Origin of the sequence: Catalinimonas locisalis, assembly GCF_038039535.1 — a bacterium.
Taxonomy (GTDB): Bacteria; Bacteroidota; Bacteroidia; order Cytophagales; family Cyclobacteriaceae; genus Catalinimonas.
This window is the reverse complement of record NZ_JBBPHP010000011.1, coordinates 115343-173013: the sequence shown is the minus strand read 5'-3', so window position 1 is coordinate 173013 and position 57671 is coordinate 115343. Positions and strand designations below refer to the sequence as shown.

General features: G+C 41.0%; 51 protein-coding genes and 1 tRNA gene (2 of these 52 running past the window's edge). 21 read left to right on the top strand and 31 right to left on the bottom strand.

What is annotated here, in order from left to right; all coding sequences use genetic code 11:
* Positions 1–251, top strand: the final stretch of a protein-coding gene (locus WJR50_RS16115; RefSeq protein ID WP_341294337.1) for a nucleoside permease. The gene continues 1012 nt to the left of window position 1, outside the view; only the last 251 of its 1263 coding nucleotides appear in the window; its start codon lies beyond the left edge, outside the window; its stop codon occupies positions 249–251.
* Between the two features lie 229 nt (positions 252–480).
* Positions 481–1122, top strand: coding sequence for an OmpH/Skp family outer membrane protein (locus WJR50_RS16110; protein WP_341294336.1), 642 nt, complete (start codon positions 481–483; stop codon positions 1120–1122).
* A gap of 61 nt (positions 1123–1183) precedes the next feature.
* On the opposite strand, the gene WJR50_RS16105 is transcribed toward WJR50_RS16110, so the two are convergent.
* The 4 genes from WJR50_RS16105 to WJR50_RS16090 all read right to left on the bottom strand — a co-directional run bounded on the left by WJR50_RS16105 (position 1184) and on the right by WJR50_RS16090 (position 4718).
* The gene (locus WJR50_RS16105) at positions 1184–1444 is read right to left on the bottom strand and encodes a hypothetical protein (protein ID WP_341294335.1); all 261 of its coding nucleotides are present in this window, start codon (positions 1442–1444) and stop codon (positions 1184–1186) included.
* 240 nt (positions 1445–1684) lie between these two features.
* The gene (locus WJR50_RS16100; protein ID WP_341294334.1) at positions 1685–3427 is read right to left on the bottom strand and encodes a restriction endonuclease; all 1743 of its coding nucleotides are present in this window, start codon (positions 3425–3427) and stop codon (positions 1685–1687) included.
* A gap of 623 nt (positions 3428–4050) precedes the next feature.
* Positions 4051–4356: a HEPN domain-containing protein gene (locus WJR50_RS16095; protein WP_341294333.1), complete on the bottom strand. Its 306-nt coding sequence runs from the start codon at positions 4354–4356 to the stop codon at positions 4051–4053.
* Positions 4356–4718 (bottom strand): nucleotidyltransferase domain-containing protein, encoded by a 363-nt coding sequence (locus WJR50_RS16090; protein ID WP_341294332.1) that lies wholly within the window; start codon positions 4716–4718, stop codon positions 4356–4358. Before WJR50_RS16090 ends, WJR50_RS16095 begins: the two co-directional genes overlap by 1 nt.
* Positions 4719–5042: 324 nt before the next feature.
* Between WJR50_RS16090 and WJR50_RS16085 the strand changes: the two genes are divergently transcribed.
* From WJR50_RS16085 to WJR50_RS16065, 5 genes are all read left to right on the top strand, one after another.
* Positions 5043–5423: a hypothetical protein gene (locus tag WJR50_RS16085; protein ID WP_341294331.1), complete on the top strand. Its 381-nt coding sequence runs from the start codon at positions 5043–5045 to the stop codon at positions 5421–5423.
* A gap of 81 nt (positions 5424–5504) precedes the next feature.
* Positions 5505–6368, top strand: coding sequence for an HAEPLYID family protein (locus WJR50_RS16080; RefSeq protein WP_341294330.1), 864 nt, complete (start codon positions 5505–5507; stop codon positions 6366–6368).
* Between the two features lie 358 nt (positions 6369–6726).
* Positions 6727–6978: a hypothetical protein gene (locus WJR50_RS16075; RefSeq protein ID WP_341294329.1), complete on the top strand. Its 252-nt coding sequence runs from the start codon at positions 6727–6729 to the stop codon at positions 6976–6978.
* Between the two features lie 299 nt (positions 6979–7277).
* Positions 7278–7856 (top strand): ATPase, encoded by a 579-nt coding sequence (locus tag WJR50_RS16070; protein ID WP_341294328.1) that lies wholly within the window; start codon positions 7278–7280, stop codon positions 7854–7856.
* Positions 7853–8011, top strand: coding sequence for a DUF8506 family protein (locus tag WJR50_RS16065; protein WP_341294327.1), 159 nt, complete (start codon positions 7853–7855; stop codon positions 8009–8011). The genes WJR50_RS16070 and WJR50_RS16065 overlap by 4 nt, the downstream gene beginning before the upstream one ends.
* Positions 8012–8408: 397 nt before the next feature.
* On the opposite strand, the gene WJR50_RS16060 is transcribed toward WJR50_RS16065, so the two are convergent.
* The gene (locus tag WJR50_RS16060) at positions 8409–9833 is read right to left on the bottom strand and encodes a phytoene desaturase family protein (RefSeq protein WP_341294326.1); all 1425 of its coding nucleotides are present in this window, start codon (positions 9831–9833) and stop codon (positions 8409–8411) included.
* A 351-nt stretch (positions 9834–10184) separates the two neighbouring features.
* On the opposite strand from WJR50_RS16060, the gene WJR50_RS16055 reads away from it, so the two are divergent.
* A complete protein-coding gene (locus WJR50_RS16055) occupies positions 10185–11672 on the top strand; it encodes a Do family serine endopeptidase (protein ID WP_341294325.1) in 1488 nt (495 codons plus the stop codon).
* 154 nt (positions 11673–11826) lie between these two features.
* On the opposite strand, the gene WJR50_RS16050 is transcribed toward WJR50_RS16055, so the two are convergent.
* From WJR50_RS16050 to aroQ, 5 genes are all read right to left on the bottom strand, one after another.
* Positions 11827–12189 (bottom strand): HepT-like ribonuclease domain-containing protein, encoded by a 363-nt coding sequence (locus WJR50_RS16050; RefSeq protein ID WP_341294324.1) that lies wholly within the window; start codon positions 12187–12189, stop codon positions 11827–11829.
* Positions 12190–12250: 61 nt separating this feature from the next.
* Positions 12251–12712: a ribonuclease HI gene (gene rnhA, locus WJR50_RS16045; RefSeq protein ID WP_341294323.1), complete on the bottom strand. Its 462-nt coding sequence runs from the start codon at positions 12710–12712 to the stop codon at positions 12251–12253.
* Complete coding sequence (locus tag WJR50_RS16040; protein ID WP_341294322.1) at positions 12712–13281, bottom strand: MarC family protein; 570 nt, start codon at positions 13279–13281, stop codon at positions 12712–12714. The genes rnhA and WJR50_RS16040 overlap by 1 nt, the downstream gene beginning before the upstream one ends.
* 42 nt (positions 13282–13323) lie before the next feature.
* On the bottom strand, positions 13324–14385 hold the full coding sequence (locus tag WJR50_RS16035) for an aminotransferase class V-fold PLP-dependent enzyme (protein ID WP_341294321.1): 1062 nt from the start codon (positions 14383–14385) through the stop codon (positions 13324–13326).
* Positions 14382–14813, bottom strand: a complete 432-nt coding sequence (gene aroQ / locus WJR50_RS16030; RefSeq protein ID WP_341294320.1) for a type II 3-dehydroquinate dehydratase — start codon at positions 14811–14813, stop codon at positions 14382–14384. The genes WJR50_RS16035 and aroQ overlap by 4 nt, the downstream gene beginning before the upstream one ends.
* A gap of 208 nt (positions 14814–15021) precedes the next feature.
* On the opposite strand from aroQ, the gene xerD reads away from it, so the two are divergent.
* The 3 genes from xerD to WJR50_RS16015 are packed head-to-tail and all read left to right on the top strand — an operon-like array spanning position 15022 to position 17750.
* Positions 15022–15972 (top strand): site-specific tyrosine recombinase XerD, encoded by a 951-nt coding sequence (gene xerD / locus WJR50_RS16025; protein WP_341294319.1) that lies wholly within the window; start codon positions 15022–15024, stop codon positions 15970–15972.
* Between the two features lie 8 nt (positions 15973–15980).
* Positions 15981–17036, top strand: a complete 1056-nt coding sequence (locus tag WJR50_RS16020; RefSeq protein ID WP_341294318.1) for a quinone-dependent dihydroorotate dehydrogenase — start codon at positions 15981–15983, stop codon at positions 17034–17036.
* 6 nt (positions 17037–17042) lie between these two features.
* Positions 17043–17750: a 16S rRNA (uracil(1498)-N(3))-methyltransferase gene (locus WJR50_RS16015; protein WP_341294317.1), complete on the top strand. Its 708-nt coding sequence runs from the start codon at positions 17043–17045 to the stop codon at positions 17748–17750.
* 3 nt (positions 17751–17753) lie between these two features.
* Here WJR50_RS16015 and WJR50_RS16010 read toward each other — a convergent pair whose 3' ends face one another.
* A complete protein-coding gene (locus tag WJR50_RS16010) occupies positions 17754–18476 on the bottom strand; it encodes a hypothetical protein (RefSeq protein WP_341294316.1) in 723 nt (240 codons plus the stop codon).
* 9 nt (positions 18477–18485) lie between these two features.
* Entirely contained in the window at positions 18486–19268 is a 783-nt protein-coding gene (locus tag WJR50_RS16005) for an enoyl-CoA hydratase/isomerase family protein (protein WP_341294315.1), read from the bottom strand.
* Positions 19269–19370: 102 nt separating this feature from the next.
* Between WJR50_RS16005 and WJR50_RS16000 the strand changes: the two genes are divergently transcribed.
* Both WJR50_RS16000 and WJR50_RS15995 read left to right on the top strand, forming a co-directional pair.
* A tRNA-Leu gene (locus WJR50_RS16000) sits at positions 19371–19454 on the top strand.
* Positions 19455–19565: 111 nt separating this feature from the next.
* Complete coding sequence (locus tag WJR50_RS15995; RefSeq protein ID WP_341294314.1) at positions 19566–20558, top strand: hypothetical protein; 993 nt, start codon at positions 19566–19568, stop codon at positions 20556–20558.
* 39 nt (positions 20559–20597) lie between these two features.
* Here WJR50_RS15995 and WJR50_RS15990 read toward each other — a convergent pair whose 3' ends face one another.
* On the bottom strand, positions 20598–21611 hold the full coding sequence (locus WJR50_RS15990) for an alpha/beta hydrolase (RefSeq protein ID WP_341294313.1): 1014 nt from the start codon (positions 21609–21611) through the stop codon (positions 20598–20600).
* A gap of 227 nt (positions 21612–21838) precedes the next feature.
* Between WJR50_RS15990 and WJR50_RS15985 the strand changes: the two genes are divergently transcribed.
* The 4 genes from WJR50_RS15985 to WJR50_RS15970 all read left to right on the top strand — a co-directional run bounded on the left by WJR50_RS15985 (position 21839) and on the right by WJR50_RS15970 (position 26330).
* Positions 21839–23713: a DUF4114 domain-containing protein gene (locus WJR50_RS15985; protein WP_341294312.1), complete on the top strand. Its 1875-nt coding sequence runs from the start codon at positions 21839–21841 to the stop codon at positions 23711–23713.
* 71 nt (positions 23714–23784) lie between these two features.
* Positions 23785–24297 (top strand): gamma carbonic anhydrase family protein, encoded by a 513-nt coding sequence (locus WJR50_RS15980; protein WP_341294311.1) that lies wholly within the window; start codon positions 23785–23787, stop codon positions 24295–24297.
* An 84-nt stretch (positions 24298–24381) separates the two neighbouring features.
* Positions 24382–25674, top strand: coding sequence for a dipeptidase (locus WJR50_RS15975; RefSeq protein ID WP_341294310.1), 1293 nt, complete (start codon positions 24382–24384; stop codon positions 25672–25674).
* A 38-nt stretch (positions 25675–25712) separates the two neighbouring features.
* Positions 25713–26330, top strand: coding sequence for an outer membrane beta-barrel protein (locus WJR50_RS15970; protein WP_341294309.1), 618 nt, complete (start codon positions 25713–25715; stop codon positions 26328–26330).
* Between the two features lies 1 nt (position 26331).
* Here WJR50_RS15970 and WJR50_RS15965 read toward each other — a convergent pair whose 3' ends face one another.
* From WJR50_RS15965 to WJR50_RS15915, 11 genes are all read right to left on the bottom strand, one after another.
* Positions 26332–28329, bottom strand: coding sequence for a tail fiber domain-containing protein (locus tag WJR50_RS15965; RefSeq protein ID WP_341294308.1), 1998 nt, complete (start codon positions 28327–28329; stop codon positions 26332–26334).
* A 50-nt stretch (positions 28330–28379) separates the two neighbouring features.
* On the bottom strand, positions 28380–30851 hold the full coding sequence (locus WJR50_RS15960) for an OmpA family protein (RefSeq protein ID WP_341294307.1): 2472 nt from the start codon (positions 30849–30851) through the stop codon (positions 28380–28382).
* A 12-nt stretch (positions 30852–30863) separates the two neighbouring features.
* Positions 30864–31934 (bottom strand): PorP/SprF family type IX secretion system membrane protein, encoded by a 1071-nt coding sequence (locus tag WJR50_RS15955; RefSeq protein WP_341294306.1) that lies wholly within the window; start codon positions 31932–31934, stop codon positions 30864–30866.
* Positions 31935–31937: 3 nt separating this feature from the next.
* Positions 31938–33068 (bottom strand): T9SS type B sorting domain-containing protein, encoded by a 1131-nt coding sequence (locus WJR50_RS15950; RefSeq protein WP_341294305.1) that lies wholly within the window; start codon positions 33066–33068, stop codon positions 31938–31940.
* 170 nt (positions 33069–33238) lie between these two features.
* On the bottom strand, positions 33239–36265 hold the full coding sequence (locus tag WJR50_RS15945; RefSeq protein ID WP_341294304.1) for a PD-(D/E)XK nuclease family protein: 3027 nt from the start codon (positions 36263–36265) through the stop codon (positions 33239–33241).
* A 183-nt stretch (positions 36266–36448) separates the two neighbouring features.
* On the bottom strand, positions 36449–38062 hold the full coding sequence (locus WJR50_RS15940; protein WP_341294303.1) for a hypothetical protein: 1614 nt from the start codon (positions 38060–38062) through the stop codon (positions 36449–36451).
* A 112-nt stretch (positions 38063–38174) separates the two neighbouring features.
* Entirely contained in the window at positions 38175–39119 is a 945-nt protein-coding gene (locus tag WJR50_RS15935) for a glycosyltransferase (RefSeq protein ID WP_341294302.1), read from the bottom strand.
* 357 nt (positions 39120–39476) lie between these two features.
* Positions 39477–40568 (bottom strand): alkaline phosphatase D family protein, encoded by a 1092-nt coding sequence (locus WJR50_RS15930; protein ID WP_341294301.1) that lies wholly within the window; start codon positions 40566–40568, stop codon positions 39477–39479.
* Positions 40568–42175 (bottom strand): calcineurin-like phosphoesterase C-terminal domain-containing protein, encoded by a 1608-nt coding sequence (locus WJR50_RS15925; protein WP_341294300.1) that lies wholly within the window; start codon positions 42173–42175, stop codon positions 40568–40570. The genes WJR50_RS15930 and WJR50_RS15925 overlap by 1 nt, the downstream gene beginning before the upstream one ends.
* Positions 42176–42281: 106 nt before the next feature.
* On the bottom strand, positions 42282–44951 hold the full coding sequence (locus WJR50_RS15920; RefSeq protein ID WP_341294299.1) for a TonB-dependent receptor: 2670 nt from the start codon (positions 44949–44951) through the stop codon (positions 42282–42284).
* A 189-nt stretch (positions 44952–45140) separates the two neighbouring features.
* A complete protein-coding gene (locus WJR50_RS15915) occupies positions 45141–46184 on the bottom strand; it encodes an alpha/beta hydrolase (protein WP_341294298.1) in 1044 nt (347 codons plus the stop codon).
* Positions 46185–46610: 426 nt separating this feature from the next.
* Here WJR50_RS15915 and WJR50_RS15910 point away from each other — a divergent pair, with 426 nt between their 5' ends.
* Positions 46611–47756 carry a T9SS type A sorting domain-containing protein gene (locus WJR50_RS15910; protein WP_341294297.1) on the top strand — a complete coding sequence of 382 codons (1146 nt, stop codon included), beginning with the start codon at positions 46611–46613 and terminating at the stop codon, positions 47754–47756.
* An 80-nt stretch (positions 47757–47836) separates the two neighbouring features.
* Here WJR50_RS15910 and WJR50_RS15905 read toward each other — a convergent pair whose 3' ends face one another.
* Entirely contained in the window at positions 47837–48571 is a 735-nt protein-coding gene (locus tag WJR50_RS15905) for a hypothetical protein (protein WP_341294296.1), read from the bottom strand.
* 50 nt (positions 48572–48621) lie between these two features.
* Here WJR50_RS15905 and WJR50_RS15900 point away from each other — a divergent pair, with 50 nt between their 5' ends.
* Complete coding sequence (locus tag WJR50_RS15900; RefSeq protein ID WP_341294295.1) at positions 48622–49356, top strand: TIGR04283 family arsenosugar biosynthesis glycosyltransferase; 735 nt, start codon at positions 48622–48624, stop codon at positions 49354–49356.
* 12 nt (positions 49357–49368) lie between these two features.
* Here WJR50_RS15900 and WJR50_RS15895 read toward each other — a convergent pair whose 3' ends face one another.
* The gene (locus WJR50_RS15895; RefSeq protein ID WP_341294294.1) at positions 49369–50124 is read right to left on the bottom strand and encodes a sulfite exporter TauE/SafE family protein; all 756 of its coding nucleotides are present in this window, start codon (positions 50122–50124) and stop codon (positions 49369–49371) included.
* On the bottom strand, positions 50124–51206 hold the full coding sequence (locus WJR50_RS15890; RefSeq protein ID WP_341294293.1) for an alpha/beta hydrolase family protein: 1083 nt from the start codon (positions 51204–51206) through the stop codon (positions 50124–50126). Before WJR50_RS15890 ends, WJR50_RS15895 begins: the two co-directional genes overlap by 1 nt.
* 248 nt (positions 51207–51454) lie before the next feature.
* Here WJR50_RS15890 and WJR50_RS15885 point away from each other — a divergent pair, with 248 nt between their 5' ends.
* Together WJR50_RS15885 and WJR50_RS15880 are read left to right on the top strand one after the other, a co-directional pair.
* On the top strand, positions 51455–53881 hold the full coding sequence (locus tag WJR50_RS15885; protein ID WP_341294292.1) for a penicillin-binding protein 1A: 2427 nt from the start codon (positions 51455–51457) through the stop codon (positions 53879–53881).
* A 186-nt stretch (positions 53882–54067) separates the two neighbouring features.
* Complete coding sequence (locus tag WJR50_RS15880) at positions 54068–55624, top strand: DUF4301 family protein (RefSeq protein WP_341294291.1); 1557 nt, start codon at positions 54068–54070, stop codon at positions 55622–55624.
* A 48-nt stretch (positions 55625–55672) separates the two neighbouring features.
* On the opposite strand, the gene WJR50_RS15875 is transcribed toward WJR50_RS15880, so the two are convergent.
* The 4 genes from WJR50_RS15875 to WJR50_RS15860 all read right to left on the bottom strand — a co-directional run.
* Positions 55673–56032, bottom strand: a complete 360-nt coding sequence (locus WJR50_RS15875; protein ID WP_341294290.1) for a SpoIIAA family protein — start codon at positions 56030–56032, stop codon at positions 55673–55675.
* A gap of 89 nt (positions 56033–56121) precedes the next feature.
* Positions 56122–56619, bottom strand: a complete 498-nt coding sequence (locus WJR50_RS15870; protein WP_341294289.1) for a DUF2231 domain-containing protein — start codon at positions 56617–56619, stop codon at positions 56122–56124.
* Between the two features lies 1 nt (position 56620).
* A complete protein-coding gene (locus WJR50_RS15865) occupies positions 56621–56965 on the bottom strand; it encodes a hypothetical protein (RefSeq protein ID WP_341294288.1) in 345 nt (114 codons plus the stop codon).
* 119 nt (positions 56966–57084) lie between these two features.
* Positions 57085–57671 carry the final stretch of an efflux RND transporter periplasmic adaptor subunit gene (locus WJR50_RS15860; protein ID WP_341294287.1) on the bottom strand. 607 nt of this gene lie beyond the right edge of the window, so 587 of the gene's 1194 nt are visible here — the last part of the coding sequence; its start codon lies off the right edge, out of view; it ends in the stop codon at positions 57085–57087.

The window sequence follows — 57671 nt, the reverse complement described above, 5'->3', positions numbered from 1 at the left end:
TTGCGACCTATGGCGTAGGTATGTTCATCGGCTCCTGGCTCTCAGGTATCATCGTAGAGGCTAATACTGTGATATCAGATGATGTCAAGAGGTATTTGTGGGATCAGATATGGTTAGTACCTGCTGTATTATCGGTTATTGTACTGGTACTTTTCACTATTTTCTTTAAAGAGAAAAAAGGTGTCAAAAAACCTACAGCAAGCAGCGATGATACCACTGCCGAAGGTATTGCGGAGACAAAAGCGGTGTAGACTTATTATCTGTTTGCTAAAACATTCATTATCAAACTCTTCTTCATTCTTGGAGAAGAGTTTTTTTGTGGAATTTTAATCATATCTTTTTAGTTTCTAGCGCATGAGCTATTACAACCTTTACTTTAAACGTTAATTCAGATTTGAAGCCCTAAGGTTGTATTACATTCGTTTTGCTTTACTTATATTTGTAATTCATTTGAAATTGTAAACAACAAAAGAGTTTATCGTGAAAAACTTATCCTTAATCCTTAACGGTATTTTGGCAGTCGCTGTCATCTATCTTTATGTGCTGCACTTTAGTGGTGATAGCCCTGCCCAGGCTGAAGAAACTGCTGGCACAAGCGCTGCCGGAGCCATGCCTAAAATTGCTTATGTCAACTCAGATACTTTGCTGGAGAACTATGACTTCTTCAAAGACAAAAGAGCTGAGTTGGAAGAGAAAGCACAGAAGCTACAGGCCGATTATGAAAACCGTGCTAAAGGTTTGCAAGGTGAAATCACCGCTTTTCAGCGTAATGCCGGTACCATGACCATGAACCAGGCGCGCGCGCTGGAAGAAGACCTGATGAAGAAGCAGCAGAACCTTATGCAGTATCAGCAGAACCTAAGCAACCAGCTGATGCAAGACGAAGCGAAAGTACAGGAAGAACTGTATGACAAAGTAGCCGATTACCTGGAAGAATATGGTACCGACCAGAATTTCAAGGTGGTATTGACTTATACCAAAAACAGTGGGGTATTATATGCTGACGACAGCCTGGATATCACCAAAACTGTTGTGGAAGGACTCAATAAGCGTTATAAAGGCCTGGATGCGGCTGAAAATACCGCAGAAACCCCTGCCGATACTACCGCTGCGGCTAATTAATTTAATCTTTTTGCATAGAGAACTGCCACCCTGAATAGATTTCAGGGCGGCAGTTCTTTTTTTATTCTTTAACTGGACTTTCCACCTTTTTCTTCCGCTGCGTGGACACTACCATCCCAAAAGACTCCAATACCTGCGGATTATCCTTGAAAGCGATACGCGCCAGCTTACGAAATTCTCCATACCAGGCTCTCAAGTCCTTAATCACCTGATTTTTCTCCTGCGTACTGTTTTCTGCATTATTACAGCGTACTTTGTAATCGGTATTACAGAGGATTTTTTTGCCCACAAAACTCCCTGATAATGAGTAAACTAAGCGCATTTACGGCGTTTATGCTCTTTTTTTATTTATCACGCTATCGCTTGTGTCTCACCGACGAGTTTTTAGCCAGGACTTATAAATCATCTGAAAGCACAAAAGCCCATCATTATCGCAAATGCCGGAGATGTACATTACTTCAGGGGATGAGGGGGAAGGCATAGGAAAGTCAGCAATTCAGAAGTAGCAAAAACCAGCTTATATGTTTTTACAGATTTGGGAGTATCTACTTTAAAATCAAATTTATTTTAATTTTGCTTCCTTAATATCAATTCTAGCTTTCTGGCCATGTTTCCCAAGGAGATATAGTAAGTTAGAACCATTTAATAAGGTGAGAGGCTTATCCTTTGCAAAAGTATATGCATCAGGCCCATAATCTGATGTAGTTACTAAAATTCCTTTGGAAGCACCTTCATTCATCACTGTGCCAAACAAATCTCTTACTGCAGATACCCCTACAGTATTTGTATATCTTTTCGCTTGAATAACAATCTTACCTCCTCTGATAGGATCTGGATCAAAAGCGACTGCATCCACTCCACCATCCCGGCTAGCTTGGGTAATTCTTACTTCTCCACCACTTTGATTAAATTCCTTTTCAAATAGCTCTCTGATCAAATGCTCAAAGTCTTCCCAACCCATAGTAGCAAGATTAGTGCTCTCATCCATCCCTTCAGTAACACTATAATGCTCAGAGAAACGTTTATCTTCCCTATTAATCGTCATTAAAGGTTTAATTGGTGAAAGTGAACTTAGCTTTGAGCTTCCTACCCCTTTAAATTGTTTAAAACAAGCCTTAGGGTCTACATTTGCTAAATTTATTTTTAGAAATTCTTCCTTATTAGCATTGATTGAAAGTATACACTTTCTTTCTTCTATCCCTGTTGCTGGATTTATTGATTCCACCCATCCGTTAAGATTTATAGCATCAACCCCGTCTACAACATCTGCCTCAAATACTTCATGAAGTGTTCTGAGTGTAACATTGTATAAAGTATTATCATACATTTTCATTATCTGATTTTCAGAAAGATGAGATTCTTTAAATTCATCATTTGTTTTAATGTATTTTATTTCTTTCAGTTTAGGCATATCATCTATGGAGGGAAGAGTATATTCTATGAGTAGTATTCCGTTGTCAGCGTTAAATTCAATTTCATAGTTCTTTGGAAAAGTCTCAGGATATATTGAGTTAGCCAAAACTATGTCGCAATACTCGGCAATAGCATTTGGTTCTTTATTTTGATAATCAATTCTGAGTTGATCAATACGTAAATTTCTTTCTTTCTGCAATTGATAGAACTCCTCTCCTTTAGCCTGCCACTGTCTAACTTCTTCTTCCCATTGTTTAACTTCGTTCACGTATTTATGCTCTTTCTCTTTATTTGCATGATTTATTTCATGATAACTTTCTCTCCATTTTCTATGTGACTCCTGAAATTTCTTATAAGCGTCTTCTTCCTTTTTTCTTCTTAAGGAAGGAATAATCTTATCCAAAAAGGAAAGCACTGGCTTAAATTCTACATTTGAAGGTGTAGGTTCAACAGGATACTCTTTGAGTTTCGGTTTTATAGGTTGTTGCGGTTTTGGCTTACTATATTTACGATGGTCCTTAACTGACTCCCAGTTCACAGCATCATCTACTTCAAGAGTAAAAAGTAAGAGGTCTTCCACTTCTTTAAGCTTTCTTTCAGCTTCTAAAGTAGCATCTTTGGCCTCCTTAAGTTTATTTTCTTTATCTCTTTTTTCAGCTTCCTTTTCCCTATATTTCTGCAGTTTTTCTTGTTCTTTTTCCCATTTCTCTTGCCACTTTTCAAGTTGATTATCAACTTTATTTTGAAGAATGTATTTGTCTAATGAAGAAAATACTTTGTGGTCTTTAAGTTTTGAATGCTTTAGCTCAACAGTATATTTAATCTGATTTCTGCTATTTTGATAAGCATAACTATGAGAAGTAACAAATTCATCTAATTGTTGAGTAGACATAGGTTAGTTAGTCATATAGTTTATTAATTCAAACTGACACAAAATATATATGAATTTTTATTAAAAATCTAGATTAAATACAGTGTTAATGTGAATACTACGATTCATGCAAATGAAATTAGCATGTAGAATCACTTATTCCCTTAGCGCTTATTGAGAGGATACAATAAACCCCTCCCCTTCTGTCATCCAGGCTACGTGCCCCGGATGGAACCCGCTGATGGTTTGAAGAAATATTTAAAGGCTTAAGGCTCATTGGGAGCTAAAAAAGCTACATCTGCATCAGAACAGAACTTCAAGCTACTACTCATAAAATAATGTGAAGCTATTCATTAATTTCCCATTCCAAACCAAAAAAAAATCCCTGACGGGATGACAGGGGGGTAAGAAGTGTAGAGAAGCAGATGAATTTATCTTAAGCATCTAAGGAAAACTTCCCTCGCCGTGGTCAGTGTCTCCACTGACCTCTTCATGGCGCTTTGGGGATAATAATGGAAGCTGTTCTTACAGAATGGTTTTATTGATATCCATCTCTTATGATTTTCTCTTAAGAAGACGTTTGATTTCATTATTAAAAGCTTGTACCTGATCCAAGAGAGGGATTACGGTATCCCGGTCAAACTCTACAAAGTCCGCATAGTCCGTTTCCTGCCTCCAGTCAAATAAGTGGGAATAATTTTGCCGTATTCTTTGCTTGTCAATCCTTTTTTTACAAAATGTAAAAAGAATTGTGTCTTGGTTCCATTATGGGTCTCTGCTTTGATGCCCTGCTGGTAAAGCAAAGCGCTGAGCAGATAAAAACTTGAATAATACAGCCTGTTGATACAAGAATTCCATCGCTCATTTTCAGCAAGCAGTACTGCGTCCTGGTAAATTTCCTCAGACTTCTCTATGCGGTACTTTATATAGTCTTGTTTGCTTCCTGGCATTATAAGCGCACTCCCTCTTTCTGTATGTTCTCAAACAAAGGTGTAATAGCATGCCTGCTTTCCCAATCCTGCCGGGAAAAAACAAAAGTTGAAATCGCTTCTCCTGTTTCCAGTTCCACATCAAACAATGCCTCGCGATATTCTTTCTCGGTCTTTCTGTCTACAGTAGGCATATCTAATAATACTAAAATATCCCAATCCGAATGTTTATGCTCCTGTCCTCTGGCTCGAGAGCCAAACAAGATCACTTCAGCCTCAGGATTTTTTCTGTGAATAGCAGATTTGATAAGTGAAAGTATGTTGGCTTTATCATTTTCCATGTGATGAATATACAAAGTTTGCCGTGAAATAGTTATCATCATGTAGCTGACTTATGTGCCTTTGCGTATCATGTAAACATCTCCCCTTCTGTCATCCAGGCTACGTGCCCCGGATGGAACCTGCTGATGGTTTGAAGAAATCTTTAGAAGAATAAATCTTATTTGGAATTAATACGAGTGTATCTGCATCAGAGCAAAACATCAAGCTACTGCTAGTGAAATAATTGGTGGGGTATTCCATCGTTTCCCATTCCAAACAAAAAAAAGATCCCTCCTGGAAGACATCTGTAAGAATAAGCTGTATTTAGAGAAATACATTGGCATCAGGGGCATTGCAACTATCAAAATCAGCGTTAAATTCGCATTGTGATCACTTACATCCGACATAGCGTATGTTTTAGATATTTGTGGGCTGCCATGGCCCTCTATCTGCTCAATATCAGTGTGGATGCCACCGATCCATATCCTGAACATATTGCCGAAGACCTGAGCATCAACGATCAGGAGAGTATGGTTGAAATTTTTATTGAAAAAATTCTCGGCTACGAAAATGCTATCGCCGAATACGACGATCAGGATACAGATGAGCAAACTAAGAAAAGCAAAGTGGGTATAGACCTCTACTTTTCTTGTCATCATAAGCACACGCTTCCCCTTTTTAATTGTACGCAACAAAAATACCCTCCTTACACAGAAAGGCTGTCAGGCGGATATTATCATCTCTTTACTCCTCCCCCCAAAGCCTGATTTGTTTTTAAAACGCTCGCATAGCCGGGGCTAAAGCTTCAGCCTGCGGCTTCATTCATATATTCTTAAAAACAAATCAATATGTACATCAAAAATATATTGACGCCGATATTTCTATTGGCATCATCACCCTATATCCTTGCACAAGATCAGGATGCGCAGAAGGATAGCCTCTATATCTATCAGTTGGAAGACCAGAAGGAACCTGATAAGGTGCTTCATGCCGAACCCCTCTACATTGACCTCATCCGGGACCTGGGAGCACGAAAAGGAGAAAAAGAATGGAACATAGGCCTGGGCCTTACTGATAATACCCGCTTTGATTCCTATGAAGCCCTGATTGAATACGAATGGGCTCCTGTAAACCGTTTAGGACTGGAAGTGGAACTGCCATTCACTTTTTATACACCCCTAAACGGCACACCTCAAGAAGCGCTGCCGGCCAATAAGCTGAATAGCATAAAAGTAGCAGCCCAATGGTCTTTTTTCGTTAATCAGCAGATGGCTACATCTATGGCAGTAGGTTACATCAACGAATTTGAGCTATCTGACTTTAGTCAGTTTGGCAATCCTCTGATCAAGGGAAATGTTTACAATCCCTTCTTCGTGATTGCTAAAAGATGGGGAAACAACTTTCACTCATTGGTGTATACCGGGCCTATGATAGAGCAAAACTTCCAGACGAAGCAGGTTCATACGACTTATGACATCAATACCAGTTTTCACTACATGATTACTGGTACGAGAAACTTTATCGGTATTGAGTTTAACAAAACGCTGGACCATGATGACTTTGATATGACCATACGGCCTCAGATGAGGTTAGGCATCAAAGAAAATCTTATGGTGGGCATAGTGGCAGGCGTACCGGTCAGCAGAGAGCAGGAAAGATTCAGCTCGTTTATACGGCTGATATGGGAACCGGGACATTTACCCCATAAATAATGATCACTAAGTGAAGTATAGTGTTACATTACTTTGTGTCAAGAGAAATATTCCTGCGATGTAAGCTATACTTCACTTATTATGTGCTGTTGTTATACTACAACTTCATTAATTACGGCATGTCGCCGCGCTCAGTGGAGACACTGACCTCTTCATGGCAGTGAGAGAGCACTGCCATAACATTTCTAAAAAAAGGTCTCCAGAGTATGAAAGTAGGGGTTAGAAAAGTAAGTAAAGTGTGATACTTATGAAGTTGGCTTGCGTTGTATTAAAAGCGCCAGATCACTAAAATGATTTATGCTTTTTGCTATACATTGAGTCAACACTCAAATATTTTTGTTAAATGACAAACTGATACATGATGACACAAACTGAATTATATCAATCCGTCTTAAAGAAACTCAGTAAGGTTCCGGCTATGGATTTAGCCCAGGTAGATAAGTTTCTATCTCAATGGAGCGATGAGCCCGAGAATAAAAGCAAACACAAAGATAAAATTATGGCTTTCGCCGGTGCATGGGAAGATATGAAAGAGGAAGACTTCCAAGACTATCTGAAAAATGCTAAAGAAAGTGGAAATGAATCATTTGGCAGAGAAGTTGAATTATGAAACAGGCTCTTTTAATTAATTATAGGAGTTACGCATGAATAGTTTGTGGACAAAAAGATGTGCGTAGGGGTGGAAAAATTGCGCTTGCTGCGTGGGTTCTGTGTGTATGGCTATTATTTTTCCTTGATTTCTTTGGCGGCTGCCGCGCAGTTACTTTATTGATCAAGCAAGAAAGTAACGGAGCAAAAGGGTTAGTTCTACGTCAAAACAGCCATTTAGATAGAGGTCTGCGTAACTCCTAAATTATACTATTTTTTACTACTTTAAAAGTAATATAAAAGGTGTGCTACATTTAGTTGATGGATAACAAAAAGTTATATGTTATATCAGGATGGAATGGGGCTGGAAAAACAACGGCTTCTTTTACAATACTGCCTGAAATTCTTGAGTGTAAAGAATTTGTGAATGCAGATGAAATAGCCCGTGGGATTTCACCTTTTCAACCAGAAAAAGTGGGGTTGGAAGCAGGGAGGCTGATGCTCAAAAGAATAGCAGAACTTATGGAGGAGGGTGAGGATTTTGCTTTTGAAACTACCTTATCTACCAAAAGTTATAAAAGTAAAATTCTGAAAGCTCAACGGCAAGGATATTTAGTTACACTTATCTTTTACTGGCTGGAAACTCCTCAGTTAGCAGAGAAAAGAGTAGAACTAAGAGTAAAAGAAGGAGGTCATAACATACCAAAAGAAATTATTTACAGAAGATATGTTAAAGGAATCCAAAACCTGTTCAACATATATTTACCAATATGTGATTATATTATGATTTTTGACAATTCAAGCTCGGAACCCGTGTTAGTTTACGAATCGGAAAAAGGAGCAAATGAAAATTTATATGATGTTGATAGGTTTGCCAAAATAAAAAAATATCTAGCATGAAGAACACTGATATTGCTAAGTTAAGAAATGACATTATTGAGGGTATGAAACTCTCTGCGCAGAGACTAAAAGCTAAGAAGAAACAATTAGGGCAAAGTATTGTGGTAAGTGAAAATGGTGTGATCAAAGAAATAGCCGCCAAAGACATAAAGTAGTAGTTGGGTAGATTAAGCAGGAATTTCGTTCAACCTTCCCCAGTAATCAGCTTCTTAAGCTTGGGTTTTAACCCTCACAATGCGGAAACGCACCGTATGACAGGCTTTATCTGCTCAAAAATATACTGTTTTGTGAGGATTTGACGTTCAATCTTCGCAAAATCATTGTCATCTGCGAAGATTGAGCCTTCAATCCTGACGAATGAGTAGTCATCCGAGAAGATGTAACGTTCAATCCTGACAATATCATTGTCATTTATGAGGATTTGCCCTTCCATCCTGGCAAATGACTACTTTTTTACGAGGATTGAGCCTGAAATCCTGATAAAAAAGTGTTAAGCGGCACGCGTTTCAGTTGCACTCAAACGCGCGCCAGATTTATTATAAAAGATTATAGCTATTTGCGGGCTAAATCCCTGATGGCGGTCTCGGCAGCGTGAAACCCACCCATACCATGTACTCCTCCGCCGGGAGGCGTAGCGGATGAACATAAATACATGCCTTTTACGGGGGTACGATAGGGATTTAATCGGTAAACGGGACGGGTAAACTGCTGATTCAGGGTCTGTGCTCCGCAGTTGATGTCTCCGCCTATGTAATTGGCACTGATCTGCTGCACCGCTTTGGTATTCATCTTATGTCTTTCCAGAATCACATCCTTAAAGCCGGGGGCAAAGCGTTCTATCTGATTTTCAATGGCCGAAGTCATATCCTGTTCAGAATAGCGGGGCACATGGCAGTATGCCCAGGCGGTATGCTTACCTTCCGGGGCACGACTCTTGTCAAAGAGGGAAGGCTGGACAAATAATACATAGGGGGTGTCAGGATGCTTTCCTTGCCATATTTCCTTTTCAGACTTGGCGATCTCCGCATAGCTGGGCCCGAAATGTACGGTAGCAGCTTTGAGACAATCTTTATTAATAAATGGTACGGGTTCGCTCAGTGCCCAGTCCAGTTTGAAGATGCCCTGTCCGTAGTGATAACGTTTCAAGTCCTGCCGATACCAGAAGGGAAGGCGAATACCTTTCATATCCAGCAAAACCTGGGGGGCAGTATCCAGGATAATCACCTGGCAGGGAGGGATATCGGATACCGAATGCACCCTGGTATTCAATTGAATACTACCTCCCAGAGATTTATACAATCCATCCAGCGCATGGGTGATGGAGTGTGCGCCTCCTTCGGGAAATGGCCAGCCTACCTTATGCGCCAACACCCCTAATACCATTGCTATGCCTGATGAAGCCCATTTGGTCAAAGGTAGCATGGCATGAGCGGCCAAACCTGCCATGAGTGCCCTGGTACGCTCCTCTTTGAAAGCAATTTTGTTCAATAAGCTGAGCGGCTGCACTGCTTTTAAGCCAAACTGAGCCAGTTTGAGGGGATGGCTGGGCCAACGTAAATTTCCCAGAAAATCAGGGGCTATTTGCTCCCAGTTTTCTACCGCGGGCTGCATGAGCCGGGTATAAGCGCGGGTATCTCTGCCCAGTTGCGCGGCAGTTTTGTTTAAATCCTGATACATCAGCAGGGCTTCCCCCTGTTCAAGCGGATGAGCCAGTGCGGCTTCCGAGTACAGCCATTTTAGGCCAAATTCCTCCAGAGGCAGGGTTTTGAAGTAGGGAGATGCGTAAGCGAGCGGATGTATGGCTGAGCCTATGTCGTGAATGTAGCCCGGCAAAGTAAGTTGGGATGAACGCACCCCTCCTCCACTTTCAGCATTGGCTTCCAGCATCAAAACTGAATAGCCCTGCTGCAATAAGCGGATTCCGGCCGCATAGCCATTGGGTCCGCTGCCAACCACTACTGCATCATATTTCTTCATATGTAGTATTCCTGATTATGTGTTTATTTCTACAGTATGACACACTATGCATGACAATTTTACATAATTGAGATTTTCCTTGACATTTTGACTTAAAATCTTATGAACAAAAGAGAACTTTTATGCTGGTATTATCATTGTGACCTATACAGTAGTTAGAAAGATCGGTTAGGTTGTAGAATATGGAACTATAAGTGATCAGCATACGATATTGTTTTGCTGAGAAATTCCGGAAAAATCTTAACCCGGCTAAACACTATCCAGTTTAATACAATAAGTAAGTAGTGTGTAAGTTATTGGATAGTAATTCATTTTTCTGATGCTAAGTTAAACCCAAACATTAAATATATAATGAAGAATATAATCACTCCAGTTATTTCAGCGGTGATAGCCAGTTTAATCACTATTGCTGCTTTTTTCTATTTCGCAGGAGATAAATTCAACAATGAGCAGTCTGATGCAGATGCTTTTCCTGCCATTTCAGCCAGTTATTATGATGATGATACGAACAACACGGCTGAAGCGCCCTTTGATTTCACCATTGCTGCAGAGAAAGCTACTCCGGCGGTAGTACATATTACCTCAAGGCAGGAAGCAGCGACAGCGTATAATGATCAGCAACAGCAGATTCCTGAGTTTTTCAGAGACTTCTTTGGTGACCAGATGCCTCAGCAGGGACAACGTCAGCCTCGTGTAGGTTCAGGTTCAGGTGTTATTATCAGTGATGACGGATATATCATTACCAACAATCACGTAGTGGCAGACGCTGACGAGCTTACGGTAGTATTGGTAGATAACAGAAGTTATGTAGCTTCTGTGATCGGTACTGACCCTTCTACAGATTTGGCATTGATCAAAATTGATGAAGAAGCATTGCCATTCCTGAAGTTTGCCAATTCTGATGATGTAAAAGTAGGACAGTGGGTAGCCGCTATTGGTAATCCTTTCAGAGGACTTAACTCTACGGTTACTGCCGGTATTGTAAGTGCTACCGGAAGAAATATCAACATTCTTCGTGATGAGCAGTATGCGATTGAGTCATTCATCCAGACAGATGCAGCAGTAAACCCTGGTAACAGTGGTGGTGCACTGGTAAACACAGATGGAGACCTGATTGGTATTAACTCTGCGATTGCCAGTCCTACCGGAGCCTATGCAGGTTATGCATTTGCCGTTCCTACCAATATCGCTGCTAAAGTAGTTAGCGACCTGAAAGAATTTGGAAGCGTGCAGAGAGGATTCCTCGGCGTAAGCATACAGGAAGTAAATGCAGCTATGGCTGAAGAATATAATCTTTCTACCAATCAGGGTGTATATGTAGCCGAGTTAGTTGAAAGCGGTTCTGCTGCGGCAGCAGGTATTGAGCAAGGTGATGTGATCATCCAGGTAGATAATCAGAAAATCAACCAGACTTCCGACCTATTATCTTATGTAGGAAGAAAGCGTCCGGGTGATGAAGTAAATGTGGTTATTCTTCGTGACGGAGAACGTCAGGAATACGAAATGACGCTAAAAACACTGGATGGAACTACCAAGCTTGCTTCAAGAGAGCGTGTAGAAGCTTTGGAAGACCTTGGTGCTGAATTCCAGTCACTGACTGAAGAAGAAGCTGAGGAACTGAATGTGAATGGTGGTGTAAAAGTAGTCAGAACATTTGCTGGCAAGCTAAGGCAGCAGGGAATCCGTCCTGGCTTTATCATCACCGGTGTAGCGGGTAAAGCAGTGACTGATGTAGATGATCTTACTGAAGTTATTCAAAACGAAAGAGGTGGTGTACTGGTAGAAGGTATCTATCCTGACTCACCAGAAGAAAAACAATACTACGGACTACCACTCTAAGGCTGAGTGAGTAGCAACAAATTAAAAATCCTCCTGAATACTTCAGGAGGATTTTTTTATGTCTTAATGAGAATGCACGCATAATAAACGCACGCAAGACTTTTTAAAATCTGGCGCGCATTTGTAATGCGTGCCTCTGGCATAATATTTCTATTTACTCACCGGGTTGCTCTCCTTTATCCATTTGTTCGGAGCGGGTTTCTATCATATTTCTAAATTCCGGCAGATCATTCTGTATTACATTCCAGATTTGTCGGTGATCTACTTCCATGGCCTCGTTGAACTTGGCTCTCTTCAGCACATCCAGCACACGGTAATCTACTTCAGTGAAATCAGCCTTAAACTCGGGAGAAAGCAGGTTTGCTGCTTCGCCAATCTGCTGCAGGTTAACTGCTACCGACTGTCTGACGCTTTCCTCTTTAGAGAATTGATTGTAATCCATATGGGCTACATAAGCATCAATCTCATTGATCATGGTAGTAATATTATTCAGGTGAATCTGATCTTCTTCGTTCATATCTAAAAAATAATTTTAATTACACAGTCAAAAAAGTAAAACTACTGAGACAGGAAGTTGTTTATTGTCCTCCCGCTCCATTTTCGTATCCCTCGTCTACCAAAAGATTATCTCCATCGGCACAGGCTACTGCCAGTTCATCGCAGCGCTCGTTTTCAGGAATACCGGAGTGTCCTTTGATCCAGCTGATCTCCACATCATGTTTATTGAATAGCGGAATGAGGCGTTTCCAAAGGTCAGCGTTCTTTTTGTCTTTGAAGTTTTTCTTTTGCCAGTTCCATACCCATCCTTTATTGATGGCATCTACTACATACTGAGAATCAGAAAATATTTTCACCTTCATGCTGGGTTTCTTGATTGCTTCCAGGCCTACAATCACAGCCATCAGTTCCATACGATTATTAGTCGTCTGACGGTAGCCTGCTGCTAACTCCTTTCGGTGTTTTTTATAAATAAGTATGGTGCCGTATCCTCCTCTGCCCGGGTTTCCCCTCGCCGCACCGTCAGTGAACATTGTTATCATTAGGTAAACTGGTTTTTCACTAGTTTGATGGCGATAGACAATAATATGATGCCAAAAATTTTCCTTAATATATTAAATCCTGCCTTGCCAAGTTTGTCTTCCAGCCAGGCAGATGATTTAAGCACTATGAATACTAATATAAGATTAATTACAATACCGAGTAGAATGTTGGGATAGGTATAGGCGGCCCTCAAAGAAATCAGCGTAGTCATTGTTCCTGCACCGGCCAGCAATGGAAAGGCAAGCGGCACGATAGAGTGGCTTCCACCTCCGGTATCTGCTTCTTGTTTGAATATTTCTACCCCCAGGATCATTTCCATACCGATCAGAAACATAACAATAGCTCCGGCAATGGCAAAAGATGCTACATCCAATCCAAACAAAGCCAAAATCTTATCACCCAGAAACAAAAAAGATATCATGATCAGACCGGCTACCAGTGTAGCTTTGCCCGACTGTATATGACCATGTTTTTTTCTAAGCTCAATAATGATAGGGATACTTCCCAGAATATCAATAACTGAAAATAATATAAGTGTAACCGATACTAGTTCTTTCCAGTGAATCATGCGTAAATAATCCTATAAAATCACAATGCTAGTGATAAAAAATTAAACCGAAAAAGATTTTAAGAAATTGGCGAGTTTTTCTATTTCCCAATCTTCAATGGCCGGAAAGTTGGCGATACGCAGGCTTTTTTCTTTCCAGGCTCCGTAGCCATTCCCTAAAACAATACCGGATTTTTTGCTTTCCGCCCTTACTTTATCAATGACTTCTTTTTCTGCTACCAGAGGGATTACCGTTTTGGATCTGACTTCTTCATTGTCTACCATCAGGTTTACATCATCAAGACTTTCTATGAGCTCTATCCAGTGTGTATATCTTTGAAGCAGTACTTTCTCTGTTGCTTCAATCTCAGGTCGGGACTCCATTACCCGATTCAGCAAATATATATTCAATACATTAGGTGTATAAGTGGTCTGCCATTTCTGCATCATTTCCTGCATAAACACCAGACTGTTATAATGATTACGCTCACCAATCCGCGCAGCTTTTTCCATTGCCTGCGGAGAACAGACTAATAATGCCATGCCGGCGGGTAAACCAAAACATTTTTGTACAGAAGCGTACCATACATCAGCCTGGCTGAAATCCAGTGCTACGCCTGCCATGGAAGAGGTAGCATCTACCGCTATCAACTTTTCAGGATATTGTTGTTGGAATGCATTGATCTGTTCCTGGTCTAAAGCTGTACCATTGGAAGTTTCGTTATGTGTAAGCGCAATCAGCTCTGCGTCTTCCGGCACTGAAATTTTATCAGCTTCTAGCGTATCATTCAGGTCAAAGCTAAAGTCACTCGCACCGGGCTGAAGCTTTTGCGCATACTGAAACCACTTTTCACCAAAAGCTCCATTGTAAATGTGAAAAGATTCTCTCTGAACCAGCGACTGGCTGATGATTTCCCAGCATTCTGTGGCCGAAGAAGTAAAAAAGACAGTATAGTCCTGAGGAATGTGCAATTTGTCTTTCAACGAAGTAATTGTCCGGGATGATAAAGCCACAAAGTCCGGACTTCTGTGGTTGGCACTCAGTAAGCCCTGATCATAAGCTTCCTTCACGTACGCAGGTACTTCCGGATACACTTTGGAAGGACCGGGATAAAAAGAGATCATCTTTGTTTGGCTTGATTTGCAAAATACTGTACTGCCAGGCGGTAACTTTCCAAACCGAAGCCTAAAATCACCCCGGCACATACTTTACTGAGATAGCTGTGGTGGCGGAATGCCTCCCGGGCGTGTACATTGGAGATATGGACCTCAATCACGGGAGTTTTGATGGCTGAAATCGCATCGGCAATAGCCACTGAGGTATGGGTATAGGCAGCGGCATTCAACACGATCCCATCATAAGAAAAACCTACCTCATGCAGCTTATCCACCATTGCTCCCTCATGATTTGACTGAAAGTAGCTGAGTTCAAGACTGGCAAACTCTTTTTCAAGGGTTTTAAAATACGCTTCAAAAGAAGTAGCTCCATAAATACCGGGCTCTCGCTTACCCAGCAAATTGAGATTGGGTCCGTTGATGATCAGGATTTTCATAGTTCGGGCATCGGATAAAAAAATGCTAACAAGAATTTGTTACCGTAAAGTTAGAAAATGTCTTTAATTTGCCGGACATAGAAAGATTTATTTCATCATCAAAGTCATTTATGATGGCTTGGTTTGAGCTTGATTATATCTTAGGCGAAAATTGCCTAAGCTTAGGTCCTGGTATTTTTATCCTTATCCAAAAGGATTAAATTGAGATATGACACAATATAAAGCCTGGGAAACATATATGAGTGAGTTTGAGGATTACCTCAAGCTGGAGCGCTCTCTTTCTGAAAATTCACTGAAAGCCTATATCAGCGACATTGAAAAGCTACAGCAGTTTGTGGAGATATCAGAATGGGAGCTTTCACCGCTTGATATTCAGCAGGACCATCTGGAGAAGATGCTGCAACATATCTGTGACCTGGGGCTAAGCGTTGCCACGCAGGCTCGTATACTGGCAGGGATCAAAGCTTTTTATAAATTTCTTCTGCTTCAGGATTTAATTCCCGAAGATCCGGCCTTACTGCTGGAAGGTCCACGCCTTGACCGTAAATTGCCGGATACACTCAGCTATTTTGAAATTGAAAGCATTTTGGAAGCAATGGACACTTCCACTGCCGAAGGTCTCCGAAACCGGGCGATACTGGAAACACTTTACAGCTCCGGGCTCAGGGTTACAGAATTGACCGAACTCAAAATGAATAATATTTTTGAGGACATAGGTTTTTTAAGGATTCTGGGTAAGGGTAGTAAAGAAAGAATAGTACCGATTGGTAAAGATGCCTTAAAATATACGAAGCAGTACATACAGGAGATCAGGCAATATATGGAGATTGAGCCGGGCCATGAGAATTTTGTTTTTCTCAACCGCCGTGGAAAAAAACTGAGCCGGGTCATGATTTTTTATATCATCAAAGACGCAGCTCTAGTGGCAGGAATTGATAAAAAGGTGAGTCCGCATACTTTCAGACACTCTTTTGCTACACACCTGATAGAAGGTGGAGCCAACTTAAGGGCTGTGCAGGATATGCTTGGGCATGTATCTATCACAACCACCGAGATTTATACTCACCTGGACCGTGACTACTTAAAGCAGGTAATTACTGATTGTCACCCTCGTTCTCGCCGACCTATTGCCGAGGATAGATTTAACTCTCAAAACTGATATTCAGCGTGTATAAAGAATTGATCAGACCCTTACTTTTTCAGATGGCACCCGAAAGTGCTCATCATTTTACTACCCGTATGCTGCGCGTATTATACCACAGCCCGGGAGGCGCTGCTTTACTGCACAGTATATATGGCATGGAGGATCAGAAGCTGGAAAAAGAGTTGTTTGGCCTGAAGTTTAAAAATCCTATTGGCCTGGCTGCCGGTTTTGACAAAAATGCTGAAATGGTAGATGAAATGGCAGCCTTAGGTTTTGGATTTGTGGAAATAGGCACCCTCACTCCTCTTCCGCAGGATGGCAACTCTAAGCCTCGCCTCTTTCGCTTATCCGATGACGAAAGCCTGGTTAACCGTATGGGATTTAACAATAAGGGTGTGGAAGATGCAGTAAAACGGCTGAAGAAAAGAAAATCTGATATCATCGTAGGTGGAAATATCGGAAAGAACAAGGTAACCCCCAATGCCCAGGCTCAGGATGACTATGAAAAATGTTTTGAAGCCCTCTATGAGGTAGTAGATTATTTTACCGTTAATGTAAGCTCGCCTAATACTCCGGACCTTAGAGAACTCCAGGAAAAAGAACCTTTAAAGCGACTACTTCACCATTTAACCACACTCAACAGGCAAAAACCAAAAGCCAAGCCGATACTACTCAAAATTGCTCCCGATCTCAGTACACATCAGTTGGATGATATTGTGGAGATTTGTCTAGAGCTAAAAATGGACGGTATTATCGCCAACAACACCACGATAAGCAGAGAAGGTTTAAAAACTTCAGAGTCTAAGATCAAAGCAATAGGTGCGGGAGGCTTAAGCGGACAAGCTATTCGTAAACGTTCTACAGAAGTCATTCGTCATCTTCACAGACAATTGGGCGGACAAATTCCTATCGTAGGCGTGGGGGGAATCGCTTCAGCCAGAGATGCTTTGGAAAAACTGGAAGCCGGAGCCAGCCTTATCCAGCTTTATACAGGATTTGTGTATGAAGGCCCTTCTATTCTTAAAGAAATTAAGCAAGCACTTGTTCCTCACTCTACTTTAGAAGCAGCAGATCACTAAGCACTTATGTTCATATTTTTCCAGCCTTCCGTAAGTGAAGGAGCACATTATTTGGATAGAGACGAGTCAAAACACTGCGTCAAAGTATTAAGAAAACAGGAAGGAGACCAAATTCAGATCGTGGATGGCAAGGGAAATTTTTATGAGGCCAGCATTACCCTTGCCAATGATAAAAAATGTGAATTTGAAATCCTCAGACAGACTACCCATACACAAGACGACTTTAGCATCCACATTGCCCTTTCCCCTACCAAAAATATAGACCGCACAGAGTGGTTTGTGGAGAAAGCGGTAGAGATAGGGGTACATCAGATCAGTTTTATACTCTGCGAACATTCGGAGCGGAAAGTACTGAAAATGGATAGGCTGGAGCGCAAAGCTATCAGTGCCATGAAGCAATCTCAGCATGCTTATCTACCATCTCTTCATCCCATGACTAAATTCAAGGATTTTATCCATTGGCAGAAGAAAGAAACTGATTCAGCTAAGTTCATTGCTTACCTGGGAGACGAACCTAGCCCCCAGCTTATCCATAAGGCAAAAGCACATCAGCACTATGTAGTGCTTATCGGACCGGAAGGTGACTTCAGCCCACAGGAAGTAGAAAAGGCAATGCAAGCAGGTTTTAGTCCGGTAAGTCTGGGAAATAGCCGCCTAAGAACCGAGACTGCCGGACTGGCAGCCTGCCATAGTCTGCAAATTTTACAGCTTTAGTACTTAATCTTTTATTTCGTAGAACATGACCAGTTCTATCAGATCATCGCGCTCGTTCAGATTCAGATTTTGTTCTTCAATATAATTTTCCACCGCTTCTCTACGTTCACTCATAGCATCCAGTATAGATGGTTCCTCAGGTTTTATCTGGTGAATTTTACCGCTGGGAGAAACAAAATAATAGTCTGCCTTAAGTTCAGTAAACTCATCATAGGCTTCTCCTCCACTGTCAGCCCCACTATTTTGGCTTAGGGTTTTCTTATTGACAGCATATAGGGCTCCTTCACCTTTATAAAGTTCCTGTACATACTGATCCTCATCCACATTGTCTAAATCATATTCCAGGTAATCTGCTTTGAGGAAGTTTCCCATATTGGCATTGTCATTTTTACCCATGGTAAAAGAACGCACTATCTCTTTATTAACGACTATAGGATTTCCTCCCTTATCGCGGGCTAGCAGTTCGTCTTCATAGACATTGTAAAGCAGTTCCACATCGTTGTACTGACTTCTGTCATCAAATTCTATTTCCCCTGAAATCCAATCTTCTGTAAAAAAGGGGCTACCTTTCACTTCTTCGTAGCGGGAAGCATAGGTTTGCGTTGTATCGCTACTCAGACTCTCAAGCTTTTGCTGATGAACAGATGTATTGTTTTCCTGTGCGTTAGCTGAGAGGGTAATTAGAGATAAAAAAATGAGTGCTGCGTTAATTTTAAAAAATTTCATAATTCAGTGTTATTTTCCTTTAAACTTCGGATCTCTTTTTTCCATAAAGGCCTTGATCCCTTCCTGATGATCCTCTGTAGCAGCGGCCTTCTCCTGATAGACTGCTTCCAGTTCCAGTACTTCTTCCAGGCACATATTGGCTGACTTTTGCAGCATTTGTTTGATCAGTCCTATCGTAGTAGAAGGTGCATTCATGTAGCCTTCCACGTAGGTTTGCACAGCTTTATCTAATGATTCTTCTGATACTACTTTATTGACCAGTCCCAGTTCCAACGCCACTGCCGACTGCACCTGTGTACCTAAACTCGCCAGCTCAAAAGCTTTTAAGCTGCCGATCATCCGGGGCAAAAAATAGGTAGAGCCGGAATCCATTACCAAACCAACACCGACAAATAGCTCACTCAGAATGGCTTCCTCAGAAGCTACCAGCACATCGCAAGCCAGTGCCAGTGAGCAACCCGCCCCGGCAGCAATGCCTTGAATACGGGCAATGATAGGCTTTGGCATGTTGCGCATCTGAAGAATCAGAGGGTTATAATATGTCCGAATGGCTTCAGCATAAGACTTACCTTTCATTTCCTCCTGGGCAGACTTAAGGTCCTGCCCTGAGCAGAAAGCATTACCGGCCCCTGCTAATACTACTACCCTGATGTCAGGATTGTTTTCAGCCGCTTTAAAAGCTTGTAGTAATTCTTCTTTAATCCCCTGATTTAAAGCATTATATACTTCCGGACGGTTCATAGTGATGGTAGCTCGCCCCTGCTGTTCTTCGTATTGAATGTACTGATACATGCTTTTTCTTTTTTATATACTTGAATGTTGGAGAGTATACACTAAAATGCGGAAAAAACCATTGTGTACTATCACAATTTTTCTAATTTTGTGCTCCCCTACGCGCACGTGGTGGAATTGGTAGACACGCTGTCTTGAGGGGGCAGTGCCTTAACTGGTGTGGAAGTTCGAATCTTCTCGTGCGCACACATAAAAGCCTGAAGCAGGATGATCCTTGTTTCAGGCTTTTTTTATTTTGAGTTTAAAAAAAAGATAGAGAAAAGGTTATTTTACTTTCTCAATAAAGTCTTTTACACTATGGAAATTAAATTAGTTTGTAGTACTGTCTTTTTTGAAATTGAAGAATCAGCAAATGGATTTAAAGTTGAAGATTTTATCATTTCAAATGACAAAACTCTCCTTAGAAAAGAAATTCAAAACAAAACATTTGTAACAAACATAGGATTAAAAGCCTGTTATTCGCTGGATAACAACCCTTTTTTGCTTTCTAAAGCAGATAGCTCTTATTATTTTAACCAATTAAAAGTAGATAGTGATATTAAACTTTCTGAAATAAGACATGAACATGTACAATTCTTTTTTATGTGTTTATGGTTTATAAAAGACTGTTCATCTAATGCTGATACACTTTATACTTATAACATAGAGGAAAATAATGCATATCCGAGATACAGAAATATTTTTATTAGTAATGCAAGCGGTGAATATACAAACACAAAATTTTCATACGAAGAGCTAGCAAATGCATATTCCATATTTCATAAAGCTGCTTCTTTAATGAATAAAGGACTTGATGCAAAAAAGTTCATTGAAAGCAAACCTGTTGATAATGCTCAAACCACTCTAGGCAGCATGCATTATATTCCTTACAATGATCGCAACAGAATTGATAGGGCATTAATGTTTTTATCTCTAGCTCGAGCTAACTCTTTTTTACCACTAAAAATCTCATTTTATGTAGCAATTTTTGAAACTCTATTTACGACTGATAATTCTGAAGTTACCCACAAAGTCTCAGAACGAATAAGCTATTATTTAGCATCAGAATTTGAAACTAAGATTGATACTTTTAAGCTAATAAAGACTGCATATACAATCAGATCAAAATTCGTCCACGGTCAACATTTGGGTTCAAAATTTAAGACAAGAGAAAAATTGATTAATATTTCAAAAGAGATAGATCAATTAACTCGCATTTTACTACTAAAGATAATTAAAACTGATTCAGAGTATTTTTTACAAGACAATAATAGGTTAGATGAATGGCTCACTTCTTTAGTTTTTTTATAAAAATAAAAACATTGCCTAAATCAAAAAGGCATAGTAAACCTATCCCAACTTCCAGTCTCCCATCCAGTTCATGAGGTTTTCTGACCAGATGCTAAGGCTGGGGTTTTCTAAAGCCATCCCCATACCGTGTCCGCCTTTGGGAAATACATGCAGTTCTACCGGAACATTATTCTCCAGACAGGCATTGGCAAACATCAGACTGTTTTGCACAGGTACTCCTCCATCATCTGCTGCATGAAATAGAAAGACAGGCGGTGTTTCAGCAGTGACATGCTTTTGATTGGAGAGTTGCTCCTTCATTTGTGGGTTAGGATTTTGACCTAGCTGAGCTTTGACTGATCCTTCGTGAGCATATTCGCCGAAGGAAATCACCGGATACCCCAAAATCACTCTGTCAGGGCGGGCAGAAAACTGCCCTGCCAAATCGTCTTCCGGCTCTTGGTACAATTCCGGCTGGGTAGCCACGGTAGAAGCCAGGTGTCCTCCTGCACTGAAGCCCATGATGGCTACTTTTTCTGTATCCAGTTGGTATTGCTCAGCTTTGGAACGCAAAATACGCATGGCCCGGGTAGCATCGGCATAGGCTGCAGGGTAGAGGTCAGGATGTACTCTGTAGGTAAGCACTGCACCTACAATGCCGTGCAAGGCAAATAATTGCGCAAAAGGTTGCCCCTCATGATGGGCCTGCCGCATATAGCCGCCTCCCGGACAAATCAATACTACCGGAAATTTCTTACCCTCATACAAGGCTCCCTTAAGCGAAGGGAAGTACAAACGAATCTTAGGGCGATAATTTTCATGACTTCCATTATTCGGTGAATCATCATCCCAAAGGTTGATTTCTTCACCCAAAAAGGGTGGATTGGGATCGCGAGGCTTATCATCCTGCATCATGGTAGAAAGTGTAGTTAAACCAGCTGTTCCAAAGAGTAAAGAGGTGTTTTGAATGAATTTTCTTCTTTTAATTCCCGACTTCTTCATTTGTAAGATATATAGTGCCAGCGAATATTCGCCATAAAACTTTTCTACTGTACTTCTCAGGAAAGTTAGCAAATAAGGGTTTTAGCAGCAATTTTTTGGGTTTACTAGTTTTTATTTCACCTGACTCATCTTATATACTGTTCTTTAATTTTTATTATTAAAATTATATTTATTATTAATATTTTATAATTATTATAAAAATTATTACATTTGTGAATGTAAACATGATTGTTGAATTATTAATATTCAATCATATGAAAAGGTCAAAGCCCATAAATAATAAATTACTGTCACTACTCATGCTAATTTTTCTTTTAGCGTTTAATGCCTGCCATGAAGATAGCATTGAGAAAGAGGAGAGTAATGACAGATTTAGTTTCAACAGTAACAAAACAGATCTAAACAGCCGGGTTCGTATTCCTGAATATGAGGAAATGCTGTCTTTGTACGATGCTCCTGAAGATATGGCAAAAAATAACGCACGTTTAAAAAATGTAACCTCTGGAAGTTCAGACTATGTACTAGTCATGCGAGCTGAGGTTGAGTCTCCTGAGTCTGATGGTCATACACTGAGAGCTTCTCACGTATTTATTGAAGGCAATAAAGCATTTGTATCTTATAATACTGAAGGACCAGAGTACAGAGGAGGGGTGGAAGTATTCGACATCAGTAATATTCAGGCACCTTCACTTATCTTTCAAATGATTGTGGAAGATACCGACTACAGTTCTGTATTTTACGCAGATAGCAAAATTTATCTGGCGGGTGCTACAAAAAATACCGAAGATTTTGACTTAAACTCAAATGCTATACTGGAAGTAATAGACTATCCTTCTACTGAAGGAAGTGAAAGCCAAATGGTAGATATTTCCAGCTTCGTGGCTACCGATGTGAAAGTATATGGCAGTAATATTTATGTGACTTCCGGTTCACATGGAGGAATTACCGTGCTGGACAAAGAAACGCTAGAAGAGGTTTCCTCTACTGGAATGGATGATGCGCGCTCTATCGCTTTTAATGATGAATACTATGCCGTGATGCAGGGTACTCCTGCCAGAGTGAAAATCTACCGTACTGCTGACAATAGCTATGTGAACGGATATAATGCAGGGGGAGCTGACATTCCCGAAGCCAAATCCATTCTGAATATTACGAATGACAAAATCTTTTTGCCAGCAGGTAAGCAAGGTCTTAAAATTCTTGATTTTCAGACGGGTGAGATACTTTCAGAAATGGGCTTACCTTTAATGGATGGTATTGATGAAGAAATGATTGTAACTAATGGTGTATCTGTCAATGAGGAGAAAATCTTTTGTGCCAATGGTGCCGCAGGTATGTATCTGTCAGCGCAAAGCGCTAATAGTACCAGTCTGATCGGTAGCGTAGGATTTCAGGCGTCTGCCAATTATGTAGAAAGTCGTGGGCAGGTGATGTTTGTAGCCACGGGAACCGGCGGGCTAAAAATTATTGAAATTGTAAACTATAACCCTGGTGATGGAGACTACATCCCCGGAGATGAATGGGAAGACGATGGCACGCCCAAAAACTTATGTGAAGAGGCTACTGAAGTAGATCAAAATCTGGAAAATCTGATCACCAATAATTTTATTGAAACAGAAAATCTAATAGAAAGAAAACCTGACTACTTTGCTGATGGAGTAGTGAGCGACCTTTACATTAAAGAAGATACTGATCTGAAAATCACTTTCTATAGTGAGGCTACCCTCTTCAAAAATACATTAGGCTACTATATTTACGATCCTCAAAATCCACCTAGCAGCAGAGAAGACATTGAAAACATGACCATTCTATATGCCAATGCATCAGCTGAGGGAAGTGGGGGAAGCCTGCGAAAAGGAGATAAAGTTTGTCTGACAAATCTGAAAGCAGGAATGGCCATAGGATTCTTCCTTATCACCAAGGGTTGGGATGGATCTGATGTAACTTCAGGCGTTTACACACACTTCACCAGTAAATATTTAAACACTGACCGTCCGGAGGAGTATCGTCAGGCGAGCTTACTGCTCAGAGCAGAGGATCATCCTTTAGGCATACTCACCTTTGAAGACATACGCTTGCCTGGTGGAGACAAAGATTATGACGATGTCATCTTCTTCCTGGAGCCCACCAATGCCAATAGTGTAGATTTCTCAAAGCTGACACCTATTCATTGATACAAAAACATTAACTACCTAAACTTAAATCAAGACCGCCCTATAATTGGGCGGTTTTTTTATTTTTGCATATGGCACATATAATTTCTGTAAGAGGATTTACCCCAAAATGGGGAGAAGAATGCTTCATTGCTGAAAATGCTACGCTGGTCGGAGAACTCAGTATGGGTGATCACTGTAGCGTATGGTTTAATGCAATAGTAAGAGCTGATGTCAATGAGATCACCGTTGGTCACCATTCCAATATTCAGGATGGAGCAGTTATTCACTGCACCTATGAGAGGGCCGCTACCCATATCGGCAATCATGTAACGATTGGGCACCGAGCAATTGTGCATGGCTGTACACTGGAAGACAAAGTGATGGTAGGAATGGGTGCTATTGTGATGGACCATGCGGTAGTAGAAAGTGGAGCTATGATCGCTGCTGGCGCAGTAGTACTTGAAAATACTATCGTAGAAGCTAACAGTATTTATGCAGGGGTTCCTGCTAAAAAAGTAAAAACCGTCGGTCCGGAAAACAAGGCTATGATGGAAAGAATAGCGCAGAACTACATTAAGTATTCACAATGGTATAAAAAATAATATTCTTAATTTGTTATCAATTACCTTTATATATTTAGGTTTTTTCAATAGAATTGAGAATAATCTATCTGTAAATAACTACACATGAAAAATTATTACCTAACCTTAATACTCTCCGCTCTATGCTTAGCCTTCCTTTCTGCTTGTAATACCGAAGCGCAGCAAGGTGAAGCTGAGGTTACTGAAGAAAATGTAGAGGAAAAAGCTTTAGCACTTGCCAAAGAGTATATCATCATTGATGGACATATTGATCTCCCCTATCGCATGCGAATCGCAAATTTCAGGCTGGAACGCGAGTTTGTTGATCCTTCCGTTGAGACTGATGGTGATTTTGATTACGTAAAAGCCAAAGAAGGCGGGCTTGATGCTCCTTTTATGTCCATTTATATTCCAGCCTCCTATCAGGCTGCTTTTGACCACGAATATGGTAATCTGCTGGAAGGAGAAAAGAACCGTGCTAAAGAAGTAGCTGATTCGCTCATCACTTTGGTAGAAGGAATCACAAAAAAATATCCTGACAAATTTGCTATTGCTACCAGTCCGCAGGATGTTGAAGCTCATTTTGAAAAAGGACTTATTGCTTTACCTATGGGCATGGAAAATGGTGCTCCTATAGGGGATGACCTGGCTAATGTAAAATATTTCTACGACCGCGGCATCCGCTATATTACGCTTACCCATAGCAAAGTCAACCAGATTTGTGACTCTTCTTATGATTCTGTAAGGGTATGGAATGGATTGAGTCCATTTGGAGAAGAAGTAGTACAGGAAATGAACAAAGTAGGGATCATGGTAGATGTTTCTCACATTTCTGATAGCACATTTTACGATGTCATGAAGATCACCAAGGCTCCGGTTATTGCCTCTCATTCCTCTTGTCGGGAGTTTGTTCCCGGCTTTGAGCGTAACATGAATGATGAGATGATCAAAGCATTGGCTGAAAACGGTGGGGTAATTCAGATCAACTTCGGCTCTACTTTTGTAGATGATGAATCTCGTGAAAAATCAGAAGTAGTGAGAGGACATATACGCGAATGGCTAGAAGAAAACAATCTCACTTATGAAGATTCTGCCGCGCAAGCCTATATTGAAACATATATGAAAGAGAACCCCGCCTACTCTACCGTAAAGAAAGTAGCAGACCATATAGACCATGTAGTCAAATTAGTAGGAGTAGACCATGTCGGCTTTGGATCAGACTTTGACGGTGTGGGTGATACACTTCCTACGGGGCTTAAGGATGCTTCTGAGTATCCAAATTTGATTGCAGAGCTACTATTAAGAGGTTATTCTGAAGAGGATATTGCCAAGATTTGCTATAAAAATGTGTTCAGAGTCTGGCAGGAAGTACAAAATGTTTCTGAAGAATTAAGCTAAAGATATAATCTTTCCCAAATTTTGATGGTTATAGCTGTATGAGAAACATTCATATCGCTATAACCATTTTTTTTATCTTTTTGGTAGGGAGCGCTAAAGCGCAGAATCAGCAAAAGCATCATGTGCAGTTACAAGGAGGATTGAGTTGGATCGGATTGTCGGCTAATATTGCCAATACTTTTAATGTAGTAGATGATATTCGTTTTAGTTCCAGTCCTGCATTACACCTGGAATACAATCATTTTTTCTATGACAGGGTGAGTTTAGGGGTTGGCCTGGCTTATCAACAGATCAGTGCTTACTATGATGGCTATGAGTACGAGTCGGGAGGGGAAACAATCACCGAAAATATAAGTGCCGAGCTTACCAGGCTAAATTTTTCAGCAAGAGCATTATTTTGGTATAATCCCAGCAGTACCTTCCGCTTGTACTCAGGAGTAAGACTGGGCATATCCAACTGGAGAGCCGACACCCATACCGGAGACCCAAACTTTGATATTGATCAGTATATCAACATTGCCCTGGGAGCTGCCTTTGCTCCTCAAGTTATACTTTTGGGTGGAGAGATTCCAATCAATAACTTTTTACGAGTTGGAGGAGAATTAGCTGTAGGCTCACCCTACTTTATCAGTGCAGGAGTGAGCTATGCGTGGTAACTTATTCTTCAGGAGAGGCTTCTGCTTTTAGACCCAGTGCTTTTTTAATCTCTTCTATTTCCTGCTTTAGTTGTTGGTTTTCATCTCGCAGCTCTTGTAGTTCAGCTTTTACCTCAGTTTTGTTTGAGACAACTGATTTTTCTGATTGAAGTTGCTGTATCTGTAACTGTTGCTCCTGTATCGCTTTGATCAGCAGAGGGATGAGCTCATAATAATCAATACCCAGATACCCATCACTACGTTCTCTAACCAGGTCTGGATAAACTTCAACCAATTCCTGAGCAATCAGTCCATAACTTATGCCTCCTTTGTGAGGATCCTTCCAATTGTATTGTGAGGGCTTTAGTTTAAGTACACCTTGAAGTGTATTATTAAGAGGCTGAATATCTTTCTTGAGGCGACGGTCACTACTTACTGCATTCGCAATTTCAGTATCAACATAGTCTTTAGTAGTAAGTGTATTTCCATCATCAGTACCCAAAGTAGCAGCAGAGGTAGCTTTACCACCTGCAGTAATATTTTGAGCACTAATATTACCGGTAGTACTCACATCCTGAGTTCCAAAATTAGGGCTGATCTTTGTTCCGTCTATTCCTGCAATTGTTGAAATATCGTTATTAATGATTGTCTCATCCGCAATTTTTGAAGATGAAACTGCACCATCAGCTAACTTAGTGGTACTGATTGCTAAATCACTTATTTCTAAAGCGCCTCCACTATCAAAACCAAGGCCTGCTCCGGCATTTACTCCTACAGTAGCTGCTACTGAACCATCGTAAGAGAATGTAGTAATACCATTTCCCTCCGTCAAATCCTCGGTATTCAGAGCATCTACATAACCTTTGGTAGTAAGCGTGTTCGGGTCATCCGTACCCAGAGTAGCTGCCGATGTAGCTTTTCCAGTGACAGCAATATTTCCGCTCGTAGTAATACCCTGCACACTAAGATTACCGCTGGTATTTATATCTTGTGCTCCAAAATTCGGAGTAATTTTGGTGCCCGTAATAGCCGCTCCGTCATTTACATCAGCGTTTACAATCGTACCATCAATAATCTTCAAGGATGTAACAGCATCATCTGCCAGTTTAGCACTTGTAACAGCCAGATCAGCCATATCCAATGAGCCTACCTGTCCATCGGCAATTTCATCCGTACCCACTGCTCCGCTAGCTATCTCATTGGCAGTAACTGCATCTGCCTGAATTTGCGCGTCACCAGTACTACTCAGGCTCATATCTCCACTAATAGCCAGGCTATTGGCAGAGGTTCCATTACCAATCAATATATTGCCCTCCCCTCTCACATCTACGGGAGAAGGCTTATTTTCACTGTCTCCAATATACATTCTACCTCTGGGTAAGAACGTGATTCCGAAAATGGATTGATTTTCCCAGAAAACAGTGCCACCACTTGTGGTAATCAGTACTTTACCTGCACCCGGAGACTGCAAGTCCTGAGGAAGCAGACTATTATTGGCTACCTTTGCTGTAGTGACTGCGCCATCAGCAAGCTTTTCTGTAGTTACAGCATTGGGTGCAATGCTAAGGGTAGAAAATGTACCTTCAATATCTCCTTCTGCTAAGGTAGAAGTTGTGATATCATTGGTAGAATCAGTATCTCCGATATTCGTAATTGTACCATCAGCAGAAACCTCTATTCCTTCTCCACCAATTAAACCCTGCGTAATACTACCACTTAAGATAGGCTGCCACTGACCATCCATCCAGTAGAAAAATGTATTGAGATCAAGATCAAAAACCAAAAGTCCATTCTCAGTACTGCTCAAGCGTGATACTAAATTAGAGGATTCCCGCTGAGTTGTAGTAAGAGTAGGAATAAGTAAACCCTGATCTCCCTCAGAAGCCACAATGTGTAGTGCAGCATTACTATTAGGTTCTCTGGTGCCAATACCTACATTATTTTGTGCCCAAGCCTGATGAACTCCCACAAAACAAATGATTCCCACAAACGCCAAACAGTATCTTACGTTAAACTTCATATTCAGACCAATTACATCTTTTTCACAATTTAGCATTATTTTTATACACTTCACTGATAATCTGTATCTTCAGAACGAAGCTGCATTTGATAAAACAACCCTTGTGCTTGTTCATATGCCCAACGATATAACCTTATAGGTTTATAAGCTTGCAGTTCATTACCACTAAGTCCATTCAGCTGCTTGATATCTTCCAGGCTCATGCCTGTTTCATTGGCCAGGGTATAAAGGGTAATTTTAGGTCTTAGCATCCGGGTTACAACTTCCTGTTCAAACTCAAGGTTTTTCCCCATCACATAAAATTCTACCCTACGATTGAGTTGCTGGCTGATGAATGAGTTGGAGGATTCAATTGCAGTAGATACTCCTTTGGCATTGAATACCAAAGCTGAGCGATCCACACCCTGTTCCAACAGATAGTTAAATGCGGATTGACCTCGCTCTCGACTCAATTGCAGATTATAAACATCATTACCTGTGCTATCTGTAAAAGCATTGATTTCAATAACCGATTCAGGATACTGACTATGATATTCAGCCAACTGATCAAGCGCTACTTTAGCTTCACTTCTGAGATACGATTGATTGAAGTCAAAATATATGTTTTCAAAATGAAGTGTCACAAAGTCATTGCCATACCCAAAAACTCGTAAGTTTTCCATTTTATAACTTTGCTGCTCACCTTCAGCAGTTTCAGAATAACGAATCTGGTACGAGGCTGAAGCCTCCAAATTAACAAACCTGAATTCTCCCTGAGCATTGGTAGTGGTAATCTTGGTAATATTTCCCTCTTCGTCCAGCAGATATAAGCTAAGCCTGGCTACTGGAGTATCTACCTGATTTCTGTAGTATACCGAACCACTGATCTCAACCATCTCATCACTACTAATCTGGAATGTAGAAAATGAGACCAGAAGGTTGTTTTCAGATAAAGTGTCCGCACTATTCTCGCTTACAGGGGTATAAGTACTCCCTTCGGTCAACGCCTTTTCATCCCGTAACTGCTCTAGCAAAATATCATTAACATCTGCACTTAGTACAAAGCGAGAAGATCCATTTCGTAAATAATCCTGTCCGCTTGAGCGCATAACTGTCAGGTTTTCTTCCTGTTGAGACATCAAAACTGAGTAGTCAGTGATAATATCTTCAAATACCTCCCCTTTGTTTTGTTGTCTGGCAACCTGATGCGAAGAAATCCCCTGTAATAGTTTGGTGAAGGATTGTCCATTAGGTTTCTTAATATGATAAATATCAAAACTACCTTCTCTATTGGAAGCCATGTATGCAGTATTTTCTCCCAGTACCATGTAACAATCATCTTTGCTGGAGTTGAAGGGAGCAGATAAAGCAACTGTCGTTGACTCCGGACCATTTCTAAATTCTGTCATATACTGATCCATCCCTCCTATGCCTTGTCGTCCATCCGAAGCAAAAATCAGTAAATTATATTTGCTGCTATAAAACGGAGAGATTTCATCATCTTCAGAGTTGATATTTCTTCCAAGATTAACTGCCGTTGTCCACTTTCCCTCTACACGCTCACACATCCAAATATCTGTTCCTCCCAGGCTTCCTGACCTATCCGAGACAAAAAACAGTGTATCACCACCTGCGGAAACTGATGGGTGTTTGGTATTGCTTTTTGGGGCATTGATTTTTGCTTCCAATGGTTCAGCTGACTGCCATTTTCCATCTTTTTGTACTGATACATAGATATGGCAAAAACCATCTGAAGCAGGGCTGCATCGTGTAAAATAATAATACATGCCATCAGCAGTAAAAGAACCGTTGGCATCTGACCATTTGGTGTTGAGTTGATTGAAATTTGTTTCGCGCGAAATATCTCTCCACTGCTGACTATCTTTCTTTACCAGATATTGATTGGAAAAACCTTCACCCGATCTATTACTGATCTTTTCATGGGTATCAATTTGTGTAGAGCTATAGGCGATGACAGAATCCTGCTGATAAATTACCGGGGCGAATTCCTGATAGTCAGGAGTATTAATTTCACCAGGCAGACGGGTAAGTTGAAGGTTATCATTAGATTGAGCCAGCAAAGCCTGAATACAGCCTTCTTTCTCTCTTTCTGCCTGAGTGACGTATTTGGATGACTTTTCAGGAAAATTTTCAAGAAACTGATTGTACCAGAATAAAGCTTCTTCATAATGCTGATTATATTTCAGCATTTGAGCATAATAATACGTAGCGAGGTCAAAATTTCTGTTGGCATTTCTTACTACAGTACCATAGTATTTTTCAGCCAGTTGATATTTGTAAAGATAGCGGTAACAATGTGCGAGTTGGTAAGCTGCCTGATAGTGGGTACTGTCTTTTGAAACTAATTTTTGATAAAGCTGTGAGGCTTTGTAATACTGCTGAGCATCAAAATAATTGTCAGCCTGTGCTATACTTTGAGCCGGTGCAGCGCTTAAAGCAAGAAAGCATATGCAGCTAATCACTGCTAAATAATAATAAGCACTTTTTTGAAGCTTGGCTATGTATTTATGATTTACACGCATAATTCAGGCAGGTCAAAAAAGCGGTGACGATATTTTTTTAAGATTTTTTTCTTTTAAAAACTTTAACGCCAAAGAAAGTTCAACCGCCCCCTGACTATCTATCCCGGCTTGTGCAGGAACAGTATTGATATCATAACTTAAAGCTGCATTAAATCTACGGTTTGAAGCTCCAATCAGCAGGATCAGGGCATCAGTAGAACGATACCAGGCACCGGCAAACAGGTTAATTCTGGTCAGATTAGGGTTATTGGTAGAACGTACATCTTTCTCAAAATTTAATAATGTACCCAGTGTAAACTGAGAGAGCCCATTCTGTAGCATTACGATAAAATCCGGTGCCAGGCTCATTTTTTCACCCAACATTACTTCTGCCCCTCCATGAACTTTATAAAGCAAGGGTAGCTCATAAGTGTTGTCCTGCAAGAAGCTTTGAGAGGGTGAATTCAGATTAGATACTGCAAAACCTGTGAAGAGTTTCAGCCTTTGGTCTGAATTCAACTGATTGTTTGCCGGATTGTATGACCATATCATCCCAGCATTAAACCTGACAAAGCTGTTTCTGCCTTCAATCACATCAACCGGGCGGCGCCCTGGATCAAACCCATAGTAAGTGACCTGTGAAGGCCAGTTGAGTACTCCATAGTCTATACTTGTGAGCATATATTCACCCTGAAGTCCAAAGGTGAGTGACTGTACGCCGTAACGGTCAAAAAGCAAGCTGTAGGCACCTGATAGATTTACTCCATTTGTCTTGATCTCTCCTGCATCACCAGCCATATCGTTGATGGCTCCTAATGAAAGACCGCCTACATGCCGGGGATCCTGAGACTGATCATATAAGGGCATGGTAAAAGAAAAGTAACCGGTACGGTAAGCCAGTAAACCAATGTTCTGTACTCTATAGTTGAGATGTAGAGCGTAATCAGACTGAGTGCCGGCAAAAGCAGGATTGACTAAAAGAGGGACCGTCTGATACTGAGAAAAGCGCGCTTCCTGTGCCATTGTGTGCATTGTACAAAGCACAGTGATCAGAAAAAATAAAGGAATACTCCTTTTTAGGATATGTAAAAAAGTACGCTGCATACATTAACGAAAAAGTGTCAGTGTACCCTTTTGAGTCACTGTTTCATCATTAGTGAACCTTCCACTCAGATAATAACTATAAACACCAAACTGAGCAGGCTGATTGGTTTCCTGATTGACCCCATTCCATCCTGTTTGTAAAGCTTCATCCAGAGAAGTGGTTTCGTATACCAGTTTACCCCAACGGTTAAAAATGCGGAAAACAAAGTTCTCTGGCAAAAGATTGACGGCAAAGATAGACAATGTCCTATCTTCTTCCAGGGGCGAATCCGGCGCAAATGCATTTGGCACTAACACTTTCCCTCTTTCAGAAAACTCCGCACTCAACCCCAAAGTAATGATAGAAAGATTTGTAGGGTCAGCACTTGTAATATTTCCATCCTCTACTCTGCCTACTACTTCAGAAACCCCTAAACTCTCATAAGTGGCTGACACAGACGGAGCAGCAGCTACTACCAGACCGGTGAGCGAATTAAAATCAGGATCATTTACTATCCTAACCCTTACTACTGAACCTTCATAGCTCCCATTTAATACATTCAGTCGCCAATAGCGGGTAGAGGAAACACTCTCCAGTCCGTTCAACCCCTCAGGCTCGGGATGTGGTTCAAGAACCTCAACACTGATAACGGGATTATTCCCCTGCACATCAAGTAGCGTTAATGGAATATAATGTTCACCTAATCCTAGTGGAAAATGTTTGTACCCGGTTCCTGTATTGACAACTTTCCCTTCCACAAACGCAGTAGCATTTCCCCCGTTTGACTGAGCATCAGCATCAAGATATACTACTGCATCATTTTCGGCCCTCAGAATACCGCTGTTTAGATTAAGTACAGAAGATATGCTGACATCAGAGAGAAGAACTTTATCTCCGCCATTCTGTATATCCAGTTGATAAATTTCCTGCCCACTGTGATCAAAAGTTTGGGTCTCATTACCACTAAGGGTAAATAATCCGGTAGCTGCCTGGTACTGGCCCCGGTTATGCCAATTACCATTTATACTGATCGCTCCCTGGTTTGTGATTTCTCCATTATTTTCAGCACTGCCATTCAGAGTGAGCACCCCACCTTCACCTACCCAAAATTCCTGATCACCACCTACAAAAAGTGCCTGCGCTTCAAGTTTCACATTTATGAAACACACATATACTAATGCCAGTAAGCAGACAATTTTTGAAGTAAAAATCTGCCTATGGAAAACTTTTCTAATGAATAATACTAAGTGCATGGCCAAATGAATGTCTAAAAATCATCTTTTCCAGATGTATTTTACTAAAAATGAAGAAAAATATATAACGATCAGTAACAAATGTTGGCGTAAGGGCAGAAACTACACTTCTTATCGTCTTTGGTTTGATCAAGCTGAACGCTTTTATCAAATATTTCTTCCAGAAGGCCTGTGAGATTTTCAATGAATTCCGCTTGGTACCGCTCAAAATTGCTGACCTCTTCTCCTCCAAGAATTAAGCTGGGATCAAAATCTTCTTTGAAAAGCTCAGTAGCATTCACCAGGCCAGGAACAATGCGCTCATTACTTCCTTGCTGGTTTTCATGATAAAGCCAGGCATAAAACAAAGCCTGCATAGCCGCTTTATTGCGCCCTGGGTGCTCTCTGTCAAACATAGAGGAAATATCTGAGGCTTTGCGCTCATCACGTCCGGTTTTGTAGTCTAGTACTCTTATTACCCCTTCTTTGCGATCTATTCTATCTATAATTCCCTTCAATGGAACACTAATATCCTCACTATCTATACGTATTGTCAACTGGGCATAATGGCCTTCCTTACCCCTTTCTTCCAGACTTACAATTTCAAACGGAGCGTACCGCTTGTCATGATCAAGTATCTGCTTAGCCATTTTCTTTACAATTTCTTGGGCAATGATATTTCTTCCCTCAAACCCAAACTCCTGATCTTTTTCCGGCAGATAATGTTCTTTAAACCCTTTTTGAATCGCTTCATCAAGCTGTCTGCCTTTGAGTTGCATGCATTCTTCTGCTTCAATTATTTTACTTCCTTTTAACTTTATTAGATTTTTATAGAGGACTTCCATAGTCTTGTGAAGAATGTTTCCAAATACTCTGGCATCCAGTTCCTCTTCTACCTCATCTGTTTCTTTCAGCCGGGCTATGTATTTGTAATAAAACTTAAGGCGACAATCAAGATAGGTATTTAGCGCAGAAGGCGTTAATACCGCTTGGGCAGTACTGCCTTCCACATTCAGATACCTCAACATTTGCTTCCATACTTCTGCTGTCTTGGTGATAGAAATTGGCTTTACAATAGAAGGTGAAACCTGCATACTCAGATAATCCCTATGTATTACAAAGTCACCACTGGCATCTGGAAAGCGAAGCTTTTGTTCATTGTCATACGCTGACTCATAATATATTTGATAAAGAAAACGACTCATCTCACCGCTTAACTTTGAGGTATCCTCAGTATTATAGAAGAGGTGAACATTCTGAGCGTGATGTAGCAGGCGAAAAAAAGCATGCGCATAAAAAGCGTCCTGCTGATCTATCCCAAATAAACCAAAGCCTTTTTTCAGATTAGCCGGTATAAATGAAGTCTGACTGTTGGATGCGGGCATTATCCCTTCGTTCATAGAAAGGACGAATACATGGTCAAAATCAAGGTTACGGGTTTCCAGCAGTCCCATAATCTGTAAGCCTCTGAGCGGCTCCCCGGTAAAGGGTACGCGAAGAGACTGAAATATCTGGCGGAGTAGTTTGATAAATGCGGGTAGTTCAAAATCAAACTGACGCTCCTGGGTTAGGGATTTTAGGCGATTGAGGTGGATATAAAAGTGATACAACAACTCCTGCTCCAATACAGGTATATCTGAATTAGCAGCTTCAGTCTCACTTGCTCCAGCTGCATCAAAGTCCGAAGATTTTATACTTTCTTTTGGTTGACTTGTCTCTTCTATATTAAGTAATTGGTGAAGTGTAGCACTCCATTGCTGAAGGTAATCAAACAGTTGTGGTACATCCTCCACCGCTTTTAACAGATGCTGATAAAAAGCTTTGTCCCCTTCCAGCTCCGTATGATGAATATATACAGCATTGCGCTGCATGATACGCTGAATATTAAGTTCTGCTTGTGCTGGCGAGTAATTTTTGATAAAGGGGTGCCTGAGCAAAGCCAGCAAACTCTCGTAATGATAGATGTACTGTTGAGTATCTTTCTTCTTCTCCAACTGAAGATTGAGCAAATGCTCAATAAAGCTGTAGAGAGAAGTATTCCGTAATGGATAACCCATGGTTACATTTACTTTACGGATGGCAGGTGGCAAGGCATGTAGAACAGGAAAAAGCATATGCTCGTCGGGAAGAACTACCACACATCGCTCTGGATTGAAATCCTCTTTTTTGCTGAGTTCCTGCAAAAACTCTCCTACTTTTTTTGCCTGCCCTACTTCAAGCGGAACTCCGTGTATATGGATTTGTCTGCTTCTACCACTATGGTACTGGTCGGGAAAAGCTTTGGGAAAGGTAGGGGCCAGTGTATTGGAACGAAGGTATTTTCTTAAAAACATGCCTGCCTCCTGTACCTCATTGTTCAGATAATGGGCATCAATATCCCAGTATACAGTAGCCTTTTTCTTACTAATCAGCTCTTGTACAATCCTTAATTCTGCACTTTTTAAAGCATTCAGTCCAACGAATACAAACTGATCAGAAGATAAAGTAGTAGCATCATCTTTTAACTTTTCAACCACCTGTCTAAACAACAAGCCCTCATAGGCTAAGCCTTGCTCGGTCAAAGCTTTTTTATACTGCTGATAAACCGGATAAAGCTTATTCCAGAACAAAAGAAATCTTTCCTGAGAGCTACTTACTGCCTGCTTTTCTTCCTCGTATTGGAAACTTTCCCAAAAGCGAGAAATTACTGCTTTTTGCTCTTCTGTAAGGTAGTCATACCCCGCTTCAATGGACTTGAGATCTTTAAGGTTTGAAAAAAGGTCTTTTGCATTGACCATAGCCATATCCACTTCGCTGAAATCTGCAAGAAGTAACTCCCCCCAAAAGTAAAAGCGGTCAAAGCTCTCTATTTCATGATCTAACTGATGAAATACTTCGTAGAGCTGATATACCAGAGTCAACTTATCGGCTAATACTAAATCTGACAGGCGTGCTGCCAAATCTTCCAAAGTACAGACTTGAGGCATCCAACCGGCATCATTAAGGTTTTTGGCCAGTAAATCTTTAAAAAATATTCCTGCCCTACGATTAGGAAAAACTACCGTAATTTTATTCAGTTTGCCAGAAAAATCTTTAATAACATTCGTTACAATTTTCTGGAGAAAGCTCGTACTATCCATGCGTTCAAAGTAATATTCTTTCTATTCAATCTCTTTCTAAAGGAGCAAAAAATTATTTATGCTTAAAATAACCTCATTTATTATAAAGCATCTGATAGTGAAATGCTTAAACGAAAAAACCTGTCTCAGTGAAGCTAAAAGCTTACTAAAACAGGCTTAAAATTATAGTAGCTAACGAATTATTTAAAGAGCAGCTTTACTTTTAAAAATCACGTAACCATTCATTTCCTTGATAGGCGCATAATTTGAATAATCAGCACTCAGGAAATCTTCAGAGATTACTATTTCACTGTTCTCAGTTACAATATTTCCTTCTGCTACGCTGGCGATGATATATTTAACATCACCATTCTGTAAATCTTCCTTAAATTCACTGTAATCAAATACTTCTTCAGGATTACGATATACAATCTCTTTCTGAGGGAAAATAGCATTTCTATACATAAACTTATTCAGATAATCGTGTACATGAGTAGTGATAAAAACCTGTTCTCCAGGTTTAATATTTTGTTCATTGTACATATAATCTGCAATCGCTTTATTTTTTTGATATCCTTCGCTACCCAAAATATGAGGTTGTGCTTTAATAATTTCTGTATCTACTTTACCGGCAAGTCTTGGCAACAAAGTCATTCCTACCAAAACCAAATAAAACAATATCTTAAAATTTTCCGGACTCTCTTGAAGAGAGGTTTTTTCTTGGTAAAAAAGCTTATCGTACTTCTGAAGAAAAACGAGCGTTGCAATGATAGTTAAGGCAATAAACTCAGTAAAGTAGTTCGGAGCGGCACCAATCTTTACTCCTGTAATAACTGCAAACATAAATGAACCTAACATGGCAAGCCCTAAAAACTTAAGCTGTTGACTTTCTCCTTTGATAAGCCAGTAAATCGCGAGGGAAATACCGACAATGTTAACAAACCTTTCTTTTTGAAAATGCTCAATCAATATTCTTTCAGCAAACCACCGAAGGCTAATTCCATTATTTACTCCTTCAATAACATTTTGGATGAAAGGAACATAATTCCCTCCTGTAAAAAGGAAAAGCAAAGCTGTGAACGACGCAAGCATCGTCCCTAAAGAAATCAAGGTCCATCTGATATTCTGGCAATATACCAGTACAAAAAATACCAGTAATACAGGTAAGAATATTCCAGACTGCTTCACATAAATGGTAAATATTGTAAGCAATGAGGCAAGTATAAGAAAACGCTCTTTCTTGGGCTTTACATCTTCCCTCAAAAAAAGTAGAATGACATATATTGTAGCCATTACCATCAGATTGTACAGGCTATCGGGTCGGGAGTAACTTTCCTCATCCAGAAATACAAAAGCAAAGGCAAAAACAACCACACTCATCCATCTATTGCCTTTAAATATGTTGCCAAATATGAGTGCTGAGAGATAGGCAAACCCCAAATTAAAAATAAGAGACACGCTTCTACTCAATACATATACACTTTCAACATCATTTGCACCGATTTGGAACAGCCTACCAAATCCATAAATGATAAAATAGTAAATGGGAGTATATTGTGTAATGGAATAAGGAGGACTTGAAGGATCCATGTACAGAGGGTATCCATCCAAAATTCTTTGGATGCTGTATATCACATTACTTTCAACTCCTCCTAAATCTGGAATAAAAGTAAATATTAGCACAATGCGTAGTATTAAAGTTGCCAGAAATCCCAGCAATACTAACGCGATAATAAGTTTGAATCCATTCCTAGCAGCATAGTTATATGCTACATCTAAGACGGAATTGAGGTTTTTCTTACTCTCTTTGTTTAGCATTTCACACAAAACTTAAACGTCGCCTTATAAAGATGTATAGGTAGTGTAGAAGTAAGTAGTACTGGCTTAACCTAATAAGCAGCAATTAAGTAACAAATAATTAAGATTTCAGTCAGCTGAATTCATGTTCATAACGATCATTAATCAGCTCGTATACCGGTTCTTTTGAAGCGGTATTTCTATAGTGAGAGATATTGAGTAAAATAATGCCTATTACGTAAAACCCGATTGAAATCAGGGCAGTGTTAAATAAGCCCACTGACATAGTACTGGCCCAACCAAGAATTGCATTATCTGTAAATAGTTTCTGGTAAAAGATGTACCCAATCAGCCCTAAAAACCCACTGGCCAACACCATAAACAACTTCAAAAAAATCATCAGTAAATCCTCTGCATACTCAGTAAGTGACTTAAACGCATGGTAAACCAAACTGCTGGTCTTCATCTTCGACTCCCCTCCAATGCGTTTTTGCCTGTCAAAAGTTATGTATGCATGACTTCCGCGTACTTTTGATAAAAATGCAGCAAAATGAATAAATGAATTGTGAGTAGCGGCTTCCAGCACTCTTCTGTTGATCATACAGAAGTTACCAAAATTCATATTTTTATGCGTGATTGCCCTGAAAAGCATTTTATAGAAATAATAGGCTATTCTAAAGAAAAACCTTTCATTACGTTTGCCTCGCACCACATGTACGATATCAGACTCCTGATGAACCAGCAAGCTCAAGATGGCATGTGGGTCATCTTCACCATCAGAATCCATTATGATAAACTTCTCTACTTCAAGTCCCTTAGCATAAAGTAAGCCCTGATATATTGCTCCCTGATGCCCTAAATTAACCTTAAGGGATAATAAGTCCATTGACAAATTACTGGCCTCAAAGGTGAAGTTAGAAAGCATCTCTAAAGTTTCATCCGTAGAACAATCGTTAATCACCACAACAGTAAAATGGTATGGCAGATTTTGAAGTGTGTCCTCTAATGATAAAAGAAACTTGATGATGGTCTCATTTTCATTAAAGCACGGTGTAACAATTGCATAATGATTTTCCATGCCATGAAAGTAAAAAAGTTTTTTTAATTATTAAACTAAATAATGTAATTTTTTATAGTTTTTTCTTTTTTTATAAACTATAGGCTCTTCAGATAAGGCTCAACATTACTATTACGAGAGGCCTCCACGAATTACTATAAAAATCAGATTAAAAATTAACAAACAAAAAAATGCTTTGGTAGCCTTAATAAGATTATTCTTAGCTGTTGCTACATGAGGTACCTGTAAAAAAATCATTACTCAAAAAAGACAATATGCTACCCCAAATTGTTTAGAAGTAAGGGAAATGAAATTATTTCTTCAAAAAGTACATGAACAGGCTAAAAAAAATATAAGTATGAAAAAAATTAAATGCGATCACTGAGTTAGATTCAATGATGCTGATTGATAAGTATGATTCTCTTCTCCTTTGATTTTAAATGTGAGGTTGATAGTGTTTCCCCATTCAATTTCAATTACACCGAAATTTAGGTTTGTCACCAGTTTACCAACTCTGTGCCGATTACTTTCGTCAGCAGATTCATAAATATGGGTAAGTCCACTTGATGTAATGTCATACACAGGATAAGGTACTCCTGAAATGTTAATTTTTGAGATTTCTCCAAAGTGTCGGTCTCCGCTTAAAAAAACCACTCCTTTTGCCTTTGCATCCGCAATTAATTGAAATAAGCGTTCTCTGGATGCTGGAAGATTAGCCCATTTCTCAAATCCATGTTCTTCAGAAAGAACCTGAATGCTGCTGGCTAGGATATTGATTTCTGCTGTGCTCTCCTTTAATTCTTTCTCCAGCCACCTCCACTGCGCTTCTCCCAGCATGTCACCGTCAGGATTAGGTTCATATCTACGCCCCACTTCATTACTATCCAGTAATGTATCTCTAAAGTAACGAGTATCTAAGAGTATCACTTTTACTTGCTTACCTTCCGGTCCGATAGTATAAGCCTGATAACCTCCTTCTCTTTGTCTCACCTCAGCATCTTCTGCTACATCCAGGAAGTCAAGCATCAGGTCACGACTTTCTGCTTTTTTATGGAAAGCTTTACCTCCGTCATTGATGCCATAGTCATGGTCATCCCATATGCCAATGACAGGCACATTTTCATACAATTCCTGATAGTCTGCCTTCTGCTTCTGCTGAGCATACATGCTAGCCATCTTTTCCATATCATCTGTATCACCATAGATATTATCACCCAGCCAAATCCAGAGGTCAGGATTATTGGCTAAGATAGGCTGCCAGAGAGGCTGAGGCTGATCCTGCCTGTTGCACGAACCGAAAGCAATTGTGCTGACCACTGCCTGAGTATCAATTTTGGCAGCTTTTGTACTTTTAACTTCAGTTGTTGGTGATGCGGTATTACCAGCTTGATCATTTTCCGAAGGACTACAATGTGAAAAGAGGCTGATGATTACCAGCCCCTGCATGAAAATAGATAGTGTTTTGATCATTATTCTTCTGACTCTTTTACTAATTCGGTTTCAGCAGGTTTTGCAATTCTGTAAGTTGAACTCTCTCTAAATTTCCTTCCAAACATATCCGTTGCTTCTACTTCAATGGTATGTGTTCCTACGCTCAAATCAGTAGGAATGCTCGCTCTCCAAAGATGGCGTGAGGGAACTGCGTTGGAAGGTCTTCTGCCCGGCATCAATTCTTCAGTATAATCCCATTCATGCAGAAAACCAAGATAAGTCGGATCTACATCTATGGTATAATACATATCTTCCCACTCTCCCTGATCTACTCGGTATCTAAGCTCTGCTTTTTCACTACCCTGAAAGAAATTCACATAGATACCCGCCGAAGTACGATCATCATGAGGTACCACCTTAGGCGTGAATATACGCATTCTGTAATTTTCTTCCTCCCCTACTACCTTATAATCAATTTTATACTGATTGCCTTCAAAACTGATAAAAGCATAACCCTTGGGTGTACCGTCCCTCATGGTAGATATTGGTACACCATTTTTATCAAGCCTGCCAGAATACCAGTCACCGGAAGTAGTGCCTACATTATAGTGATGGTGAGGGTTATCCTGTTTCCAGCCTTCTTTCTGGGTAAAAAAATCATGTCTTTGCAGGTGAGTATGGGCGGATAATGACAAAGTGTGTGGGTAATCCTCCAAAAGCGCGAAGAAACTTTCTCTGTCCTCATCTTTAAAAGTGTCATTGTCTTCGCTGGGATCAAACAGGGGAATATGGAATGCAATAACAATCAGGTGATCTTGAGGCACATGCTTCAGGTCATTTTTCATAAACTGAAACATATCTTCTCGGAAGCCGCCCCAGTAACCTCTGCCATCCCTGGGATCAGGGTACATTACATCATCCAGCACGATGAAATGAACTTTGCCGTAATTAAAAGCATAATTGGCCGGGCCATAGGTGGCCTCAAAAGTTTCATCAGCCAGCGTATCGGCTTCCGCATCAAAATTCATGTCATGATTACCGTACACATTCCACCAGGGAATCCCTACCCGGCTGATTGCTTCATTGTAGGGCTGAAATAGATCAAGATCATCTCCTACCAGATCGCCCAGGCTCAGGCCGAAAGGAATATCCTGAATACCTGCTACCTCTTCCACTACTGCCCTGTCAAAAAAAGCTACTTCTTCTCGTGTATAAGGTTGGGGATCACCGAAGAATAAGCCGGTAAAATTTTCACTTTCCTCGGCAGGTAGCAAGGCGAAATCTACTGACTTGGGCAGTTTACCTGTGGGATCTACACCTTTAAAATCTAAATCGGGAGAACCATCTGGTTTATGGATGTAGTAAAACTGCGGAAGGTTTAAGTCATTAACCGGAAGTTCATAGCCGCTGGGCTTTATGACAAACAGTATATCATCATTGTCTACAGGAAGCGTATAACGACCCTCGTTATCAGTTTGCACCACCTGAATACCATTGGAAACTGATACCCCTGCCACTCCGGGTTCTCTTCTGTCTTTTTTACCATTTGCATTCTGGTCTTCGTATACCACGCCTCTGGCTTCTTGCTGGGCCTGAACGTAAGAAAAGGTAAATAGCAGGAGAAAGGAAAAAATTCTGGTCTTCATAGTTCGTTTGCTTAAGGTTAGGAAGTTTGATAGTGCTAAAATAAAAAAAGAGACCCTTAAGGTCTCCTTTTTAAGTATGAAGTTTCTGTTAAAGAAATAATATGTTCTAGAAGCTTACTTTCAATCCGGCATTCCAGGTTCTGCCAAATCCGTAGAATACCCGGTTGGCACGACTTCCGCCATTTACAAACTGCATATTTTCTGGATCATTGGCTGGATCGTAAAGAATATTGGTATCAGACTCAGAAATGTATTCTTCGTCAAAAACATTGTTCACATTCACTCTGACGGTAGCATCTAATCCACCGATAGGGAAGTTGTATGATACACCAAGATCTACCAGATCATAAGCAGGCAACTTCCAGGCCTGACTACCAGCTTCGGTAAAAGTACCTTCATCAGCCAGGTCGTAATCCGCATATAGATCATCGGCATGGTAGTAGGTTCCGTAGATGCGCAAGCCGGTAATGGCCTCATAGGTAGCGCCTACACTTAAGGTAGTTTGTGCTGCGTCTCCTACTTTTACATCTTCCAGGTAAAGTGTTTCACTTCCTAAGAAGTTTTGTTCATCATCAAACACTCTTGCTTCAATATTGCTGGTATAGGTCCAGTTTCCTAAAGAAAGCATACCGTTAAGGTCTAATTTTTCAAATGGACTAGCTACAAAATCCAGCTCAATTCCCTGGTGAAGCTGTCCGAGGTTTTCAATGTTGGCTGTACCTTCAAAGTTAGCGCCCTGCACACTTCTGTTAATAGCTCTGTCAGACCATTCTGTACGATATACATTGAGATTTACATTCAAGAAAGTAGAACGGAAACCATAACCAGCTTCAAGACCTACTACTTGTTCATTATTAGCATTTTCATTGATCTCATTCACGAAATTGATAAACACATTATCAAAGACTGGCTGACGAGAGAAATAGCCTGCGTTAGCATATACGTTATGCTGGCTGTTAATATTATAATTGATACCCGCTTTAGCATTGCCTCCAAAGAAATTCTGCCAGTCGGTTTCCTGCTCAGGATCGCTATCCAGGTAGTTAAAGTAATCAATACGCTTGTAGCCCTGATTGGACAATGAGAACGAGCCAAATATAGACCACTGGTTGAGCGAGTATTCCAACTGACCAAAAACGCCTAACCAATTCACCAGACCGTCATTATAATAATCAATTTCATTGCCTTCGGCACGCCCTTCATCAGTAATGTACTTTTCAGGATTATTAATGTCATCATCATCAAAATAAGCAGCAGCGCCAAGCAGGTTTTCTACTCTGCGGTAGTGTAAGCCTTTATAGTATCTGCCATCAATACCGGCAGTGAGCGTAAGCGTCTGGCTAAGTTCGTGTGTCAAGGTAGATAAAACACCGAACCAATTGTGCTCATTCATAGATGCTCTGCGGATAAAACCACTGCTGGAGGTGTTTACATATTGGCCGTCAAAACCCCCACCATTTGACCAGACTTCCTTATCGTCACCAAAGTCTTCTACAGTTTCTCCCTGGTTCCATCTTTCTATGTCATCCCAGCGTAGAATTCCATTTTCTGTTTCAAATCTGCTGGAAAATATACCACTTCCGTTGATAGAGCCCAGATCTCCGGTTCCGCCTCCTCTACCCAGTGAAACATAGGCAGAAGTTGCTAATTCAGTCTTATCAGAGATCGTCCAGTAGTGATTCAGGAAAGCCTTAGGCTTGTGGTAAAAGTTTTTGCGGTTAGAAAACTCCTCACCATCACGATACCCCCAGTCACTATTGTATTTGATTCCCCATTGGTCATATTCAGTAATTGGGTTAGCCCAGCTGCGCTGATTATGCCACTGTGGAGCACCTACTACTGTAAGATGAAGTGAGTGCTGGTTATTAAACTGCTTGGCCACTGAAGCGAAATAAGACCAGGCCCTAAACATGGTACCGTCTACATAGCCATCTCCTCTGGTATGCGTACCTTGTGCGGTAAAGGCCCAACCATTCTCACCAAGTCCGGTTGAGTAGGAAAAACCATATTTCTGATACCCATCATTACCTACTGATGCGGAGACTGATCCACCCTTCTTCATTTGTGCTGCATCGGTGATGATATTAATAGTACCCCCTACTGAGGAAATGGCCAGACGAGAAGCTCCCAGGCCTCTTTGTACCTGTATGCTGCTGGTTACATCGCTGAGGCCGGCCCAGTTTGACCAGTATACCCAGCCATTCTCCATATCATTTACCGGGATACCATTGATCATCACGGCTACGTTGCGCTGATCAAATCCGCGCACGTTGATTCTTGAGTCTCCAAAGCCTCCACCCTGCTTGGTTACATAAATAGATGGCGTAGAACGCAGAATTTCAGGAAACTCCTGGTTTCCTATCTTTTGTTCAATTTCTCTTCCCTTGATAGTAGATACGGCCACGGGTGTTTTTCTGTCAATGGCTACAGAAGCGATTACTTCCACTTCCTGTAATCCTACAGCACCTTCACCCAACGAAATAATTCCCACATTAGTGGTTTCGTTAGCTTGTACAGTCACAGGAATGCTGATAGACTCATACCCTAAAAAAGTGATATTCAAGGTCTGGTTTCCAGCTTCAATTCCGTTAAGCGTAAAGCTCCCGTCCATATCTGTAACTGTACCGGTAGAAGTTCCTTCCAGAATCACATTAGCTCCTATGAGCCCTTCATTTGTACCTTCATCCGTAACTTTTCCGCTTACCGAACCCGTTTGGGCATAGGCCTGTAAGCTTAGACATAACAGGCTAAGGTAGATTAGTAAATATTTCTTCATAGCAAAAGGTTAAGTTTATGTACTAAAAAACGACCGCAAATTTCTAAAAATCAGAAGCTTTTCATACTCCTTTAAGTTTTATCAAAAAATTAATTCAGACCAAAGAATTTAATAATTACTTAATATGAATTTCTTGGATATGACAGGTTGTCAATTGTGGGGTTATTTGTGAGAATCACACTTAAACTGCTAAGCGTCTTGTTTTGATACCTCATCGTATTCAGGAATAATTACTTCCTTTTTTGGTGAAATACCAAATGTTTCTTGCATAAACTTATCAGTTTCATGATAAACACCTTTCCAGTCTCCTGATCTGATGTAGGAACTGATTACATGATTGCCTGCTTCAGGAAAGGCAACTTTTCGCTTATTTTCGGGTGCTGTACCGAGTTGATCAAACATGTCCAGCATGGCCTCTACTGATACCACATCATCCTGCTCTTCTTCATTCTTATAATAGTAGCCCAAAAACACCGGACATTTAACTTTTGCAAAGGTTTCGGGAGTCATTGCATTTTCTACCAAACCGGCCAGTGCAATATAGCCTTCAATATAATATAGCCTGGACCAGTATTGCTTTTGCAGCCCTTCCCGCTCTTCTATAAGGTATTCTCCCCCCACCACTGATTCCATCATCTGCCTTCCCCAGGGGCGGTTAAGCAAAAGTAGATTTTCGTCCTTGGGCGCGATAATCGGTGAATAGAGAATGAGTCCGGCTATTTCGGAATTTTCAGCAGTAATGTACAAGCCTAATGCACCCCCGGTAGAGGTACCCATAATGATCACACTGTCACCCAAGGCTTTACCAATTGCTACAGCTCGTTTGGCGGTTTCCAGCAGGTTTTCGGTAGTCATGCTTTTGAAGGCACTATCTGATTCTATACCCTGCTCCTTTAGTCTTGAAAGGTAGAGGTTAAAACCATACTTTTCGGCTAGTAAGCGATGTACCGGCTCTCCTTCGCCCTGGCTTGCTCCAAAGCCATGCAGATATACTATACTATAGGGTGTTTTTTGTTTGCTGCTATCCGCCCAGATGATTCGGGCCTCATTATCAGGTTTGATATTAGAATTGCCCTGTTCGTGCGTAACCACTTCCTGCTCAAGTGCAGTTAGGTCAGTAGGCACTTCAGGAAGTTGCCCGCTAAGCTCTCCATGTTCAGGTGTAGGCCCCATGCTATATATTCCGGCAATTAAAACTGCAAATATACCCACACCATACAATATCTTTTTCATGGTTTATCATACTTAGGAATGTGCTACAAAGGTAATGAAATATTGCCGAGGCTAAAATTTTTTGCTTTGTGACAGTTAAACTGAGTATCCTAAAAAAAGCAGCTTGATCTTCCTTGCTCTAGACCTACCCTCAACATGAAAGAAAAACAGCATTTATGACTTTTTGTAACTATTTTCTACAGAAACAAATCTCTTTTGTACCTCAAACCTACGTTAACCTCCATACTTTCCCTCCTGACTCCGGATTTAATCCCTCTAAAAACTCACTAAAAAACTTAAAAAAAGCATATTTCATAAAATTTTACCGGGAAATAAGTAAGAAAAATTAAATTTTTAACTAAAATATTTATGTTTTATATAAAAATAGTTATATTTGTATCAGATAGTACATAAGAAATGTACAAAATGAATAATAATGATTCAGATATGAAAAGGCTTATTTATACCATTACTTTACTTGCATTTAGTTTTTCGGCTTTTGGGCAAGTAACATATAATACAACAAATACAACTCCTTCACTCTGGTCGGATAATATTTGGACAAAAAGTGAGACCTGGGCTTCAGATATTCCAGGCAGTGTATCCTCAAACACCAGAAGCCTTGGAAGTTATATTACTCAAGTGAATATCAATGGATGGGTAACTGAAGAAGGAAATCTAATAATAAACGGGTCATCTATTGTAACAATAAAATCAGACCAAAGGCTTACAATTGCAGGAAATTTAACTATTACCGGTTCAGGAGATATTAATATTGAAGAAGGAGGAATTTTAATTGTTATGGGCAATATGGTCATGGACGGTGGTTCATTATCCTCAAATGAAGGAACAATCCTAGTAATGGAAGACCTACAGGTAAGCGGTGGAGCTGATTTCAATAGCACAGAGGCTGGAAACTCATATGTATTAGGAGAAACTACTAGATCAGGTGGAGCAAAATTTAATGGACAAGATGATCCAGGAAAATCTAATGTGTATGGTGAGACTGAGTTTATGGAAACTGACCTATATAATGAATTAATTTCCGTCCAACCCATCAAACTGCTTTCCTTCACCGGAGTAGCACAAAATAATACTGTACAATTGGATTGGGTAACTGCCTCTGAAGAAAACTTTGATTTCTTCACAGTAGAGCGTGCCGGTGCTGACCTGAAGTTTGAAGCCATCGGTAAAGTAGGCGGGACAGGTAATACTACTACGGAAGTAGCTTACGATTTTGCTGACAAAAGCCCTCTTCAGGGACAGGCCTTCTATCGCCTCAAAGCTACTGACTATGATGGCTCGGTAGAGTACCACAAAATCATCAGTGTATTCTTTGACGGTTTTGTTTCATCAAATACGAGTGTGTATCCTAATCCCGTGGTTGATAATACCTTTAAGGTCAACAGTACTGCAGAAGATACTCAGGAGATCAGGCTGCTTGATTTGAGCGGTAAGACTGTTTACTCAACTACCCTACCAACGGGTTTACAAGAAGTTACGCTTCCGGAGGCTATTCGTCCGGGTGCCTACCTCCTTATGGTGACAGGTAACCGGGGAGCCGTGCATCAACAAAAAATTATGGTCATATAAGTTTGGTTTGAAATAAGTCATAGCAGAAGGTGGGTATTGCCCGCCTTTTGCTTTTTGTGACCAATTATGTGCCCTGCCTCTTAATAATCTACTTTACCCCAGCGAAAGCCTATGCCCAGTTGCCAAAACCAGAGGCCACTACTGTATTTGCTCCCTTCCCTATTCGTGTCCTCAGTAATTTCATAAGCTGATCGCCAGTAAGTAGCCGCAGTCTGTAAAGACCAGCGTGGATAAACCCAGTAGCGTAGCTGAACCCTGGACCGCCATGAGCCTGAAGACGCGAAAGAGGTGTTCAGTTGAACAGGAGCTGCATTCGCTCCCTGAGGGTTAGGGTCATCAGGGCCACTGGCGAAAAGACCTTTCTGCACATCTCCCCAGCTTACGCCTATGGCATCAACCAATAGACCAAAGTCTAGCCGGTTATTAGGAGCGTAGTTGACCAGTAAAAAAAGATTGAGAGATGAAATTTTTGCATTCTCAACCTGGAACGTATCCAATCCAACGCCAGAGTCCAGTGACTCCCCCACAATAGTATAAGGAATGTCATTAAATCCCCTAAAGCGGATAAAAGCTACTCCGTAGCCCATACGGAAGCGGTTTTCCGGGTTCAGCCTATGGATGTGTTGGTAGTCCAGTTGCATCAGAATACCTCCCCGCCTGAACCCTATATCAAAGTCAGAAAGTTGTTCAAATTGTCTGGGTTCTTTTAATTGAGGTTGGTTCCTTTCCTCCCTGGGCCCGCTATCAATTGTTTGCGCGTGGGATTGCAGAAAAAAAATAAGTCCTAATAAGGTGAAAAAATATTTGTTGATCATATGCTATACTTTATCTTAATAAATCTAGTTTAACCTTCTTTGTTATCAGCATGAGTCGTATAAGTATAATTATTCCATGCCTGAATGAGGAAAATTATCTAAATGATACGCTTCATCGCTTAATGCAAATCAATCCACCAGCCTATGAAATCATTGTAGTGGATGGGGGAAGTACAGACCATACCCTTGAGGATGCAAACCGTTTTCCTGTCAGGATAATTAAATGCCGAACAGGCCGGGCTATTCAGATGAATGCCGGTGCTGCTGAGGCAAAAGGAGATTATTTATGTTTTTTGCATGCAGATACTGAAGTTCCTTCCAGCCTAGTATCTGAGATCAGAGAGGCATTAAAGGATTCAAAGCTCGTATTGGGAGGCTTCGTTTCTATCATGCGAGGCAAAAGAAAAACCAGAACTTTCACTTCCTTGCTCAATTATATCAAAACGCACCTTTGTCCGCTGATCTATCGTCCCTATCACTACTTTTTTCGTGGTTTACGATTACTTTTTGGAGATCAGGCGATGTTTTGCAGAAAAACTGACTTTGTTAAGATTGGAGGCTTTGATGAAAATTCACCTGTTATGGAAGAAGCTGATTTTTGTCTGCGTATCAATAAACTTGGGTATATCAGACAGCTTGCTACCAAAGTCTACAGTTCTGACCGACGAGTAAGCAGATTGGGAATTTGGAAAGCCCATGCGCTTTATTTTACTGTATTGATCTTATGGACATTGGGCGTCTCACCGCATTGGCTCAAGAAGAAGTTTTATAAAGATGTGAGATAATCTGGATAGTATCTACTCACTAAAAAACCATAGCCTTACAGCGATGGCAATGACAGTGGCTATCAAAAAAACTTTCACCCACTTGTCTCCTTTCTCCACTGACCAGCGCGAGGCAAACCAGGCTCCGGAAGAGTTACCCAGGGCCAGGACCAAACCATAGCTCCAGTTAATTTTACCTTCCCAGATAAACACACCCAGGGCTGCTACTGTATATATGAGTATCACAAAGACTTTTACACTATTGCTTTTGACCAGGCTAAAACGATTGACTGTAGACAACAAGGCAATTACTAAAAAGCCTACTCCTACCTGTATAAAGCCTCCCCATAAGCCAACAAAAAAAAAGAGAAAGATACTGATGGCCTGGTGCTTTTTATCCATTCGCTCCACTGTTTCAATAATCCCCTTATTGGGGTGAAAAACGATGAAAATAACCACAACAAGCATGATCACTGCCAGCAGCTTGTTAAAAAGTTCAGCATCAATATCTACTGCGATTTTAGCGCCTATGGCAGCCCCTATAAGTGCGGAAAGCCCCAGCCAGAGACTAAAACGAAAGGAAGATATTCCTTTACTTTTAAAGCCTAGTACACCAAAAACATTTTGCGAGAAGACCGCAACCCTATTGGTAGCATTGGCAACGGCAGGAGGAAGCCCCATAAAAATCAAAGCCGATAAGGCAATTAGTGAACCACCTCCTGCCAGAGTGTTGATAAAGCCCGCTGCGAAACCGGCAGAGATAACGATCAAAATATCTAGCCAATCCATTAGCGAGGCAGGTAACTAGCCTGCTGCAACTCCTTGACATTACGGAAGGTTACATTTGGTTTTAAGTAATCTGCTAAAAAATTATATACCTTCAACCTCACTTCTTTGGCTTTTTGCGTATCAATCCTGTCAAAGGTATGACCGCCGGGAATGTCTTCATAGATTTCGTATTCAAAATCCTTATCTTCTGCTTTAAGGGATTTGATCAGGTGCTCTACCTCAAAGACATTTACATCTCCATCATTGGTATTGGTGTGAATAAGCAGAGGAGTTTGTAGCTTATGGGCCTGCCAGGCAGGAGAACGGCGCCTATACTCTTCCACATCCTCATAAGCGGACTTACCAATGTGATAATCAGCGGAATATAGGTCACGATACCTTTGGGTTTTGTAGCCCATCCGGGCAATGAGATCACTCACAGGAACGCCTGCATAAGCCACTTTATAATCGTCAGGATGCTCAAAGATGTTGTGCAGCGTGATCAAGCCACCATGACTCCAGCCTAAAATGCCTACCCGGTTCGCGTCAATAAAGTCATAGTTCTCCAGCATATAATTACGACTGCTATACACATCTTCTACTTCTAGTCCTCCATAGTCAATAGTTTCGTAGAATCCTTTGCCGTAGCCGGTACTCCCTCTATATTCCGGAGCAACTACAATATACTCCTGCACCATCAATTCCCGGACGATATGCTGGTAAAATGTATTGAAGTTACTATGTACTCCCCCATGGGGTAAGACGAGCAAAGGGTACTTTTTGGAGAAATCAATATTTCTAGGAAGGAAAACGTAAGCACTAAATTTAAGCGGGTTATTAGCTCCCTGTCCGGTAGGATTATCAATTACTCTTTTGGGTGGACCGGTCAACGTAACTTTATCTACAAAAGCAATATTATCCATTGACTGCTGCCACGCCAAGTCATCAATTGACTTTTCTAAAGCGTTAAACTGATGACGAAGGTCTCCAATTTCTTCCTCCAGTGACTCTACTTGTTCTAAGAGTTCGTCGCGCGATTGCGCATGGCACAAAGTATGCACTGATGTAATGCATAAAAGCAGTAGAAAGCAAATTCTCTTCATGTGGTTTGGTTTGTTAGGGAGTCATTGATAGGCCGCATGCAGCCATTAAACTTTCAATATGCCAAAAAAAGTTAGTTTGTAAAAGCGGCGGGGGAATTATGCATGCTGCCTACTTGTTAGTCATTCGTTTTGCGAATCAGCTATTTATTATGATACAATGTCATAACAAAGCGGATGATTTAGCGTAGTAATGTAGATTGTTTTACCAAACTGACATTTCATTGAATCCCAAGGTCAAAAAAACATTAATGAACATCATTCGGAAGTTTTTCCGGATGATACAGCATATGTTCAAAGCTATTTTTCGTACGGTTAGGCATTTTGGCTGGCGTCAGTGGCTTCGCCTGGGCGTTTATACATTTTTTGGTGTTCTGCTGTCTGGCCTGTTGTTTATTTTCCTGGTCCACATGGGATTTTTTGGCAGACTTCCCAATGAGCAGGAATTGCGTAATATCAAAAACTTTAATGCCTCAGAGGTCTATTCTTACGACCGCCAGCTCTTAGGCAAATATTATATAGAAAACCGCACCAACGCGCGTTACGAAAACATTTCTCCTTACATCGTTCAGGCTTTGGTATCTACCGAAGATGCTCGCTTTTATAAGCATGAAGGTATTGACTACCGCAGCCTGGCACGGGTACTGGTCAAAAGTATTATGCTGGGCAATGAAAGTTCCGGAGGAGGTAGCACCATCAGCCAGCAGCTGGCCAAAAACCTTTTTCCTCGTCAGGACTTCTGGCTACTAAGCATGCCGGTTAACAAACTCAAGGAAATATTCATTGCTACCAGCCTGGAAGAGATTTATAATAAAGAAGAAATTCTGGCTTTATATCTCAATACTGTGCCTTTTGGTGGAAATGTATATGGTATAGAAGCTGCTACCAAGCGCTTTTTCAATAAGTCAGCCAAAGATATTAAACCCGAAGAGGCTGCCCTGCTGGTAGGTACGCTCAAAGCTACGACTTTCTACAGCCCAAGACTTCATCCTGAACGTGCCAAAGGCAGACGTAATGTGGTACTCAATCTGATGGCTAAGTCGGAATACATTACTCAGTTTCAGGCTGATTCTCTGAAGTCTATTCCTATGGAACTGAATTACACCTATGTCTCTCATAACGAAGGTCTTGCACCTTACTTTAGAGAGAAGCTTCGGCATGAAGTACAAAAGTGGCTGGATGATCACCCCAAAGATGACGGTACTACTTATAATATTTACACTGATGGTTTAAAGATCTTTACCACCATTGACTCACGCATGCAGGCTTATGCTGAGAAGGCAGTGCAAGATCATATGAAAGAGCTGCAAACTACCTTCTTCAAGCACTGGCAGGGCCGCACCCCCTGGGATCAGAATAACGATTACCTGAAGACGCTGATGCAGCGCTCTTCCCGCTATAAGCAAATGATCGCCAATGGAAAAACAGCTGAAGAGGCGGAAGCGAGCTTTAAGGAACCCATTCCCATGACGGTATTTACCTGGGAAGGAGAAAAGGAAAAAACCATGAGTCCGCTGGACTCCATCGCGTATTACCAGATGTTCCTCAACGCCGGTTTCCTGGCTATGCGGCCCGAAAATGGTCATGTCAAAGCCTGGGTAGGAGGCATTAACCATGAGCACTTTAAGTATGACCATGTGACGGCCCGCCGACAGGTAGGCTCTACTTTCAAGCCCATTGTATACGCAGCAGCTATAGAAGACGGTAAACAACCCTGTGACTTCATCAGCAATGAGCTCAGGACATACGATGAATATAAAGGCTGGGCACCCCGCAATGCCGACAATAAGTACGAAGGCTATTACTCCATGCCCGGAGCCTTGGCCCATTCTGTCAATACAGTGACGGTAGATCTGATGATGCAAACTGGGGTGAGCAAGGTAACTTCGTTAGCATATGATATGGGGGTGGAACATGAGTTGCCCTCAGAACCCTCCATTGCCCTGGGCACGGCAGACCTTACACTTTCCGAGATGCTTACGGTTTACAGCACTTTTGTGAATCGCGGTTACCGGGTAAAACCCATGTACCTGCTGGGCATAGAAGACCAGTACGGCAATGTGATCGCAGATTTTACCAAAAAAGAAAAGGAGGATCTCAGAAAAGTCCTGCATTCGGAAGTGGCCGACATTATGGTACACATGCTCAAAAATGTAGTAGATAGCGGCTCTGCTCGCCGAATTCGTTATGCCTATGGACTGAAAAATGAAATTGCTGGAAAAACCGGCACTACTCAGTCGCAGGCGGATGGATGGTTTGTGGGAGCAACTCCCAAATTGGTAGCCGGAGCATGGGTAGGTGGTTCCACCCGAATGATTCGTTTCCGTAGCCTTACACTAGGTCAGGGAGCCAATACTGCTTTGCCTATCTGGGCCAAGTTTATGCAGCAGGTCAACCGGGAGCCTGATTTCCGGATGGTAAGCAATGGCCACTTTCCTGAGTTGAGCCGCAGGGCCAAAGACAAGCTGGACTGCGATTTTTATAAAGAAAATCTGAATGAAGACAGAGGCTTCTTCTGGAGGCTTTTTGCCGGTGATGAAGACCGTAGAGAGGAGGAAAAAGTAGCCGAGCACGAAGCTCAGCCTGTACAAAGAGAAAGCCCAGCCCAAAGGCGCGAAAAGAAACGTACTACACTGGGAGATGTAATCCGAGGTATTTTTGGCGGCAAAAAGAACTGATCAATAATATTTAATTTCAGCTCCTGAACTGTTCAGGAGCTTTTTATTTTTTTAGGAGTTAAACTTTTATCCCACTCCTCATTATGCTGAATGAATTTCATTTCCTTTGTGCATTTTGTGTAATATTAGCTTTTATTACTATTTTCAGGCACGACATCTTTTTCAACCCAACTAATTTTTTTCTATATGTTTTCCGACCAAGATTTAAATCATCTTAAAGCATACGGTGCCAACCTTGACACCATTAAGCAGCAAATCCAACAGTTTGAAGAGGGTTTTCCTTTTCTCAGAATTATCAAGGCTGCCACCATCAACGATGGTTTACTCCAGATAGATGAGCAATTAGCTGAGAAATATATAAGCACCTATGAGCAGGAATCTCCTCAAATAAAGGTAGTGAAATTCGTACCCGCATCGGGAGCTGCCAGCCGTATGTTTAAAGCGTTGTTTGGCTTTATGAGCTCTTACAGTGGCAGCGATGAAGATTATCAGAAGCTTACCAGCGATGAAGAACTTCGCCCTATTTTCAATTTCTTCAAGCATATTGAAGATTTTGCATTTTACAATAGCCTCAAAGAAAAACATTACGAAAAGCACGGAATAGGCCTGAACGAAGCTATTCTTCAACGTCAGTATGTGAGTGTTTTAGAGACGCTTCTGGAAGATGATGGCTTGCAGTATGGTAACCTTCCCAAAGGGTTGCTTGAATTCCATGCCTATACCGATACTACCCGTACTCCGGTAGAAGAACATCTGGTAGAAGGGGCAAAGTATTGCAAAAACGCTAACAATGAAGTGTTTATACATTTCACTGTATCTCCCGAACATCGTAAAGGTTTTGAGCAGCATATTGAAGAGGTCAAAGTTTCTTACGAACAAGAGTATAGCGTAACCTACCATATCTCCTTTTCTGAGCAAAAGCCTTCTACCGATACTATCGCGGTAGACATGGAGAATAAGCCCTTCCGCAATGAAGATGGCAGCATATTACTACGTCCAGGAGGACATGGAGCCTTGATAGAAAACCTGAATGATCTGGATGCGGATATTGTCTTCATTAAGAATATTGATAACGTAGTACCTGACTCCATCAAGGAGGCTACCTACCGGAACAAAAAGATGCTGGGAGGTATACTGCTGCGCTATCAGGAGACTATCTTTTCGTATCTCAAGCTTATCCATGAATCTGACGATCTGTCTCCGGAGAAGATAGAAGAAATCCAGCACTTTGTAGAAAACCAGCTTTGCACCATCTCTCCGCAGGTTTTTAGTACGATGGAAGATGATGAGAAAGTAGCGTACCTTTTCCAGAAACTGGATCGTCCCATTCGCGTTTGCGGTATGGTGAAAAATGAAGGCGAACCGGGTGGTGGACCTTTCTGGGCAGAGAACAGTGATGGCTCTACTTCATTACAAATTGTAGAAAGTGCGCAGGTGGATACCCATGATACTGAGCAGATGTCTATCTTCAAAAACTCTACCCACTTCAACCCGGTAGATATAGTATGCTCACTCAAAGATTTTGAAGAACATAAATTTGATCTGAAAAAATTTGTAGACCCTCAGACAGGCTTTATTTCAAAAAAGTCAAAAGATGGGAAAGACCTCAAGGCCCTGGAATTGCCTGGCCTCTGGAACGGCAGCATGTCAGACTGGAACACCGTTTTTGTGGAGGTGCCTATCATTACTTTTAATCCGGTCAAAACTGTGAATGACCTACTGCGGGAACAGCATCAGTCTTAAAAAAGATAAGATCTGGCAGATTTTGAAAATCTGTCAGATCTACTCATACTAGTAGCTTGTAATCCAGTGCTGCGCTTTTTGCTTTTCACTTATCTCAAAGAAATGAACGTTGGCATTGGTAAATGGCTTAAAAGCTTTGGTTACTGTTTCCTGCCACTTCTTATCTCCTACCACAGCAATCTTTTCATAGTCGCTGGCATGCTGGATATCTACTTTCAGGTCTTCCAGAATCGCTCCCATATTGAAACCTTCTTCATTCTGTAGCTCATAGTACCAGCGAATCTTCTGGCCTTTTCCTGTGATCTTATCAATAATTGGTTTTACTCTTTCATAATCCTCTCCGGTAACTTTACCAGTTGCTCGGGTAGCAATAATGTTATCCTGTGTGAAATCTAAAAGTTGTAACATTGCTAAAGATATTTATAGGTTAAAAAATGATTTACAGTAAAAACACATGTCATAGAGGCATTTATGCTTATTGTAAACCCTACTCCAGATCATTCAAATTCAATACAATTCTCAGAGGGTTGATAAACACCGGCTGCCTGCTGGTAAACCAGCCTTGCTCCGAGATGCCCTACATAAGCTATGCAAACTGAGCCTCCTACCATGAGTACAACTGATCCAATCACCAACCAGTTTTTAAATTTCAGGGAAATTAACCTTACAAGGATATCTAAGGCGGTGGCCAGAGAGAAGCTTGCTCCAGAGATATAAGCCCAAAACAAATGATTTTTTAGTACATGGGGGTCACAAATTTGCCGCACCACAATGCTATACGCTTCCTGTCCGGTAAGAAAGGCTAGCCAAAATAGTGCTACACCACACCATAGAAGTAAAGAAAGGGTAAATCTGAGGTAAGGGGCAAAATCTCTTTTTTTAAAGAGCAAGTAAGCCATACCCACCACAGATGCAAAACTCAAAATAGCAATAGGAAAATGAACGGACAGAGGGTGCCAAAGCTCTGTCCGCCAAATGGATGGAATTTCATTCATCCTATCCTATAATTCTCACTGCTATAGGCTCTAAACGCTGTCCTTTCTTTTCTATCTCTACTTCCAACTGTTGCCCCTGCTGTAGTGCATCAAATGTGACAGATTGCCCATTCTGAGTCAAATTGGTTTGTTCTGTAAAATAAAGTTCCAGCATCTTCCCATCTTCAGTCTCTACATAAATCTCCTGTTCTTCAGGGTCTACGCGGTCAGCGGTACCCATATACGTACCGGATTCTACTATGTCCGTATTTTCCATTTCGGTACTGCTGTTGCTTCCTCCACTGCAGGCCTGAAATACTACGGCAGCAAAAAATAGAAAGCTAATAGACAAAATTGATTTTTTCATGATCATAAATATTAAAAAGTGTTAAACAAATTCAACCATGAGATTTTGCGACTGTTTGCCAAAACGACATAAAATTCAGAATGTACGCCTCTGACCTGCACTTAAAAAGTACACCCAACTCAATGACTATGCCCTGCCTCCCCTTTCTGCATTTCTGCCGTCAGGTAGTACGCATTGTTCAGGGCAAAACGCGCATTCTCAGGTAGCGTTTCCATAAACTTGACCTCAACCCAGCCTTTGGAAGAAGCACCAGTAACGACTGGCACCGGTGTAAACATCCAGACTTCAGATTCACCTTCTACCTCTTCATTTGCCAAGAAGGCTACATATCCATCGCCTTCGCTGGCAATGGCTTCTTCGGGTAAAGCATAAGTTTCCACACTATCGGTGAGCACTTCTCCCTGAATGTACATGCCGGGAATTAGCTTACCGGTTGAATTTTCTATTTCAGCATGAATGTGTACTGCTTTAGGATTCTGCTCAAACTTCTTTCCTACCGAATAGATCTCAGCAAATAGCTCCTGTCCCGGCAAAGTCTCTACCGTAAAACGTACCCGTTGCCCTTCTTCCACTTTGTAAATGTCCTTTTCAAACACCATCAGGTCAGCATGGATATGGTGGGTATTTACGATCTCAAAAAGGTTTTTCTCGGGCTGTACGTACTGACCAGTTTTCACCCCTATTTCCGTTACTGAGCCCTCAATAG

Excerpts from the sequence above, each read along its gene's own strand:
- WJR50_RS15905 (WP_341294296.1), bottom strand. The coding sequence starts at position 48,571 with ATGATCAACAAATATTTTTTCACCTTATTAGGACTTATTTTTTTTCTG.
- WJR50_RS15980 (WP_341294311.1), top strand. The coding sequence starts at position 23,785 with ATGGCACATATAATTTCTGTAAGAGGATTTACCCCAAAATGGGGAGAA.
- xerD (WP_341294319.1), top strand. The coding sequence starts at position 15,022 with ATGACACAATATAAAGCCTGGGAAACATATATGAGTGAGTTTGAGGAT.
- WJR50_RS15870 (WP_341294289.1), bottom strand. The coding sequence starts at position 56,619 with ATGAATGAAATTCCATCCATTTGGCGGACAGAGCTTTGGCACCCTCTG.
- WJR50_RS15930 (WP_341294301.1), bottom strand. The coding sequence starts at position 40,568 with ATGATCAAAACACTATCTATTTTCATGCAGGGGCTGGTAATCATCAGC.
- WJR50_RS15890 (WP_341294293.1), bottom strand. The coding sequence starts at position 51,206 with ATGAAGAGAATTTGCTTTCTACTGCTTTTATGCATTACATCAGTGCAT.
- WJR50_RS16060 (WP_341294326.1), bottom strand. The coding sequence starts at position 9,833 with ATGAAGAAATATGATGCAGTAGTGGTTGGCAGCGGACCCAATGGCTAT.
- WJR50_RS15880 (WP_341294291.1), top strand. The coding sequence starts at position 54,068 with ATGTTTTCCGACCAAGATTTAAATCATCTTAAAGCATACGGTGCCAAC.
- WJR50_RS16015 (WP_341294317.1), top strand. The coding sequence starts at position 17,043 with ATGTTCATATTTTTCCAGCCTTCCGTAAGTGAAGGAGCACATTATTTG.
- WJR50_RS15885 (WP_341294292.1), top strand. The coding sequence starts at position 51,455 with ATGAACATCATTCGGAAGTTTTTCCGGATGATACAGCATATGTTCAAA.
- WJR50_RS16050 (WP_341294324.1), bottom strand. The coding sequence starts at position 12,189 with ATGAACGAAGAAGATCAGATTCACCTGAATAATATTACTACCATGATC.
- WJR50_RS15970 (WP_341294309.1), top strand. The coding sequence starts at position 25,713 with ATGAGAAACATTCATATCGCTATAACCATTTTTTTTATCTTTTTGGTA.
- WJR50_RS16100 (WP_341294334.1), bottom strand. The coding sequence starts at position 3,427 with ATGTCTACTCAACAATTAGATGAATTTGTTACTTCTCATAGTTATGCT.
- WJR50_RS15915 (WP_341294298.1), bottom strand. The coding sequence starts at position 46,184 with ATGAAAAAGATATTGTATGGTGTGGGTATATTTGCAGTTTTAATTGCC.
- WJR50_RS15940 (WP_341294303.1), bottom strand. The coding sequence starts at position 38,062 with ATGCTAAACAAAGAGAGTAAGAAAAACCTCAATTCCGTCTTAGATGTA.
- WJR50_RS15965 (WP_341294308.1), bottom strand. The coding sequence starts at position 28,329 with ATGAAGTTTAACGTAAGATACTGTTTGGCGTTTGTGGGAATCATTTGT.
- WJR50_RS16040 (WP_341294322.1), bottom strand. The coding sequence starts at position 13,281 with ATGATTCACTGGAAAGAACTAGTATCGGTTACACTTATATTATTTTCA.
- WJR50_RS15865 (WP_341294288.1), bottom strand. The coding sequence starts at position 56,965 with ATGAAAAAATCAATTTTGTCTATTAGCTTTCTATTTTTTGCTGCCGTA.
- rnhA (WP_341294323.1), bottom strand. The coding sequence starts at position 12,712 with ATGATAACAATGTTCACTGACGGTGCGGCGAGGGGAAACCCGGGCAGA.
- WJR50_RS16095 (WP_341294333.1), bottom strand. The coding sequence starts at position 4,356 with ATGCCAGGAAGCAAACAAGACTATATAAAGTACCGCATAGAGAAGTCT.
- WJR50_RS15955 (WP_341294306.1), bottom strand. The coding sequence starts at position 31,934 with ATGCAGCGTACTTTTTTACATATCCTAAAAAGGAGTATTCCTTTATTT.
- WJR50_RS16035 (WP_341294321.1), bottom strand. The coding sequence starts at position 14,385 with ATGATCTCTTTTTATCCCGGTCCTTCCAAAGTGTATCCGGAAGTACCT.
- WJR50_RS16005 (WP_341294315.1), bottom strand. The coding sequence starts at position 19,268 with ATGTATCAGTACATTCAATACGAAGAACAGCAGGGGCGAGCTACCATC.
- WJR50_RS16070 (WP_341294328.1), top strand. The coding sequence starts at position 7,278 with ATGGATAACAAAAAGTTATATGTTATATCAGGATGGAATGGGGCTGGA.
- WJR50_RS15920 (WP_341294299.1), bottom strand. The coding sequence starts at position 44,951 with ATGAAGAAATATTTACTAATCTACCTTAGCCTGTTATGTCTAAGCTTA.
- WJR50_RS16065 (WP_341294327.1), top strand. The coding sequence starts at position 7,853 with ATGAAGAACACTGATATTGCTAAGTTAAGAAATGACATTATTGAGGGT.
- WJR50_RS15995 (WP_341294314.1), top strand. The coding sequence starts at position 19,566 with ATGGAAATTAAATTAGTTTGTAGTACTGTCTTTTTTGAAATTGAAGAA.
- WJR50_RS16010 (WP_341294316.1), bottom strand. The coding sequence starts at position 18,476 with ATGAAATTTTTTAAAATTAACGCAGCACTCATTTTTTTATCTCTAATT.
- WJR50_RS15935 (WP_341294302.1), bottom strand. The coding sequence starts at position 39,119 with ATGGAAAATCATTATGCAATTGTTACACCGTGCTTTAATGAAAATGAG.
- aroQ (WP_341294320.1), bottom strand. The coding sequence starts at position 14,813 with ATGAAAATCCTGATCATCAACGGACCCAATCTCAATTTGCTGGGTAAG.
- WJR50_RS16090 (WP_341294332.1), bottom strand. The coding sequence starts at position 4,718 with ATGATGATAACTATTTCACGGCAAACTTTGTATATTCATCACATGGAA.
- WJR50_RS15895 (WP_341294294.1), bottom strand. The coding sequence starts at position 50,124 with ATGGATTGGCTAGATATTTTGATCGTTATCTCTGCCGGTTTCGCAGCG.
- WJR50_RS15910 (WP_341294297.1), top strand. The coding sequence starts at position 46,611 with ATGAAAAGGCTTATTTATACCATTACTTTACTTGCATTTAGTTTTTCG.
- WJR50_RS15945 (WP_341294304.1), bottom strand. The coding sequence starts at position 36,265 with ATGGATAGTACGAGCTTTCTCCAGAAAATTGTAACGAATGTTATTAAA.
- WJR50_RS15875 (WP_341294290.1), bottom strand. The coding sequence starts at position 56,032 with ATGTTACAACTTTTAGATTTCACACAGGATAACATTATTGCTACCCGA.
- WJR50_RS15985 (WP_341294312.1), top strand. The coding sequence starts at position 21,839 with ATGCTAATTTTTCTTTTAGCGTTTAATGCCTGCCATGAAGATAGCATT.
- WJR50_RS16105 (WP_341294335.1), bottom strand. The coding sequence starts at position 1,444 with ATGCGCTTAGTTTACTCATTATCAGGGAGTTTTGTGGGCAAAAAAATC.
- WJR50_RS15975 (WP_341294310.1), top strand. The coding sequence starts at position 24,382 with ATGAAAAATTATTACCTAACCTTAATACTCTCCGCTCTATGCTTAGCC.
- WJR50_RS16055 (WP_341294325.1), top strand. The coding sequence starts at position 10,185 with ATGAAGAATATAATCACTCCAGTTATTTCAGCGGTGATAGCCAGTTTA.
- WJR50_RS15925 (WP_341294300.1), bottom strand. The coding sequence starts at position 42,175 with ATGAAGACCAGAATTTTTTCCTTTCTCCTGCTATTTACCTTTTCTTAC.
- WJR50_RS16080 (WP_341294330.1), top strand. The coding sequence starts at position 5,505 with ATGTACATCAAAAATATATTGACGCCGATATTTCTATTGGCATCATCA.
- WJR50_RS16075 (WP_341294329.1), top strand. The coding sequence starts at position 6,727 with ATGATGACACAAACTGAATTATATCAATCCGTCTTAAAGAAACTCAGT.
- WJR50_RS15960 (WP_341294307.1), bottom strand. The coding sequence starts at position 30,851 with ATGCGTGTAAATCATAAATACATAGCCAAGCTTCAAAAAAGTGCTTAT.
- WJR50_RS15900 (WP_341294295.1), top strand. The coding sequence starts at position 48,622 with ATGAGTCGTATAAGTATAATTATTCCATGCCTGAATGAGGAAAATTAT.